Here is a 57671-nt window from a genome sequence, read left to right on the forward strand (position 1 = left end):
TTAATGATGTTGCTGTGCAATTTGGTAGTACAACACTTTTTAGTGGTGTGAGTTTCTCTATTAATGAAAATGACAAGATTGCCTTAATGGGTAAAAACGGTGCAGGTAAATCCACGTTACTTAAAATTGTAGCGGGAGTAAACAAGCCTTCTTCTGGTGTTGTAGCGGCTCCGAAAGAAGCGGTAATTGCCTATTTGCCTCAGCATTTATTAACGGCTGATGATTGTACTGTTTTTGAAGAAACGTCTAAAGCTTTTGCTCAAATTTTTTCTATGAAAAATGAAATTGAGCAAATCAATGAAGAATTGACGGTGCGTACCGATTACGAGAGTGATGCGTATATGAAGTTAATCGAACGCGTATCGGAACTCAGTGAAAAGTTCTATTCAATTGAAGAAGTCAACTACGAAGCAGAAGTAGAAAAAGTATTGAAGGGATTGGGATTCCTTCGCGAAGATTTTACACGACCAACTTCAGAATTCAGCGGGGGATGGAGAATGCGCATTGAGTTGGCGAAAATTTTATTGCAAAAACCAGATTTAATTTTACTTGATGAGCCGACCAACCACATGGATATTGAGAGTATCCAATGGTTAGAAGACTTCCTATTGACACAGGCCAAAGCTGTAATGGTTATTTCCCATGACCGTGCTTTCGTCGATAATATCACCAATCGCACTATTGAAGTGACCATGGGTAAAATCTACGATTACAAGGCGAAGTACTCTGATTATTTAGTATTGCGTCAAGACCGCAGAGCCCATCAGTTAAAAGCCTATGAGGAGCAACAGAAAATGATTGCTGAAACAACCGAATTTATCGAGCGTTTTAAAGGAACTTATTCCAAAACCTTGCAAGTGCAATCGCGCGTGAAGATGTTGGAAAAATTGGAGATTATTGAGGTGGATGAGGTAGATAATTCAGCTCTGCGCTTGAAGTTTCCACCAGCGGCGCGCTCAGGGCAATATCCTGTAACCGTTACTGAAATGGGAAAAACCTATGGGGATCACGTGGTGTTTCAGGATGCAAATATGGTAGTAGAACGCGGGCAGAAAGTAGCTTTTGTAGGAAAAAATGGAGAAGGAAAGTCTACGATGATCAAGGCAATTATGGGAGAAATCGATTATACGGGATCAATTGAATTAGGACATAATATTCAAGTGGGATATTTCGCCCAGAATCAGGCCTCTTTGCTCGATGGGGATTTAACGATTTTCGAAACAGTTGACCGCATTGCAGAAGGAGATATCCGCACGCAAATTAAGAACATCTTGGGGGCTTTTATGTTTTCTGGAGACGATATTCAAAAGAAAGTAAAAGTGCTTTCCGGCGGTGAAAAAACGAGGTTAGCTATGGTTAAGTTATTGCTTGAACCATATAATTTGCTTATACTGGATGAGCCTACCAACCACTTGGATATGAAAACAAAAGACATTATCAAAGCGGCGTTGAAAGACTTTGAAGGAACCGTGATCCTCGTATCACACGACCGTGATTTCTTAGATGGTTTGGCAGAAAAAGTATTTGAATTTGGCAATAAACGCGTGAAAGAACACTTTGAGGACATTAAAGGATTCTTGGCGCACAAGAAAATGGAAAGCTTACGCGACATCGAAAAATAAAAAAATCAACTATTTTTAGTAATATCCCTTCTTTAAAAAAGCTTCTTGGCATATGTTTTGCGAGCTTTCTTATAGAAGGGTTTTTTTATGCTTTTCCATGAAAAGTTCCTAGTTGAAGTGCCTTTTCACCCTTCCTTATACTTCTGGATTTCAAGGATAGTGTTATATTTGTAAAACGATTAAAAATAGTGCTTTATAAAGTGAAAAAGATTGTATATTTATTGAAGCATTTATGTGTAATTAACAACATTAAGTGAATGAAAAGAATAAACTTGAAACGTTTTTTTCTACTTCTCGGGGGAACTTTATTTTGCTTTTCTATTTCGAATGCGAGTTATGGACAAAGCTTGTCTTTTTCCGAAGCTTTGCGTGTGATGAATGAAGAGAATAGCTTGATTAAGGCGATGGAAAAACAAGAAGAAGTACACCAATATGAATGGAAAGCTATGAAAGGTTTGCGTTCGCCAACGGTAAAAGCGTTTGGAATGGGACTCTATATGGACCGCTCCTTGGGCTTGGACTTCAATGGTCTTCGAAATCAAGTCGGGGATTTTGTTCATTTACCCAACGCAGAGGTATTGGGAAATTGGTCGGTTGACTTCAATAAAAGAGATATGGCTTTTGGAGGGTTCATGGCGACATGGCCTATTTTTACAGGAGGTAAGATTAATGCCGCCGTACAAGCGGGAAAGCTAAAAAGCGAAATTGGCGAGAAAGAACTGGAACAAACCAAAGACAAGCTATTGTCAGAACTCGTGGTTCGCTATTATACGGTTAAACTTGCAGAACGTGCACTCATAGTACGTCAGGATGTTTTAGCAGGTATGAAAAAGCACCAGGATGATGCGTTGAAGTTGGAAGAACAAGGGATGATTGCGCCTGTACAACGCATGGCCGCTGATGTTGCAGTATCGGATGCGAGTCGAGAGTTAGACGCCGCAAAAAAAGATGCAACCTTGGCGCGTTTAGCTTTGGCTAATACCATGGAAGTGGAGGAGGTTACTTCCGATTTGAGCAGTGATTTCTTTGTGCTTCCTCAGATGGAAGCCTTGGACTACTACCAACATGCTGCCGCAGAAAACTATCCCGCACTACAAAAGTTGAGCTTGCAAAAAGAATTAGCTACACAAGGAGTTAAGGCGAAACAAGCTGCAAATTATCCAACGGTAGTGGCTTTTGGTCAAACGGTACTTGCACACAATAATCCCATCAGTGGATTGGATGTACTCTATGACAATAATAAACCGTGGACGGTGGGTATAGGCGTAACCTACACCTTATTTGAAGGACTTCGAAATAGAAATGAAATCAAAGCCGCTAAAGCAACACGTGAAAGTGTAGCCTTATTTGAAGAAAAGGCAAAATCCGATATTAAAATGTTAGTTGCGAAATTGTATCAAGATATTCAAAAGCAACAAGAACAACTCGATAATCTCACTACACAAGAAGCAATGGCAACAGAATACCTGCGCGTGCGCAACAAAGCGTTTATCGAAGGATTTGCCACTTCAACAGAAGTTGTGGATGCAGAGTTGAATTTATCCGCTGTAAAACTAAAAAAGCTTCAAGCGCATTTTTACTATGTGTCGAATGTGGCGTCCCTGTTTGAATACACGGGCTTAAGTAATGAATTTGTCCAATTTGCAAAATAATTTGAAGGTAAGATGAAAAATAAAGTAATAAGTGCAATCGTTGGAATTGTAGTAGTCGTTGTGGTGTTTGCCCTATCGATTTGGTATATAAGTGCTCCACAAGAAAGCTATATTCAAGGACAAGTAGATGCTACGCAAATCAATGTGTCGTCAAAAATTCCTGGTAGAATTGATGCGATACTGGTAAAAGAAGGAGAGCAAGTACAAGCAGGACAAGTGTTGGTACAGATCAGCACACCTGAGATTGATGCTAAATTACAGCAAGTAGAGGCGTTGCGCGCAGCGGCACTTGCTCAAGATGCAAAAGCTAATACAGGAGCTCGAAAAGAAGAAGTTCAAGCGGCATACAACTTATGGCAACAAGCAAAAGCTGGGGCTGACTTTGCACAAAAAACGTATACGAGAGTTGAAAATTTATACCGAGAAAAAGTAATTCCTGCTCAACAAAAGGATGAGGCATATGCCAAATACATTGCAGCTCAAGAAGTTGAAAAAGCAGCAAGTGCAACGTATCAAATGGCTAAAAGCGGAGCGAGAACTGAAGATAAAGCCGCAGCCTTAGCCGTTGTAAATCAAGCGAAAGGTGCCGTTGAAGAAGTCCTAATCTACAAAGGAGAAGGAGAAGTAAAATCCCCACAAGCAGGAGAGGTCTATACTATTATGCCCAACAAAGGTGAAATTGTGAATTCAGGTTATCCTATTGTCAATTTAGTGGATTTATCGGATGTCTGGGTAAACTTTAATATTCGCGAGGATTTAATGCCTAAATTCAAAATGAATGCGAAATTTCATGCCATTGTTCCTGCCTTAGGTAATCAAGAAATTGAATTAGAAGTACACTATATCGCGGTACAAGGAGATTATGCTACTTGGAGCGCAACCAAATCAAAAGGAGATTTTGATATGAAAACATTCTTAATCAAAGCCTATCCTACTCAAAAAGTAGAGGGATTACGACCAGGAATGAGTGCATTAGTGGTAGAGAGTAGTTTGAAATAAAAAAAATAAAACGTGAGTAAAGGTTTTCTATCCCTAGTCAAAGAAGAGTTTAAGCGAATGCTGACAACACCTCGAATTTTGGTGTTGATCTTGGGCATTCCTTTATTGCTGTTTTTTTACTACGGGGCTTTGTTGCAAGAAGGAGTCTCTCGAGACCTACCAGTAACAATACTCGATTTAGATAAAAGTAGTACTTCACGTAAGCTAGCTAGTTTTATTGATGCTAGTGCCGCTATGCAAATTGTATATGATGTAAGCGATGAATTGGAAGGACAAAAAACGGTGCGTAGAGGGGATTCTTTTGCGTTGATTATCATCCCAAAAGATTTTCAAAAAAACGTGCAAAAAGGCGTAAAAACCAATGTTACTTGTTACTACAATGGGCAGTATTTACTACCTGCGGGTTTAATTCAACGCGATTTTCAAACGGCAGCCGGATATTTAGCAGTGGGAGTTCGCACCATCTCATTGCAACAAGGCGGACTGACTCCTAATCAGGCATTGGCTTCGGTTGCTCCAATTAATGTAGAAGAGCACGTGTTGTTTAATCCATACACCAGTTATGAATACTACTTGGGGTTAGCTTTTATGCCCATGGCCCTACAAATCATTATGCTCGTCGTATCCATTTACGTGTTTGGTGTAGATTTAAAATACAGAAAAGGACACGAATTATTAGAACGTGCAAATAACAAAGTATGGATAGTAGCTTTGTCCAAAATTCTACCCTATTCCTTCGTTTTTATGGTTTTGGGGTTCTACATGAATTCCTATGTGTTTTACAAGTTGAGCATGCCTATGAAAGGTAATTTTTGGATGCTCAATCTATTTTTCTTCTTGTTTGTGATTGTTTGTCAAAGCATGGGGTTTTTTCTCGCTTCGGTGATGAACAGTTTGAGAATTGCCTTAACCATTGGAGGGGCTTATGCCGCAGTTGCTTTTTCATTTGCTGGTTATACCTTTCCGCCAGAGGGAATGAGTGGCTTTGTACGCGGAGTAAATTACGTATTTCCCTTCCATTCGTATATGCGATTTGTTGTGAACTACGCCATCCGTGGTATTTCATTTAATGCGGAACAAGCGGGGTATCTAATCGCTTTTGCCGTATTTATTTGTATGGGGTGGATTGGACTGCCTTTTTACTACAAAAAATTACAGAAAGGAGGTTATGATGCTTAAAGGAATGATCGAAAATTTCGCCTTGATACTGGAGTCGTGTAAACGAGAAATAAAAATGATCTTAAAAGATTCAGCTATTGTAATCACTTATTTGGTCTGTGTATTACTGGTGGCTTTTGTGTATTCTTATGTGTATTCCAAAGAAGTTATTACAGAGTTACCTGTGGCGATTGTCAACCAAGATCAATCGAAGATGAGTCATCAGATTGATCGAATGTTGGATGCAACGCCTCAATTGCACGTGGCTATGCGAACAGCGAGTATGGATTTGGCACAAGAGGCATTTTATCAAGAAAAAATAAAAGGTATTATTGTGATTCCCGAGCATTTTGCCCGGGATTTGCAAAAGGGTATTGTGCCAACTATTGGTGCATATTGTGATGCTTCTTATATGTTGTATTACAAACAAACACTAGGTGCAGTGATGCTAACAGCAGGAACTTTAGGTGGACAGGTAGAGGTGAATAAAATGATGGCGAGCGGCATGCCAATGAAACAAGCAAGCGCGAGTAGACGTCCTTTTGATGTAACGGCTAAACCGCTGTTTAACATCAATGGAGGATATGCCACCTTCTTAATGCCAGCTGTGTTTTTGATAGCCATTCAAACACTACAATTAAATGGAATGGGAATATTAGCTGGAACATTGCGCGAGCGCAAGCGATTTTCAGCCACATTTGCGTATGCAACCGGTCGCTTTTCCAATTTCTTTTTGACCATTGGAAGGAGTTTAGCCTATTTAATGCTATCTATGCTGATGATGTTGATTGTGCTAGGTTTTGTTATGCATGTATTTACATTTCCGCAACGCGGGCATATTGGAGAGGTTGTGTTGTTTTTAATTCCTTTTCTGTTATCCGTTACTTTTTTAGGGATGACTTTAGCAAATGTTTTTAAACACAGAGAAGATTCGATTATGACCATCACACTGTTTTCTATTCCAACCTTGTTGATGACGGGATTGTCATGGCCTACAACGGCATTTCCAACGGCAATTAAAGTGGTTTCCTTTTTCGTTCCTTCCACCATCGGAACTAAAGGATTTGTTGCTTTAACTCAGTTTGGTGCGTCTTTACATGATATTAGCGATCTGTTTAGTCAAATGTGGTTGCTGTGTTTGTTCTATTTTATGTTGGCCGTTTGGACCAATTGGCGCTTGAGAAATATGGAGCGTATTCCACAAGAATAATACAAAAATAGGATTGCATAGCAATCCTATTTTTGTATGGTTAATTGATAGATTGACGTAGGTAATTCGGGATTGTCTGGGTCTGTACACAAAAAGAAAGAAACCGCTTTCGGATTGTTTCTATAGGTGGTAATTCCTTCAAATTTTTGATGTGTACTGATTACTTTGGTCTTTTCAACCTTCATCTTCTTCGTGTTAATTTTACCAATAATAGATCCCTTAATCTCACCGTCGGCGTAGGTAGAACCTGTATCTTCCGCAGTAGCGATAAAATAAAGGTCTTGATCCACTAAGACTGCATCAGTAAACCCTGTCTGTACTTGCTCTAATTTAGGTAATTTCATCGGGGTATAGGTAATTCTAAAGTTGTCCAAAATGCTTTCTCCTGTTACTTTGAATACGCCGTTCTCTTGTTTGGGCCCGTTGCCGCGATTGAAAAAGTACCAGGTTTCATTGTCGTATACAACGCCTTCAATATTGAAATCTGCATCGTCTAAATGAGCAAACGCCTTCATGGATTCATACAGTAAATCCAACGATTGTTTACTCACGGGTTCATTGGTCATTTGGTGAACTTCATAAAGCGTTGTTCGGTTTGGTTTGGAACCCGAACCAAATAAATAGTAGTTAATTCCGTCAAAAGCCATCGACTCTAAATCGGGTTTATCGGCTTTGGCAATATTCTCCTGCCCAATATAATCTTCGCTAATCGCTGTTTTGTGGAGCTGTTTGCTAGGAATATCATAGTGATACAAGTAGGTACTGTCATCGGCAATGAGATGTAATTTGTTTTCTGCATAGTACAAACCAGAGGCAGCACTTATCCCTATAATGTGATAAAGGAATGTTATTGTTAATTTTTTCATGGTCACCTAAATTGAATTTTATAAATTTAATACATACGATTTACTTAACGAATAAATAATGACATGAGTTTTGAACAGCAATACAAAGTTATAGGAAAGACCAAACTAAAGAAATTGAGTACAGTACCCGATTTTGAGATGAATCCCAAAAAGGCAATTCGAAAATTAGAAGAATTGAGTCGGCATTTAAGCAAATTTCAAGAGTTGATGTATGCGCATAATCGCTATAGTTTTCTGATTTGCATTCAGGGGATGGATGCAGCAGGTAAAGACAGTTTGATTCGCGAGGTTTTCAAATCCTTTAATGCTAGGGGGGTGGTCGTACAAAGTTTTAAAAAGCCTACGTCTACAGAGCTAGAGCATGATTATTTGTGGCGTCATTATGTGGCTTTACCAGAAAAGGGAAAGTTTACCGTCTTTAATCGTACGCATTACGAAAATGTATTGGTATCTCGCGTACATCCTGAGATTGTTTTAACTGAGCGTCTACCACAGATCAAAACAACAAAGGAGCTAACAGCAGGTTTTTGGGAAAAGCGCTACCGCGAAATTGTCAATTTTGAAGAGCATATCAGCAACAATGGCGTTATTGTGTTAAAGTTCTTTTTGCACTTGGGAAAAGAGGAGCAGAAGAGTCGCATTCTTCGCCGATTGAGCAAGGAAAAGCACCATTGGAAATTTTCACCAGAAGATGTACGTGAGCGCGAGTTTTGGGAGGATTATCAATCGTATTACGAAGAAACGATCGAACAAACATCAACAACGACCTGTCCTTGGTATGTAATCCCCGCAGATGATAAGGCTTTGTGTCGCTATATTTTTGCTAGTATTTTGTTGGAAGTTACTGAGCGATTGACTGATGTTAGTTTGCCTGAATTACCCGATGCTATCAAAGACAACTTATCTAAATACCGAGAACGCTTGCTGCAGGAAGACTAAATAAATGCAGGATTTTCTACCTTCATTCTTAGTTGCAGATGAAGGGGAACAGAAGTGGGAAGGCAGGCGCTAGGGACTATATATCCTAGGCGATAGCGTATTCTTTTTAAAGAATTTGTTAACCCAACAGAGTCTTTCGTTTTCAAGTCAGTATATTTGCACAAATTTTTAGCAAATGAATCTTTCCATCTATAGCAAGGAGTTTCGATATAATATTCAATTAGCCTATCCTATTATTTTAGCCATGTTAGGACATACTGTGGTTGGAGTAATAGACAATATCATGGTGGGAAAGATTGGACCTACAGAATTAGCAGCGGCGTCACTAGCCAATAGTTTTGTGTTTATCGCAATTTCGTTAGGGGTTGGATTTTCAACCGCTATTACGCCTTTTGTTGCTAAAAGTGATGCTGCAAATGACTTAGAAGGAGGACGTTCAACTTTTGTTAACGGGTTGTTTTTGTGCACTGTTGTAGGGGTTTTGTTGTTTTCGATTATCTTCTTAGCCAAGCCTTTTTTAATCTATATGGGACAACCGGCAGAAGTGACACAATTAGCCAAACCCTTTTTGGATGTTGTCGCATTGTCAATTATTCCCTTAGTAATGTACCAAGGGTATAAGCAATTTGCTGATGGAAAGTCGCAAACGAAAAATTCAATGTATGCGACGTTGATTTGCAATGGGGTGAATTTGATATTCAATTATTTGTTGATTTACGGAATTTGGATTTTCCCTGAATTAGGAATGTTAGGTGCCGCATATGGAACCTTGATTTCTCGTGTGGTGATGATTATTTATATGCATTTTGCCATGAAGAGACAGGCGATGTTTCAGCCTTTTATGTACCAATTGAAATTCAATGAAATTAAAAAAGACGTGGTCAAACAAATCTCAAAAATTGGAATTCCATCAGGGTTGATGAGTTTCTTTGAGGTTGCTCTATTTGTTGGAGCCGTTTGGCTGTCGGGCATGTTGGGTACGGTTTCTCAAGCGGCCAATCAAATCGCTTTGAGTATGTCGTCCATGACCTTTATGTTTGCTAGCGGATTAGGGGTTGCAGCTACAATTCGCGTTGGAAACCAAATGGGATTAAAGAACTATACCTACATGAGAACGGTAGCTCGTTCTATTATGTTGATGGCTTTGGGCATTTATATTCTTTTTGCCTTGTTGTTTGTGTTGTTTAACAACTATATTCCTCTGTTGTTTTTAGATGCAAAGGACGCTACCAATGCCCTGATGAATGAAGAAGTTATTCAAATTGCGGGGCAACTCTTACTTGTAGCGGCTATTTTTCAAATCTCTGATTGTATGCAAGTGGTTACTTTGGGTTCTTTACGCGGTTTACAAGATGTAAATGTTCCGATGATTATTACCTTTGTATCCTATTGGATTGTGGGATTCCCAATGTCCATTTATTTAAGTTTATACACCAACGTTGGAACACCAGGCATTTGGATAGGCTTATTGGCGGGGTTAACCGTCGCCGCCATCTTGCTCTATGCGCGTTTTCACCATATATCGAATCGATTGATTAATACTAATTTAAAATAAAAATCATGCAATTACCTAAATTTGTTCTAGCAGATAATACAGATCACTTAGAAGATATCTTTATTATACACTTGGAGTTTCCTCGTTTTATCATCAACTTAAACACAGACGAAATCGAATTTTTAGAGTCTATTGAAGAGTCAGAAGAGTCAGAAGTAGAAGCGGAAATGGAAACTTTAGTTGTGCAAGCAGGTGAGTTCTACGAGCGAGAAATGGAGCGTTACGTAGCAGGAGAAGAATTAGAAGACTAATTAACATCCTAAAATATACGATAAGAGCAGCAGTTGTAAAAGCGTTTTTTTACAGCTGCTTTTTTATTTTTTGTCTTTTGCATATTAAAAAAATGTCTTTTTGGCACTGGAGCGATTGCAGAACTGTTTTCTTTTTTATGCAACACTTGCAATAAAAGAAAGAATTGATAAATTTCATTCCTTTTTCGGCGTGTTTTCTAGTAAAAAATTACACCCTAGGCGATCGCTGTATTTTGTTGAGGAGAAAAGGAGGGCAGGATAAAAAATACTTACCTTTGCTTACTTCAGATTTAGGTTATGAACAAAATTTTAAGTATTCAACACAAAGTGTTGAACAAAGTCAATAAACAAACGCTCTCTCAACAGACGGTTTACCCAATTTTACTAGCTATTAGTTTTGGACACTTGTGCAACGATTTGCTGCAGGCTATTGTGCCAGCCACCTATCCACTATTGAAAGAAAACTATCAGTTGAGTTTTGCACAGATCGGATTGATTACTTTCTTTTACCAAATGTCCTCCTCGCTTTTACAGCCTTTAGTAGGAAATTATACCGATAAAAAACCCCAACCATACTCTCAAATTTACGGCATGTTGTGCACCACAGTAGGTGTAATATTATTGGCATTTGCCCCTAGTTACCTATGGGTGTTGGTCGCGGTAACTTGTATTGGTATTGGGTCTTCTATTTTTCATCCAGAGTCTTCTCGTGTTTCTTACGTTGCCTCAGGTGGAAAGCGAAGTTTAGCACAATCTATTTTTCAGATTGGTGGAAATACAGGTACGGCCTTAGCACCATTATTGGTGGCTTGGGTGGTTTTACCTAAGGGACAACAGCACTTGCTTTGGTTTGTTGCTGTGGCTATCATCGCTCAGTTCGTATACTATTTTATCGGTACTTGGTATAAAGGTGTTTTAAGCCATGCAGCAACGAAACAGAAAAAGAAAATACGCATCCCTGAGCTATCTGCTTTTAAAGTGAATAGCGCTATTGTGGTCCTCTTACTTTTGATTTTTTCCAAGTATTTCTACGTAGCGAGTATTTCCAGCTATTTCCAGTTTTATACAATGGATAAATTTGGCATAACAGAAGTGCAAGCACAAGTGTATTTGTTTTACTTTTTAATAGCCGTTGCTTTGGGTACTTTGATAGGAGGGTTCTTAGGGGATAAAGTAGGACGCAAATACATCATTTGGTTTTCAGTGTTGGGTGCAGCGCCATTTACCTTGCTATTACCTCACGTGGACTTGGCATGGACGGCCGTGCTCATTGTTGTTATTGGTTTTATTATGTCTTCGGCTTTCCCTTCCATTTTGGTTTATGCACAAGAGTTACTACCAAAGAAAATAGGGATGGTTTCGGGATTGTTTTACGGTTTTGCCTTTGGTATGGGTGGATTGGGTTCAGCCTTGTTAGGGTGGTGGGCCGATCAAACGTCAATTGCTTATATTTATAGCGTATGTGCGTATCTGCCGTTATTGGGGGTAATTGCTTGTTTGTTGCCTAATATGAAGAAAGTTAGGTTTAGAGAAGAATAATTTTGTATCTTAGACTAAATTAAAGTAGATGAACTATAGTATTCTTTTTTATATTGGTATTTTAGTAGCCCTATTGGCTTTGGTATCGTGTAGCAGTAAACAAGCAACAGTAACTTATGCCGATGAATATCAAACGAGTGTTACTGTTTTTCAGGATACGGTGAATCCACAGCTATACTACAACATTGATAAAAATTTACACGTGATCGATAAAGGCACTGAATTACCAACGAGTAGAGGAGCTAATTAAAGTCAGCTACGTCTAGAACAGTTAGACGTGTATGGAAAGATAGAATATCCAAAAGGAGTTATCCCTTTGGTAATGATATAAAAAATCCGATAGGTAAGGCCTATCGGATTTTTTTATAGCGTTATATTGATTTACAATAGTTTTCCTGAAAGGAACATCGCAGCGATAGTAAAGTAGATGATTAAACCTGAAACGTCCACCAAAGTGGCTACAAAAGGAGCTGATGCGGTAGCGGGGTCCATGCCAAACTTTTTAAGTACGAAGGGAATAATAGATCCGGAAAGGGTTCCCCATAGTACAATGAGTACAAGCGAAAGAGAAACACTTAATCCTACATACAACCAATACTCCCCATAGTCGTAGATTCCAGCTTCCTGCCAAATGAAGATACGCACAAAACCGATGATTCCCAAGATACCACCTAGCATTAAGCCCGAGGCAATTTCTTTTCGCATTACATACCACCAGTCAGTTAATTTTAGTTCACCTAATGCCATTGCACGAATAATCAAGGAAGCAGCTTGTGAACCAGAGTTACCTCCACTGGAAATAATAAGTGGAACAAAGAGGGCTAAAACCACTGCTTTTTCAATTTCTTGGTCGTAATATCCCATTGCAGAGGCAGTTAACATCTCTCCTAAGAAGAGGATAATCAACCAACCAGCGCGTTTTTTTACGAGTTCAAATAAAGGGGTGTGCGTATAGGATAAATCCAATTCTTCCATCCCCCCGAATTTTTGGATATCTTCGGTGTCTCGTTCTTTAATTTTATCGAGGATATCATCAAAGGTCACAATACCGACTAAGACCCCTTTTTCTGTGATAATAGGCATGGCTGAGCGATCGTATTTCTCAAAAATATCGAAGGCATCTTCCATGGGCATAGTTGTTACTAAGGAAACAAAATTGTGGTCGATAAGGTCTGCAATTAAGGTGTCCTCCTCAGCCATTAACAATTGACCAATTTTTAAGTCGTCAATCAAAACGTTGTTGTCATCTACAACATAAATATAGTTTAAAGTTTCTGCCTTTTTACCGTATTTTTTGATGTGTTGGAAGACTTGTTTTACTGTTTTATTCGCTTTGGTTTGAATGTATAAAGGCGTCATTAAACGCGCAATACTATCTTCTTTATATCCGATTAGATTTAATGCAATTTGCTTTTCAGTATCGTTTAATAAATTGATAGAATATTTGATTAATTCATCAGGGAAATTTTCCAATAATTCCGTTCTGTCATCTGGCTCTAAGTTATTTAGTACTTCAGCGTAATCTTCGCGCGTCATACTGCGTACAATTTCCTCTTGAATATTGATATCTAAAAATGAAAACACTTCGACCTTTAACTCGGGGGAGAGCTTTAGAAAATGGAGATTTCGCTCTCTTCTTCTCATTTCTGAAATAGCTTCAGCGATGTCGGCTGGGTGCATATCTTTAAAAAACATAGGTAGAATTTTATAAAGTGTTTAACAATCATTTTTTCAATTCACGTGCAAAAGTACAGCTTAGATGTAGGAAATTAAAATTTCTAATCATATTCTAATAATAAAAGTAATCAAAATTATGGGAAATGAGCGTATGGTTTGTTGTGCGGTTTGTTTTTTGTTCCTTGTACGCTAGGTTGATCTACAGTATTCGTCCATCCATTTATTTATTCTCCGATTAAGGTAGAATCAATTGATTTTTTAGTTTTTGCACCCATGTCCTTGAGCTTTTGTACGGAGTTGATCAAGTTGCCTTTTCCTGTGCTAAGCTTGTTGAAAGCGCTGTCGTATTCATTTCGCGTTTCCTCTAGTTTCTTACCTATTTTAGTTAAATCGTTGATCAGTCCTACAAATTTATCGTGAAGTAAACCTGCTTGTCGAGCAATTTCATAGGCATTTTCTTGTTGTTTTTGCTGTCTCCAAATGGTTTCTACTGTTCGCAATGTAGCGAGTAGTGTAGATGGGGTGACTATGACAATGTTCTTTTCAAAGGCTTTGCTGTATAGGGTATGATCTGCATTTACAGCAATAGAAAAAGCCGTTTCAATGGGGATGAATAACAAAACGAAATCTGGACTTGTACCTTTGTACAATTCGTAGTAGTTTTTATCAGATAAGTTTTCAATATGTCTTTTGATTGACAGTATATGCTCTTGTAAGAAGCGATGTTGCTCTTGTGTTTCTGTAGTATTGATATATTGCTCATAGGCCACTAGAGAAACTTTAGAATCGACGACTAGATGGCGGTTATCAGGAAGGTAGATCACGACATCGGGTTGCAGGCGATTGCCGTTTTCGCTTGTATAACTTGGTTGTGTTTTGTACTCTCTGTCTTTTTCCAAGCCCGATTTTTCCAATACGCTTTCGAGAATCATTTCCCCCCAATTTCCCTGCATCTTATTATCCCCTTTGAGCGCTTTAGTTAAATTCAAGGTTTCTTCACTCATCTTGGCGTGTACGTGTTGTAAGCCTAAGATTTGCTGACGCAAGGCCGCATGATGATCAATACTCTCTTTGTGTGTTTGTTCTACTTTTCGTTCAAATAACCCTATTTTTTCTTGTAAAGGAGTCAGAATGCTCTCCATTTGGGTTTTGTTGAGTTGTGTAAATTTATCGCTCTTCTCTTCGAGGATTTTATTGGCTAAGTTTTCAAATTGGACAGCAAATTTTTCCTGTAATTCTAAGGTTTGTTTTTGTTGTATCTCCAACTTTTCTTTGATATTAAGCAATTCCGTTTCGCGAATAGAAATGCGTGCAATCAATTCTTGATTGTCTTGACGCAGTATTTCCGTTTGCTCTTCTATTTTGTTTTTATCTTGTTGCAATTGCTGATTTTGTTGGAGTAAAAAATCTTTTTCAGCCATAAGTTGTAGGTGATCTGAAGTCGTAGCCGTTTTAGGCGTTGTTTTTTTTCCTAAGAGAAAAGCAAGTAGTAAGACAGAAAGAAGTAAAAGACCAATGATAATTTCTTGCGACATAGTACAACAGTTAGATTATCTGTCAAAAATAGAAAATATTGTGCGGTTATGCAGTATTTTACTTGTGCTGAATTTTAGCAAAAACAATTGTTGTTGTGTGTTTATGTAGGCGATCATATTGTTTATATTCTAGCCATTTTAACTTATTTTAATGGAATGTTATTTTTTTGTTGTAAATTAGTATGGATTTAGGATAGGTAGTTCCTATTTTAATTTACCCCATAATTAAAAGTTAATAGATAAAGTAAAAACGTAGTCTGATATGAAAAAAATATTTTATGCATTTTTAGGTATATTCTTATGTGTTTGTGGAATGCAAGCACAAGAAAAAAAAGATGTTGAAGTTGTCACTACAGCCACTATCCAATCAGGAAATGTCACACCTCAAAGTAAAGAATCAACCAATAGTTCACCTAGTAAGGCGGTTAAGAAAATTGTAGATGAAGATGTCATTTGTAATTTTACCTATTTGGATGAAATGAAAGCGAGGAGTAGAGGAGATGTTGCTTTAAGTGAATACAAATTAAAAGAATTGCGAAAAAGCGTTGCGAAAATGACCAATGTAGTAGAAAGTTCAGTATTTATCATCCGAACAAATAAAGGAATTAAAGGAAAGGAATATGAAGTGTGTTCTGGAGGTGTTTACTATAGCTATGTTCCTGGAAAAGGATTTGGCAGAGGAAAATTAAACTAAGTAAAGTAAATAAAAATATAAAAAAAACTCTTCCTGATTGAGGAAGAGTTTTTTGTTTTTATTTACTTAAGTACATTTTTCTACGAGAATAGATTTCATAAAACTGATCATCTCTTAAGTTGTCGATGAACAAGATACTTTCTCCTGTTGATTTCATCTCAGGGCCAAGCGTTTTATTTACATCTCTAAATTTATTGAAGGAGAATACTGGAGATTTGATAGCATATCCTTTCAATTGTGGATTAAAGGTAAAGTCTGTTACTTTGTTTTGGCCTAACATTACTTTGGTTGCGTAGTTTACATAAGGTTCACCATACGCTTTAGCGATGAAAGGTACTGTTCTTGAAGCTCTTGGGTTGGCTTCGATGATGTACACAATATCGTCTTTAATTGCAAACTGTATGTTGATTAATCCCACTGTTTGTAAAGCAACAGCAATTTTTCTTGTATGGTCTTTGATTTGATTTAAAACAAATTCACCTAAGTTGAAAGGAGGTAACATGGCGTGGCTATCTCCGGAGTGAACTCCACAAGGCTCGATGTGTTCCATGATTCCGATAATATAGACGTTTTCACCATCACAGATAGCATCCGCTTCAGCCTCGATTGCACCATCTAAATAATGGTCAAGTAAAAGCGAGTTACCAGGAATTTGGTTTAATAAATCAATAACGTGTTCTTCTAATTCTTTTTTGTTGATGACAATTTTCATTCCTTGTCCACCCAATACATACGATGGGCGAACTAATAATGGGAAATCTAATTGATCAGCTAACTTCAACGCTTGATCTGCTGTTTTCGCCACACCAAATTGAGGGAAAGGGATGTTTAACTCTTCTAATAAAGTAGAGAAACGTCCGCGGTCTTCTGCTAAGTCTAAAGCGTCAAAGCTTGTTCCGAAGATTTTGATTCCGTGACGGTGTAATTTCTCCGCTAATTTTAAAGCTGTCTGTCCACCTAATTGTACGATTACCCCTTCAGGTTTTTCATGGCGGATGATATCGTAAATGTGTTCCCAGAATACGGGTTCAAAATACAATTTGTTTGCTGTATCAAAATCAGTCGAAACTGTTTCTGGGTTACAGTTGATCATAATTGTTTCATATCCAGCTTCTTCAGCCGCTAATACTCCGTGTACACAAGAGTAGTCAAATTCAATACCCTGACCAATTCGGTTTGGTCCTGAACCTAATACCACTACTTTTTTCTTGTCTGTAACAACACTCTCATTAGAAACATAGCGCGTTCCATCAGCTTTTTCAATATCTGCCTCGAACGTAGAGTAGTAGTACGGTGTTTTTGCTGGGAATTCAGCAGCACAAGTATCTACTAATTTGAATACGCGTTGGATATCCATATTGTCTCTCAACTCGTGTACTTTACTCTCTAATGTTTTCAACATATGAGCAATTTGTCTATCTGCAAATCCTTTTTGTTTTGCTTCTAGTAACAAATCTTTTGGCAAAGTTTCGATCGTATAGTTAGAAATTTCTTTTTCTAATAGATATAATTCCTCGTATTGTTTCAAGAACCACATGTCAATTTTTGTGATTTCGTGAATTCTACTCAATGGGATTCCGTGTTGAATCGCATCGTAGATAACGAATACGCGGTCCCAACTTGCGTGGGTTAATTTGTCGATGATCTGATCGTAGTTGGTATATCCTTTGCCATCTGCTCCTAAACCATTGCGTTTGATTTCTAATGATTGTGTAGCTTTGTGTAGGGCTTCTTGGAATGAGCGTCCAATTCCCATTACTTCACCTACAGATTTCATTTGTAATCCTAGGGTTCTATCCGCTCCTTCGAATTTGTCAAAATTCCAACGTGGAATTTTTACGATTACGTAATCTAAGGTCGGCTCAAATAAAGCAGAAGTTGATTTTGTAATTTGGTTTTGCAATTCATCTAAAGTATATCCTAAGGCTAATTTCGTAGCGATTTTAGCAATTGGGTATCCTGTTGCTTTAGAAGCAAGGGCTGATGAACGAGAAACACGAGGGTTGATTTCGATTGCTACGATATCTTCTTTTTCATCTGGAGATACGGCAAACTGTACGTTACACCCTCCTGCGAAGTTTCCGATACTGCGCATCATCTTGATCGATAGATCGCGCATCTTTTGGAAGGTACGATCAGATAACGTCATCGCAGGTGCTACAGTGATACTATCCCCCGTATGGATTCCCATAGGGTCCATATTCTCGATGGTACAGATAATAACAACGTTGTCATTTTTATCGCGCAATAGTTCTAATTCGTATTCTTTCCAACCCAATAACGCTTTGTCAATTAAAACCTCATGGATAGGAGAAGCTTCAAGTCCTCTAGTTAATAAATCATCAAAATCTTCCGCATGGTGAACAAAAGCAGCTCCTGTTCCTCCTAGGGTAAACGAAGGACGAATAACTAATGGGAATCCGAATTCTTGTGCGATTTCTTTTCCTTGTAAGTAAGAGGTCGCTGTTTTTGCTGGTGCAGCAGGTACATCGATACGCTCTAATAATTGTTTGAACTGTTCGCGGTCTTCTGTGATATTAATCGCGTTAATATCTACACCAATTAAACGAACACCAAAGTCTGCCCAAATTCCCTTTTCATCACATTCCAAACATAAGTTTAATGCTGTTTGTCCTCCCATAGTAGGTAATACAGCATCAATTTCTGGATGAGCAACTAAAATTTCAATAATTGAACGTGCAGTTAATGGCTTTAGATAAATATGATCCGCCATTGAAGGGTCGGTCATAATTGTTGCGGGGTTAGAGTTAACTAAGATAACTTTAATTCCCTCTTCTCTTAATGATCTTGCTGATTGTGAACCTGAATAATCAAATTCGCAAGCTTGTCCGATGATGATTGGTCCTGAACCAATGATTAATACGGTCTTGATAGAAGTGTCTTTAGGCATTTTCTTGTGTTGTTTATTAGTTACTACTTTGCTAAAAAAGTAAGTATAGTGTGTGTGATTTGTATTGTGATGCTTCCAACAAAGTATAAAAAAAGGCGTTACTACCAAATGAGTAACACCTTTATTTATATTTTGATCAAAACATTAATGTTTATGTTTTGTTTCACAAGAAACAGTTAATTTATGTCTTCCTTTAGCTCTTCTAGCAGCTAATACTTTTCTACCGTTTGGAGTAGACATTCTTTCCATGAAACCATGTTTGTTTCTTCTTTTTCTATTTGAAGGTTGAAACGTTCTCTTGCTCATTGCGTTTATCTTTAAATCTTAGTATTTTACTTTTCAAAAAAATCAGCTTTGATATACTTGCGCCAAAACCGAGTGCAAATATATAAAGTCATTTGAATCTTACAAAGTCTTTTTGCAAAATATTTTTATAAACTTGCGAATAGTGCCGAATTCGATTAGATTACTAAGGGAAAAAGGCATGACTTTCGGACAAAGATAGGGAAAATATTTTTTTAGCCTGCGATTTGAACGTAAATGCTTCGCTAGGGCGTGACTAAGTAGGAGATAGAAATGGGGCATTAGGCTTTCTTAATCAAGCCGTATTCAATAGCTAGGGTAATGACGGAACTCAGATTGGAGGTTTGAAATTTTTCAATCAAATTCTTTCGATGACTGTCCACTGTATGTGTACTAATAAATAGGCGATCTGCGATTTGTTGGGTTGTAAGTCCTTGGGCAGCTTCGACTAATACTTCTTTTTCACGTCGGGTAAGTTTGGGAATGGTGTTCAACCCTGTTTTGTTTTTCTTCTCTAAAACCAGTTGAGTTTGAGAACACAAAAAAGTAGTTTGGTTGTACACCGCATAGATGCCCTGTAGAATTTCATCGACAGATGCATTTTTTTGAATGTAACCCGAGGCTCCTTCCTGTAGGGAACTATTGATCACAGCATACTCATTGTGAACACTCAACATGATGATTTGCATTTCTGGGTGTTTCTTCTTCAGGGGTTTAATCCAATCCAAACTGTTGATGTCCGATAGGTTAATATCCAACAACAAAATGTGAATGGGATTCTTTTTTAAGCCTTTTTGAAGGGTTTCAATAGAAGGATAACATCCTGTGACTTGGATGTTTTCTTGTTTGTTTAATATGTTTTTTAATCCTTCTAATAACAAAGGATGATCGTCCGTTAGCGCTACTTTTATCATGCGTTAATTTTTTGGGAATTGAAAATCAATACTTGTTCCAAGGTTTAGTTCTGAATGGATGTGCAAGTCTCCTTTTAAGAACTGTACTCTCGACTGAATGTTGTGTAATCCCGCTGATTGGGTTTGTTGCACCTGGTTTAGTTCAAAACCGCAGCCGTCGTCTTCGATAGTTACCATATAGGAATATTCATTTTCAACGAGTTGAATAATAATCTGTTGTGGGTTTGCGTGCTTCAATGCATTGTTTACCAATTCTTGAATAATGCGATAGACCAATAATTGTTTATCTTGTTCGAGGGTATGGGTGTAACCCAAAAACTGTACATCAATATCCAATTGGTCGGAAGACATGCGGTTGGCATATTCTTTTAAAGCTTCTTCTAAGCCGTATTTAATCAAAAGATCTGGCATTAGGTTATGGGCTACTCTTCTGAGTTCATCCACGGCATTGTCTAAATGTTCCATGGATTTATCCATCTCCGCTTTGTTGTCCGCTGCTAGCTTATTGTTGAGCGTACTCAGTTGAATTTTTGTACCAGAGAGCAATCCACCTAATCCATCGTGTAAATCCCGTGCTAAACGCGATCGCTCTTGCTCTTGCCCATCTAAAAGCGCGGTAAGTGTAGCAATTTTGGCGTGTTGTTTTTCCTTCTCTAAAGCCAAATTATAAAGCTCCTTCTGTTGCTTCATGCTCTTTGTACGTTGTTTATAGACGTATAGTAAGACAAAAACCAGTATGGCAAATGCTAAAGAAATAGCTAAGAAATATGTTTTTAGTTTCTCTTGATAGGAAAGTGTTTTCTTAAAATGCTGGATATCCAATAATTTGTTGTCATTTTCTAGCTGAGATAACTTAAGCGCTTGTGCGTGAGTTTCTGTTTCTAACTGGCTAATTTCTAATTTTTTGCGTTGGTTTTCTTCTAGTAATTTCAGATTTTCTAATTCCTGAAGTTGCTGTAACCCCAGCGTTTTCATCAATTGAATTTGCTGCTCCTTTTTTTCAGCAGCCAATTGTAGCGTCAGTAATTGTTGTTTTTGTTGTTCTTTTTCGTATTGCGCTTCCAAGCGCTTACTCACTTCCAACTTATCTTGATCGTATATGGATTGATAAGTGTGCAAGTAGAGCTTATTGAAGTATAGTGCTGCTTCGTTATTCCCCTCTGTTTCGTGTAAATACGCCAAACTCTCATAGATGGATAGCAGGGTGTTTTTATCAGGTAAATTGGTGCTATTAATGGACGATAAAGCAGATAATAGATGAGCAGTAGCGGTTTTGGTTTCGTTTTGTTGCAAGGCAATTTCAGCTAAGATTCCATAAGATGATGCTTGGAAATTAGCTTGATTACTTTCTTTTGCTTGTTCGAGTGCTAGGGTAGCGTAGTAGGTCGCCTGCTCCTTGTACTGTTTGGGAAATGCACGTAAGTATAAACTCGCTAAATTATTCGCTACAAAAGCCAAATCCGAGCGAAAGGGAATTAATTCCTGATTCTTTTTGTAGGTTTTGATCGCCTTTTTATAGTAGTTTTCTGCTAAATCTCGGGCGTAAATATTGTTGTTATTCTGAGAAAATTCACTTTCATATAAATAGCCCATCATCATATAAGCATCAAAAAGCGAATTGGGATTGTTTTGTTGAATGGCTACATCAAGAGTGAGTTTGCTGTATTTTTCTTGCAATTCGTAGTCATCCCAACTGGCGTAAATGCTAGTTAACTCTTTGTATGTTGCAGATAAACGGCTTAATTTAGTTGGCGATTGAGGGGCTTTTTCAAACCAGGTAATAGCGGTTAAAAACGATTGAACGGCTTTGGCTTCCTGATCGTCTCTGACATAAATCCACCCTTGGCAATAATTGACATAGGCTTTAATTTCAATGTGATCTATTTCTTTGGCATAGGTTAAGGCTTTACCAATGGCTTTATTCGCCTCTTTTGTCTGCTCATTGAGCTTGGCATTCATCGCCAAGATAGCGTAGAGATAGGCAGCATGGGCCTTGTCTGATTGCTGTTCCGCCAGTTGGATATTCTCTTTTAATAGCAGTTGGGCTTGTTCTTGTCTTTCGTGAAAGTAGAGCGCTTGTGCATATTTTCCAACCAAATCAAAACGCGCATCGCTGCCTGGAACTGTCTTGTCGTATTGTTCCTTATATAAAGTCAATATTTCCTGTCCATACGCAGGTGTGGAAACACCATTGAGCATACACCACAAAAAAAATAGAAGAAACGGAAATGAAAACTTGGGAAAATACGACATAGACAATTACTTGGTACTCATTGGGTCAGCAATGTTATTTTTTAAAGGTAATGCGAATTAAATGATGTTCATCGGGATCAATGATGTTATTTAAGTTTTGGTCAACCACAAAGTAAAGATACAATTCTCCAATGCGATAATCTTCCCACTTAATTTCATTGCCATCGATAGTAACACCATCGAGGTTCCATTGGTAAATATCCCATTCTTTTTGTTTGCCTATTTTATTGATTCGGTGATCGCTGTTGGACGCATAATACAAATATTGATGTCCCTCTTCACTCAAAAAGGGAAAGAATTGATTTTTATCAAAGGGAGCAGCAAATCCAGTACCTGGACTGAAAAACGAAATGTCATCAAAAGACATGGATTCGTATTCATTGACAAATTGACTGTTGTCTGTCAACATAGCTTTAGCTGCATAGAATAGTTTCTTTTTATCCTGATAGGGTTTATTTAGAAATTCAATGCTGAAGCGTTCGGGTTTTAAGGTGATGTTTTGTGTTTTTTGATCGATAACCAAGGTTTTTTCGCCTTGTTTAACTACGATGGTTTTTGGTGTAACTTCTTGAGCAAGTGTAATACCCCAAGTACATAGGCTAAGACATAGAGCTAGAAAAAAATTGTTCATAAATAGAAAGCTTGTTAGTTCATACAAAAGTAACAATTAAGCTGTTTTGTTGTACTCCCTAAAAATGATGAATTTGAACGTCAATCAATCTGGCACACCACCTGACTTGTAACACTACCGCATCAATATGGCTTAAACGCGTCTTGTTTATCTCTTTTATTTACTCGTAGCGAAGGGCTTCCACTGGATCTAATTTAGAAGCTTTAATTGCGGGATATAATCCCGATAAAACGGCGACAACTAAGGTGGTGATAAAAGCGGCTGAAATGGCAGACCACGGAATAGCAAAGGAAAAGTGCAACAAGGAAGTCATCAAATAGGCTGTTCCAACGCCGAGTAGCGTGCCTATGAGTCCACCTAGTTGCCCAATAATAAGGGTTTCCGTAAAAAATTGTTGGGCAATGGTTTTTCGCTTTGCTCCAAGTGATTTGCGAATGCCTATTTCTTTGGTTCGCTCTGTAACAGAAACTAACATAATATTCATCAAAGCAATAGACGATCCCAAGATCGTGATCATCCCAATTAACCAAGCCGCTATATTTAGCATGCTTACCTGACTTTCTAATGAGCGAATCATATCATCACTGCGTTCAATGCCAAAATTAGATTCCTGAGAAACCGCGAGATTTCTACTGCTTCTAAAATCAAGTGTCGCTTGGTCGATGGCTTCATCTAACAAACCTTCTTGTAGAATACCCACTTTGATGGTGTAATTGATGTTGGCTGTATTAAAGATATTTCGGGCAATCTGTATGGGAATAAAGATGCGTTGATCTTCATTCTGTCCAAAAGTACTGCCTTGTTCTTTGAGGATGCCTACGACTTTAAATTTATATCCGCGAATGGAAATCACCTGATCAATAGGCGATTGTCCTTTAAACATATTCTTGGAGAAATCAGAACCTACTACACAGACAAAGTGATTGTTCTTGCAATCGGTATAGCTCAAGGAACGTCCTCTTTCAATTTGTAGCCCACTGTTGGCTAGGTAATTCTCATCTGCCCCTACAATGCTAACCTCCGGATCTGTTTTGACGTAATCGTTTTTTACCTCAATATTCGTTGCCGCATTAAAAGATAGTGAAACGGCAGAAAAAGGATAGCGATAACGCTCTTTGAAGTCAAGCGCTTGGACGTATGTAATGATGGGGTTTTCTAATTGATTATTTTTATTTTTTGCTATTCTACCCGCAGTGTCGTACTGACTGATCGTAAAAGTATTAGCTCCCATGGAGGAAAAATCTTCTACAATGGTGTTCTTTAACGCACTTACTACCGATAGAATACCCACTAAAGCCCATATTCCAATTGCGATAATAAACACCGTAATACAGGTGCGAAGCAGTTGACTCTTTATACTAGTCGCGGCTATTTTTATATTTTCAAGCGTTATTTTCCACATAGTCTATGAGTAGCTGAAAAGAATGAAATGTTACGAGTAAAGATAGAAAAAGAAATGGGATTTGTAAGATAATTGTGCTTTACAACGAGCAACGAGCAAAGAGCAACGAGCAAAGAGCAACGAGCAACGAGCAACGAGCAACGAGCAACGTGCGACGAGCAACGTGCGAAGAGCGAAGAGCAAAGAGCAAAGAGCAAAGAGCAAAGAGCAAAGAGCAAAGAGCAAAGAGCAAAGAGCAAAGAGCAAAGAGCAAAGAGCAAAGAGCAAAGAGCAAAGAGCAACGAGCAACGAGCATCGAACGACGAGCATCGAACGACGAGCATCGAACGACGAGCATCGAACGACGAGCAACGTGCGACGAGCAAAGAGCAAAGAGCAAAGAGCAAAGAGCAAAGAGCAACGAGCAACGAGCAACGAGCAACGAGCAACGAGCAACGAGCAACGAGCAACGAGCAACGAGCAACGAGCAACAAGCAACGAGCAACGAGCAAAGAGCAACGAGCAACGAGCAAAAAAGCCTTCATCCATCACGCATCACGCATAGCGTATCAAAAAAATACCTATTTTTGTAGGGTTAAATAATTTGAAAATTAATTAAAATGGCAAAGAAACCAGGTATTCCAAAAGGGACAAGAGATTTTTCTTCGATTGAAGTAGCAAGAAGACAATACATTATGCAAACAATCCGTCATCATTTTGAGCATTTTGGTTTCCATCCCATTGAAACACCTTCTTTTGAAAACTTAGAGACCCTAATGGGAAAATATGGAGAAGAAGGAGACCGATTAATTTTTAAGATCTTGAACTCAGGGGATTACCTGAGCAAAGTAGATGAAACTTTATTGGCAGATAAGAACAGCTTGAAGTTGACGAATCAGATTTCAGAAAAAGCGTTGCGTTATGATTTAACAGTGCCTTTTGCGCGTTATGTAGTGATGCACCAAAATGAATTGGATTTTCCGTTTAAGCGTTACCAAATGCAACCGGTTTGGCGTGCAGACCGCCCTCAAAAAGGAAGGTTTAGAGAGTTCTATCAGTGTGATGCCGATGTAGTGGGTTCAAAATCACTATGGCAAGAAGTAGAACTAGTTTTGCTTTACGATCGCGTATTTACAGCTTTAGGTATTGAAGGGGTAACCATTAAATTAAACAATAGAAAAATATTAGCGGGAATTGCAGAAGTAATTGGCGCTAGTGATAAGTTGATTGATTTCACCGTTGCTTTGGATAAATTAGACAAAATCGGTGAAGATGGAGTGAAGAAAGAAATGATGGAGAAAGGCATCGAGGCTGTAGCCATTGAGAAAGTACAACCGTTATTTAATTTTACGGGAACTTTTGAAGAAAAGATAGCTCAATTAGGTCAGCTTTTATCCGAATCGGAGCAAGGAACAAAAGGAGTAGAAGAGTTAGCTTTTGTTGGTAAAGAAATTGCACAAATTGGCTTATCTACAGCAACATTGAATTTAGATGTTACCTTAGCTCGTGGGTTGAATTACTATACCGGAGCTATTTTTGAAATTGGTGCTCCTGATACGGTTCAGATGGGATCGATCGGTGGGGGTGGAAGATACGATGACTTAACGGGAATCTTCGGACTGAAAGACATGAGTGGTGTTGGAATTTCTTTCGGATTAGACCGCATCTATTTGGTGATGGAAGAATTGAATTTATTCCCAACAACAGTCAATGCATCTTCACGTGTGATGTTTTTAAACTTAGGTGATGAGGAAATGAGTTACGCCATGAAAGCAGCCGCTCATTTACGCGACGCGGGAATTAAAACAGAAATTTATCCCGATAAAGCAAAAATGGGTAAACAATTCCAATTTGCAGATAAAAAGAATATTCCATTTGCTGTATTAGCGGGAAGTGAGGAAATGCAACAACAAAAATACACCGTAAAAGATTTAACCTCAGGAGAACAACAAACGGTAAATATAGAAGAACTAAAAGAAATGTTGAAATAAAGCGCCATTTCTACTATAATAATAAACAACAAAGCAGTAAATTTTTATTTACTGCTTTTTTTTTGGACAAAAATAAGCAAGAGATTATTATTCAGTCTCACGATTAGAATGTTAAGATTGGAAAAAAATATTGTACAATGCTTCAATAGATGTATTCTAATTGAGGCATTTCTTATAAAGTCATATTGCAAGGGGATTTAATTTTTTATTAAGTTTTAAAATGTTTATTTTTGTGTTAAAATTAATATAATATAGGTTAAAATTAAATTTTAAAATAAAATATAAAATGAATATTGTGATAAATAGAGTACCTGTTTTAGTTTTAGTTGTGTTTTTTGGGTTATTTGCTAAAGCTTAAAGTTCTTTTTATTACCATCAAGGAAAAAAGGTTGAGCTAGTATTAGAGAAAACTAGAGTTAATTTTAGGGCAGCCAGTGACTTCGATCGGACAAAATTGGAGCGAAACAATTTAAAAATAACTTCTTTGACTAAAGAGGAAACAACTTATTTTGGTGAGGTTGAAATTATCAGTGGAGAGTATCAGAAGACTATTAAGGAGATCAAAAGTGTTAAATGTGTCCAGTTATGCCAATGGTTTTTATGAGGTACTGTTGTACTGTGATGGAAGTTTAGTAGGAACACAACGATTAATAATCAAACAGTAAGTAAAATGAAAAAAATAGGAATACTACTTTGTCTATTGTTCGGCTTAGGAGCTTGCAATAGCGATGATAATCAAGGGGAGTTCCAAAATACCCCCTTAGTTATTGAAAATATTTTGAATGATCGTATGTCAAGTAGATTAGTTGTGGGAGAAGGACGAGAGAATCGTATCATACACAATGCGGAAGAATGGCAAGAGTTACTTGATCGTATTTTTTATTTAGAACATGGAAATAGTCGTACTACTAGTAAATTAGAGAGGGTACAGCTTAATTTTAACAACGAAATAGCATTAACTGTAATTGATGAAGTAAAAAGCAGTGGAGGACATAGTATAGATGTTGTCAAGGTGGAAGAACAGGAGAAGGAAATTGTGATCACCATTGATCGTTTACATAAAGGAAATATTACATTGGTAGAGACTCAACCTTTTCATATTGTCAAAATCCCCAAAAAGAATAAACCTATTGTTTTTGTTGAAGTTGAGGATGAGTTAAAATAAAAAGATTAGTTCTATTTTTTCTAATAGAGAGTGCTTCAAAAGGCGCTCTCTATCTTTTTAGATAATTTGTTTTGGCTATTAAGACTTATATTGTTTAATTAACACAATTAATATATGTTTGTTTCGACTGTTTTAGAAACTTATAAATAATTTGAAGATGAAAAAAAGTACAATAATGCAATTGAAAACTATTTATTTTATCTTTTTTTTTGCCCTTTTTGTCTCGTGTTCATCTGATCATAACGTGGACGATGTAAAGCATACCAAAGATTCTATAGCTATGATTTACGATGATGATTTTTTGGATTTCAAAGAAATTAGAAAAGGAAAATACACAAACGAAAATAGAGAAATAATAGGTTTTTTTATTGAATCGGAACTAATCCTTGATTCCATTCATAAAAACAAAGTTCTTCTTGTTTTTAGAACAGATTTCAACTCTCATATAAAGTTTGAAGGTATAGAATTTTCACCATTTACGTCAAATCCTTTAGATCCAGAAAAGATCTTTGCTTATGTTTATCAATATACTGATTCTGAATCTAATTCGCCTTTTACTATTGATTTGAGATTAGAAAACAATAGAGTTAAAGGTAAGTTTGAAGGTTATATTCACAGATCAAATGATCCATGGGATAGGAAGTATATGACGCCTATTTATTTGTCTAATGGTGAAATTGATGTAGATATTAACCAGTTTAAGTAATGTTCTTTCGATATAAAAATAAAAAAGCTCCTTGATTGGAGCTTTTTTGTTTGAGCAGACAAATGCAAAAATAATATGCTTTTGCTGTACTGAAGCAGTGTTAATTAGTAAGAGATATAAAATAGAACAGTACAAAAAGGATATCCATTGAATTTGACTCAATGTATTCCTTTTTGGATTGTGTATTAATTAGTTAGCAAGGAGTAGTCCAGCGTATAATTTTTATTTTGTAAAAAGTCCAGTGAACAAATTCAAACAAAAATTTATGTCTTACCTTAGCTCCAAGGGGAAATATAAATTAAAAACAGGAGTATGTCGGTAGAATATGTTGAAATCCAGAGCTTTATTGAAAATTACAATCCTACTGATCGCGATTGGTTGGAACTAAAATGGAACGGAAAATTCGGGGCTAAGTTTAAAGACGAGAATTACATCTTTAGACAACAAATTGCCAGTATTGTATGTGATCAGATTCACACCGTGAATATAAACCTCATTCGCGATTTATTCATTGAGTTGGGCAAAGTCGCTCAAGTGAGTTTCTCCGTGTTTACCAACTACCATCTGCTTGCCCAAGAACTATTAGAACGAGGAGGTAAAGAATACCTCTTTGACTATGTATGTGCGGCCCATATTTCTTTTGATACCTTTTTGAGTACAGCCAATATTACCCTTTCTCCTGGGAGAACCCGTGAATTATTGTCTTACTTTGACTTTTTGAAGCAAACGGAATCGGACCCTCAAGTTCAAAAGATGTTGACAGACCACATTCGCAATCGATTTGTGTGTTTACAAAAGCTGGGTGATACAGTAAATTAGTAATCCGACTAAACCTCCCACCAAGGTTCCGTTAATTCGAATAAATTGCAAGTCTTTTCCCACTTCCAGTTCGAGTTTATCGCTGAGTTCACGCCCATCCCATTGATCAACGGTGGTGCGAATTAACGTGCCTACTTCTTGCGTATTGCGCAAAGCTAAGCGATAGAGCGTGACTTGTGTCCATTGATTTAAGCGCTGTTGTAGCTCTTGATCGTTTTCGAGGCTAGTCGCAACGGATTGAATCGCCTGGCGTACATAGGCGCGCAAAGGAGAATCCGCCTCTTCTAGTTGCTGTAAAAGGGTTTGCTTACTGTTGTTCCAGAAATCGCTAAGGTATTGATGTAGTATATCTTCCGTAATAAATTGATGAATCGTTTCGTTGATCTTGTTTTTCCAAGTTGGAGAAGAGGCAATATCCTGAGCTAATTGATGGAGTTGTAAGCTGATTTCTTGACGAACCTTGTGTTGTTCGTCATGTTCAATATCGGCTAAGAAGGCTAGTAAGCCTTTAATTAATTGGTTGGTTACCGTTTTTCCGCCAATCAACCCCAATAAAGGTTTTTTCGCTATGATTTGTTCGTAAATTTCCGTTCGGTGTTCTTCCACGTACACCTGAATTTTGGGTAGGACCAAAGTAATTAATCGATGGTGTTCATTTTGGTCGATAGCAAATTGAAGTCCTTGTGAAATAAGGCGTTGCCATTGAATCTGATCCATCCCTTCTTGGGCTTTTTGAGTGAAAAAACCAATGACCTTTTGATCGTCTAAATCCATTAAAATCGTCTGAATCAAAAAGCCTATTTCTCGTTCAATTAGCTGTTGGCTTTTGGGCTGTTTTAACCAATTGGAAAGAAAAGTGGCAACTTCTAATTTATTGATATACGGGCGAATACTCGTTGGGGTAAGGAAATTATCCGTAACAAAACTCCCGAGATTATCTCCAATGTCATTTTTCTTATTTTCAATGAGGTTGGTATGTGGAATTTTTAATCCCATAGGATGTCTAAACAAAGCCGTTACCGCAAACCAATCTGCTAATGCACCCACCATAGCGGCTTCTGAAAACGCTTTGACATAGCCCATCCATGCCATAGGAGCGTATTTGAGCAGATAAACCATACTGAAATAAACAAATGCCATCGCTAGAAATAAACCCGTTGCAATTCTTTTGTGTAGTCGTAGTTGTGCTTTTTTATCTGCCATACCTTAGTTTTTAGTTAAAGATACGGAATTTTGGTTTTTTTGTTTGCACTTTGCTCGTTGCACGTTGTTGTTTAAATTCTCAATCAACCTCAAAACAAACCTAAAACTGTTCTTTCACTTGAAAGCGTACCGTTTCATAGGTTCTAGGATGTCGGAACGCAATTTCTTCTGCGTGTAAGAAGAGGCGTGTGTTTTTGGTCCCATATAAATCATCGCCTACAATAGGAGTATTTAACCCCATGGGGTGAGAGGCATGCATGCGCAGTTGGTGGGTTCTTCCCGTAATGGGATAGAAGTAAACTTTGGTTTTTCCGTCTTTGCGTTCAATAACTTCCCATTTTGTCTTAGCGGGTTTACCGTGTTCAAAACACACCATTTGACGGGGACGATCTTCTAAATCGACGCGCAAGGGTAAGTCGATGAATCCTTCGTCTTCCTGAACGATCCCATCTAAAAGCGCTACATAGCGCTTGGTTACCGTTTTTTTGATGAATTGACTCTGTAGTGCCTTATGTGCCTCTTTGTTTTTAGCAATAATTAAAATACCCGAAGTTGCCATATCCAAACGGTGAACAATAAGAGGTCCCGTTGCTTTTGGATAGCGAATTTTCATACGTTCATAAACGGAGTCTTGAATGTATATTCCAGGAACACTTAAAAACTCCTCCGGCTTATTGATAATGGCCAAATCCTCATCTTCATATACTATTTCAATAGGCCGTTGTAACTCGGGATTCAGCAGTAGCGGATTGTCTTCTACGTCGAGGCCTTGTAGCATATGACCGAGAATAGGTTCACATTTACCTCTACAAGCCGGGTAGTAGTGTTGATGTTTTCGAATCTCTGATTTTGGCGATTCTCCCCACCAAAACTCAGCCATGGCAATTGGTTTTAAATCGTTGAGGTAGGCGTATTGCAACAACTTAGGTGCCGCACAATCTCCTGCAGCAGCTGGCGGTTGTTGCAGGGTTGTCTTTTCAAAAATATCGAGCAAATCTTGTTCTTCTTTGTTGAAATTGAGAAAGCGATACTGCTGAAATAGCTGATGTTGTAGGGCATTCGACTTCTGTTTGCGCTCCTCTTTTAATCGGTTGATCTCGGCGTCAAAATCGCAAATTATTTGTTGAGTCGCCTCAATTTGCTCTTGCCAATAGGCAGTTAATACGCGCAATTCATGCTTGTCGCGTAAACTTTGTTTGATTAGATCTTCGTTAAATGCTTCAAATTCAATCGAATTAAGTTGACTTTCTCGTTCTTCACGAAGAGCTTTTCGCTCGCTTTTCAATTGTTTGAGGGACTGTTTCTTATTTGCAATTGCCTCTTTTTCCGTGGTCGTTTGCTGTTGAAGCAATTGCTTGGCATTTCGATAAATGCCATCTTGTTGTAGCTTGTCAATTTGGGCGTTGATCGCGTTTAAAACCACTTCGCCTTTAGTGAAAAAACTATCATTATTCCACAAGTCAAAAACAGGAGGAACAAAACCTTCCAAATGCGTATAAGGCCCCAGTTTACCGGAAAAACCACGTAAATAACCCAATTCACCCGCCTGGTTCTCTACAATCAATACCCCAAACATTTTACCCGCAGGTAAGCACAACGGATGAGAAGGATCAAAAAGAGAAAGGAGTGCTTCGTTAGTTTCTAGCTCTCGTTGTAATTCTTCACAAGCAACAATACTCAAAGGATGAGGTTCGTAGTAAAAAGGAAACGTGAATTTTTGTGGTTTGTTGATCGATTGAATATCCGATTGAAATCGTCTAAAAGCTACATCGGGCGTGGACATGGTTCTGTATTTGATTGTTGCAAAATTACATATTATTCGCAGAGGTACAATTCGATTTTTTTGTGCTTCAAAAAAGAAGTACCTTGCTCTTTTAATACCTATTGCATATGAAAAATCCATCAACTTATTTAGCCCCAACGTACTTAAACGATGTTGTAACCTATGAAGAACCTTTGTATTTTCAAGACATGATTGATATCGAATGGAGGGGACAAATCCAATCCACCACAGGAGGAAGAAAGTTTAAGCTCTACTATTGTGGAACCTATGACGAAGCTATAAAACTGTTGGTCGATCAAGACGATTTTCCTGTTGTGATCTATGCAGAAGATTGCCAAACCAAGGAGCGTATTCTCCTTTTTGATTATGCCAAGCACGGCTATGATGCGCTATTTTGTGATGAATATGAAGAAGAAATACTCAAACAACGGGAGGGAGAACTACAACCGTTGCATTTAGGTGGAGAAACGGAATTTGAAATCCTCGTCTATGCGTATTATGGTATTGATTATGACGATGAAATGGAAGAATTTTTAAATGAAGAAGGGGAAATTGAATTGATCTCAGGAGAAATTATTTCACCGGAAGACCTCAAACGCAATGGTTTTGATTTTTTTGGTATGGATGTGATTGACACAAAAGGAAATCGACAAAGGATTGTGGAGTTTGAATTGGCGTAATGACAGGGCTGCTTTAGCCCTGTCAAGTTAATGAAATCGTTAAAAAGGGAAGAATCTACAAGTGTTGGCGCAAGACTTTTAATGCTTGCGCAACACCTTCTTGCGCTAGAGGTGTTCCACTATTCGCTAGTAGAATATAGGCTTTATGTGAAGTGGTATCGATCAAACAGTAGGAGAAGAACGTACCATCAGAACCGGCGTGTTCATATTGTAGTTGCTTGCTTTTTTTTGTCACTACCCATCCTAAGGAATAGGGGTGTTTTGTACTAAATAAATCGCGATACAAAGCGGCAGAAAGTACGTTGTTTGCCCTTGAAAGACCAGCTAAATTGAGCTGAATGTACTTGATGTAGCTGAAGACAGTCATGCTTAAATCACCAGCAGGTTCAATCAAGCTGAGGTCGTATTCAAATGTCGGTGGAACAGGAGTTAGTTCTCCTTCGGACAAGGCATGTCCCCAAGGCTGATCCTCTAAGTTTCGATTGGGCCATCCGATTACATAGTTGAGGTGTAGTTCGTCTCCTAAAATTTCCTGAACTAGTGTTTCCCATGATTTGTTCGTTACTTTTTCCAGCATGGATGCCGCAGTCGAATATCCTGCATTGGAATAGAAGTACGGTTCTTTTGTTTCAATGGGATCTTGAGTCAGCACAAACTGAGAAAAAGCGGTTCGCTGCTGTTGTTTTGTTCCCGAAAAAGGTGGAAGAGCTAATCGTTCTGTACCATTAGTATAGGCGTGAACCCCTGCACGATGCGACAGAAAATCAGCAAGAGTAGCCTTGTAATATTCGGGTTTGGCTTGTTTTTTTGCCTCAGGATATAAATCGAAATAGGTTGTATCCCAGCTAATAAGCCCCTTTTGAACGAGGGTAGCCGCGATAAAAGCGGTGATCGCTTTGGAGTTGGATCCCAAGTGAAAATAGTCGACCAAGGACGCATTGTTACGCGTATCTGTACTTTTGTGTGTGCCTGATGTTCCCAAGCTGAGAATACTGTCTTGGGTAATCACCGCATAGGTCAACTGGGGAATCTCATGTGCTTGTCTAATTTGTTCAATTTGATCATCTATCGTTTGCGCTTGAGGCGCCTGCATCGTTAAGATGAATAGAAGGAAGATTACTTTTTTCATAGTGGAATAATTCTAGTTCATCCAATTAAGGTACGAAATAAATCGCGGAAATGGAGTTTCCAATAGCAATAAAAAGCTTTATGGTGCGAAAAACAAGGCAGCAATACCTGCTGTTTCTTCCCTAAAAAGAGAAGAAAATAACAGTGCAGACGATATTATTTTTAAAAAAGACTATTTTCCTGCTTTTGCTTTTTGTGACTTAAGGAGTTATATAGTATCTTTGGCGCTTCAAAGTAGTAAATAATACCGATATGTTTGATAATTTAAGCGATAAATTAGATAAAGCCTTTCATATTCTTAAGGGACATGGTAAAATTACAGAGGTAAACGTGGCAGATACCTTAAAAGAGGTGCGTAGAGCCCTTTTAGATGCCGACGTTAACTTTAAGATTGCCAAAGATTTTACGAATAAAGTAAAAGATAAAGCCTTAGGACAAGATGTATTGACTACGCTTCAACCGGGTCAATTGATGATCAAAATCGTGAAAGACGAATTGACGCAATTGATGGGGGGGGAAGCTGCTGGAATTAATCTATCGGGTAATCCTTCTGTTATCTTAATGTCAGGTTTACAAGGATCAGGTAAAACAACCTTTTCGGGTAAATTGGCGAACTTCTTAAAAACAAAAAAGAACAAAAAACCGTTATTGGTAGCGTGTGACGTATATCGTCCTGCGGCTATTAATCAGTTGCACGTTGTAGGGGAGCAATTAGGAATAGAAGTATATTCAGAAGAAGGAAACAACAATCCGGTTCAAATTGCTGAGAATGCAATTAAACATGCGAAATCAAATGGTTTTAATGTCGTAATCGTCGATACAGCTGGTCGTTTGGCCGTTGATGAAGAGATGATGACGGAGATTGCCAATATTCACAAAGCAATTGCGCCACATGAAACCTTGTTCGTTGTGGATTCCATGACAGGACAAGACGCTGTAAATACAGCTAAAGCATTTAATGATCGTCTGAATTTTGACGGGGTAATCCTTACAAAATTAGATGGAGATACACGCGGTGGAGCTGCGATTTCTATTAAATCCGTAGTGAATAAGCCGATCAAGTTCATCGGAACAGGAGAGAAAATGGATGCGATTGACGTATTCTATCCAGAACGTATGGCTGATCGTATCTTGGGGATGGGAGACGTTATTTCCTTAGTGGAACGTGCACAGGCACAATACGACGAGGAGGAAGCGCGTAAAATCCAAAAGAAAATCGCGAAAAATGAGTTCGGTTTTGACGATTTCTTATCGCAAATCCAACAAGTGAAAAAAATGGGTAGCATGAAAGACTTAGTCGGAATGTTACCAGGAGTAGGAAAAGCATTGAAAGATGTCGAAATTGAAGATGATGCGTTCAAACACATCGAAGCGATTATCCACTCGATGACACCAAAAGAAAGAGCAACACCATCTGTTCTAGATGCAAAGCGAAAACAACGTATCGCCAAAGGATCAGGTACGGATATCCAACAAGTCAATCAATTGTTGAAACAATTCGATCAAATGAGTAAAATGATGAAGATGATGCAAGGAGCAAAAGGAAAGAATTTGATGCGAATGATGGGGCAAATGAAAGGCATGCAATAAAAATTAAAAAGAAGGTTTAAGGTTCACAATGAAGTTTAAACCTTCTTTATTTTACATACAACAACACACTAATTATTACGATTTAATGCAACTACTAGACGGAAAAAAGGTATCAGAAGATATCAAAAACGAGATCGCTGCTGAAGTTCAACAAATGAAAGCACGCGGAGAAAAAGTACCTCATTTGGCAGCAGTGCTTGTGGGAAGCAATGGAGCAAGTTTAACTTACGTTGGAAGTAAGGTAAAATCATGTGAACAAATTGGATTCGAATCTACTTTAGTCGCTTTACCTGAAGAAACAACAGAAGTAGAGTTATTGGCAAAGATTAAAGAATTGAATGAAGATCCTGCGATTGATGGGTATATTGTTCAATTGCCTTTGCCCAAACACATTGACGAGCAAAAAATCTTGATGGCGGTTGATGCAGACAAAGACGTTGATGGATTCCATCCAACAAACTTTGGTAAAATGGCCTTAGAAATGGAAACGTTCTTACCAGCAACTCCATACGGAATTATGGAGTTATTAGAGCGCTACAAAGTGGAAACTGCAGGTAAAAACGTGGTCGTAATTGGTCGTTCACATATCGTTGGTCGCCCAATGAGTATTTTGCTAAGCCGAAAAGGATACCCTGGAGATGCAACGGTTACCTTAACACACAGCCGTACCAAAGATATCGCTGCTATTACAAGAGAAGCGGATATCATTATCTCTGCGTTAGGAGTACCCTATTTCTTAAAAGCAGATATGGTAAAAGAAGGCGTAACAGTAGTGGATGTGGGAATTACACGCGTTCCAGATGAAAACGCACCAAGAGGCTATGTAATTGCTGGAGATGTGGACTTTGAAGAAGTAAGCAAAAAAGCAGCCTTCATCACCCCAGTACCAGGAGGAGTTGGTCCGATGACCATTGCCATGCTACTAAAAAATACACTTTTAGCGCGTGCAAGACGTGCGAAAAAAGGAGAATAATATACAAAGGGTGTCCAAAAGGGCATCCTTTTATTTTGGTGAATCTTCAACTTTGAATTGGAAGAAAGAGGTACAACAGTTTAACCCAATCGTTCTACCACTTCTTCCCAAGAATTTAGTCGATTGGGATAATCGATCTTAGCGTTGTGATACGCTGTGAATAGAAAACCATTTGCGCCAAATCCAACTAAATTTTCCGTCATATCATCCAATATGATATCCGCTTTAATTATAGGTTTATTCGCACAAAAAATCAGTTTTTTCCACGTTAATTCAGGGAAGTTTTTGGCTATAAAAGTACAGCGTGAAGCTAGAGAAAGAGGAAATTCTAAAGCTGCTGAAACAACATAAATATCGTATTTTTCTGAAAGAATTGCGATGCCCTCTTGTGCACCTTCTATAACAGCTACTTCTTGATAAAAATTCACCCTATTTTGTTGTTCCTTGATAAAGGAGATGTGAGAAAAAGGCAAACAATCATAAATAGTTTTTCCAAAAAGATCTTGTTTGCTTAGATGAGTGGAGTAAGCCTTGTTGTATTGCTCTACTAGTAAAGTAATAGAATCCGCAAGAACTTCATCCATATCGACTGCTAGGATGGGTTTTAAAGTTTCTCTTCTATTCATGGACGGGTTGGGGTTTAAGTGATGAATAAAAATAAACTATTTTTTATTTTAAATAATTGATTTAGTGCTGTTTATTTTTGTTTTAACTAAAAATTTAAACTAATAAAACAGTAGCTTTTATTTAATACAAACAACAAATTGTTTTGTCTCACTAGGCGAGTGATTGTAGATTCAAAATTGACTATATAGCACAAAGAATAACCCGCACAACTAACAAACCGTGCAAATTTCGTTTCTCTTTGCTTGTCGCTCTTTGCTCTTTGCTCGTTGCTCTTTGCTCGTCGCTCGTTGCCCGTCGCTCGTTGCCCGTCGCTCGTTGCTCTTTGCTCTTTGCTCGTCGCTCGTTGTAAAGCACAATTATCTTACAAACGAAGAGATTTAACAAATCGTAGCGTAGCGAAGATTCATCGAACACCAAAACAAAATATAAACCAGGTGAGATAAACCGTGCAAACCGCGCAAATAACAAACCGCGCAAAGAACAAATCATAGATTCATCGAACACCAAAACAAAATATAAACCAGGTGAGATAAACCGTGCAAATCGTGCAAATAACAAACCGCGCAAATAACAAATCATAGATTCATCAAACACCAAAACCAATATAAACCAGGTGAGATAAACCGTGCAAATTTCGTTTCTCTTTGCTCGTCGCTCTTTGCTCGTCGTTCGATGCTCGTTGTAAAGCACAATTATCTTACAAACCGTTCAACTAACAAACCGTGCAAACCGCGCAAAGAACAAACCGCGCAAAGTAAAGATTCATCGAACACAAAACAAAATATAAACCAGGTGAGATATACTACACAAAATATTTATTGTCCACTAAATCATTCATTAAAACAACTTAGTTGTATTACTGACTTATTTTTCATACATTAGATATAGTTTTTAATTAATGAGTGATATTTCATTTATTAATAGTTAAATTCGATTCTTATGAGTAATATATCGGACATTAGTGTACTTTCGGATAAAGCAATACTCCAACAGATTGGATTGTTTATCCAACAAACGCGAATCAAGCAAAATCTAACCCAAGACGAGGTAGCTACACAAGCGGCAATTAGTCGTTCAACATTGAGCTTGATCGAACGAGGGGACAATCTATCTTTAGTTAACTTAATTAAAATTTTGCGCACCTTGGATGCCTTGTACGTTTTACAGTCTTTTGAAGTAAGAGATGAATTAAGTCCATTGCAATTAGCTAAAGGAGAGAAGAAAAAACGCCAACGCGCGTCTAAACTAAGGGAGGATAATCCGGATAATACTGATTTAGGATGGTAACAACAGCTTTTGTTCGACTATATGGTCAGTTGGTAGGTGCTGTAGCCTGGGATGCACAGAGAGGAATCGCCAGCTTTGAATATGATCCTAAATTTAATTTAGAGCAGTTTCCTATTGCTCCACTCAAAATGCCAACAAAAAATAGAATTTACAGCTTTCCCGAGTTTCGCGATAGTGAAACCTTTAAAGGTTTACCCGGTTTACTAGCAGATGCTTTACCTGATCGATACGGAAAGGAGTTGATTAACGCATGGCTGGCTCGACAAGGACGCCCAGACAATAGTTTAAATCCGGTGGAACTACTGTGTTTCATCGGTAAACGAGGCATGGGCGCGCTATCGTTTGAACCTACCTTGATCAAAGAAGTCCCTTCTTATGATATTGAACTGACGGCATTAATTGAAACCACTAAATTGCTTTTGGAGAAAAAAGAAAATATTTCAATTCAGACCCAAGCCAATATGGAGGATGTGATGATGGATGTATTAAAAATGGGAACATCAGCAGGAGGTGCACGCCCCAAAGCGATTATTGCCTATAACGAAAAAACAGGACAAATCAAATCGGGACAAGCTCTTGTAGATTCCGATTTTGAACATTGGATCATCAAGTTTGACGAAGTCAGTGACGTGCAGTTTGGAGAATCTAAAGGCTATGGTCGTGTAGAAATGGCGTATTATAAAATGGCTACCGATTTCGGGATTGAAATGATGGAATCGCGCTTAATCGAAGAAAATAATCGTGTGCATTTTATGACCAAGCGCTTTGATCGAATAAAAGGCAACCAAAAAATTCACAGCCAAACGCTTTGTGCCATACAGCATTACGACTTTGCGAATATTACCTCCTATAGCTATGAGCAAGTCTTTCAAACCATGCGTCAATTGCGATTGTCCTATGCGGAAGCGGAACAAATGTTTAAGCGAATGATTTTTAACGTGATTGCGCGAAACTGTGATGATCACACCAAAAACTTTTCTTTTTTGATGACACAAGAAGGCAAGTGGAAATTAGCACCTGCTTATGATATTTGCTTTGCTTATCGCCCGGATAGTGTATGGGTAAGTCAACATAACTTAAGTATTAATGGAAAGCGTAAGGATTTTAAACGAGCAGATTTGATCGCTATTGCAGAACAAAATTCTATTCGAAACCCAGCGCAACTTATCGATAACTGCTTGACACTCGTTCAACAATGGCCATCCTATGCTCAAGCCTATCAAGTAGAGGAGGAAAAGATACGGAATATAGACCAATGGTTAATCAAAACGATGGCATAGCGCCAATAGGAGGGAGATTTTATTTAACTTCATCAAAATCATACAAGAAGTAAATCACACAATATCAGTAACATTTGTTACATACTATTCCAATATTAATGCCTATTTTGGAGTATCAAACTAAAAACTCACCCCATGAAAAAGCATTATCAAATCCTTATTATAGGAGCGGGAACTGCGGGTATTATGACCGCGGCCCAGTTAAAAAAGCGAGACCCGAATTTAGAAATTGCCTTGGTAGACCCTGCAGATCTACACTATTACCAACCCGCTTGGACCTTGGTCGGCGCAGGTGCGTATGACAAGCAAAAAACTATTCGTCCCATGGGATCCCTGATTCCCAAAGGCGTTACCTGGATCAAAGAAGAAGTAGTTCGCTTTGATGCCGATAATCAGGCGATTCAAACGAATAAACAGGGCACCATAACTTACGATTATTTGGTGGTGTGCCCAGGGTTAGTCAATGATTATTCTTTAATTGAAGGCTTAGCAGAAGCCGTCGAAAAGGGAGTGGTTTGCAGCAATTATATTGATCCTGAATACACCTGGAAACAACTGCAAGCCTTTGAAGGAGGTACAGCTATATTTACGCAACCCAGTACGCCAATCAAATGTGGCGGTGCGCCTCAGAAAATCATGTATCTCGCTTGTGATTACTTTCGAAAGAAAGGAATAGATAAAAAAACAAAGGTCTATTTTCCCATGCCAGGGAGTGTAATTTTTGGCGTTAAAATAATTGCCGATACTTTATTGAAAGTGATTGAGCGTTATCAGATTGATTTTATGCCGTTGCACAATCCTATTCGAATTGATGCAGAAGCGAAAATAGCCTATTTTAAACCAACGAATGCACAAGATAATCATTGCTTTGTGACCTCGGACGATCAACAAACCCAAGTATTAGCAGAAGGAGTGGTGGCTATGCCCTTTGATTTCTTGCATTTGGCACCTCCTCAAACAGCTCCAAAATTTGTCCAAACTTCCAATTTAGTCAATGCAGCTGGTTGGTTAGATGTGGATCACCATAGTTTATAGCACAACAAGTATAACAACATCTTTGGTTTAGGAGATGTAGCTGGATTGCCAACGGCAAAGACGGGAGCGGCAATTCGCAAACAAGTACCCGTAGTCGTGGATAATCTTATGCGATTAATTCAAAACCAAGCGGCTACTAATAAAAGCTATAATGGTTATTCTTCTTGCCCACTCGTAACGGGTTATGGCAAAATGGTACTGGCAGAGTTCAACTACCAAAATGAATTTATTCCCGATCCCAAATTGAAGCAGATGTTGGTATTTTCCAGTCACAAGGAACATTGGCGTTTATGGATGCTCAAAAAACATTTCTTGCCATACTTATATTGGTCGAAGATGATGAAAGGGGAGCAGGTATAGCGGATAAAAGAGAGATTCGCCTTAAACAAAGTGACGCTCTTTCTGTATGGAATATCCACATTTTTAGGGATAATGATACAACAGAAATAAAACTACCTTTATCAAGAATAAAAAAAGGAAGGATGAAACAAGAAGTCAAAAAAACGATAACCCCACAAAGAGAGTGGTTTTTAAAAGGAGAACAATACGCCAAAGCGATTAATGAGATGGTTGCTTTTGGCAATGAACACGGATGGGATAAATGGGAAGGAGAAGAAGCAGAAGACAAAAGAGATCATTTGGGAGAGCTAGTCTTTGAAGCCCTGAAGCAAGCCAATTTAGAAGATACAGTAGATGCTTTTAGAGCAGACTTTCCACCGGCTTACACGCCTTTAATCCCATTTCTAGAAACAAAATCCCAATATATTGGTGATCTCGTAGCGATTGATGCTCATACGGTTGCTTTTTTAGCGGGAACTTCTTTCGAACGCAGAACGGCTTACTTGGTATCTGGGACTTCTGTTCGTCCACTAGACGAGCAAATTAAAGGATTGGGAAAATCCATGCAAAACAATGTAATGGCTATTGCCTATGCGGATAAAATAGTAACTCAACAAGGTTGGAGTGGTCCTATACTTGCGGAATTTCCATTAGGGGATCTCACTCAAATAGGTATTTCAAAACTCATCCCATTTAACGATGGAAAGCGCGTTTTATTCCTTTCGATGGAAGGAATATATTTGCTAGAAGAACAGAAGCAAAAGCTTATTCATCCCCTATACACAGAAGAGGAGAGAAAAGAAGCGCAAAAAGAGGGGTATGAACTTTCTATTGATATGGAAAATGCCACCCTATCACATGATAATACCTATATCGTAGTAGGCGATCAAGGGAGAGACCACCGCATCTTGACTGCCAACGGGGAGGAGGTAGGAAGTGTTGGTCCTCAATCGTCTTATCCGCATTTTTGTCTGTTTTCCAAAGATGACAGTCAATTGATTACCAACTCATGTCATTTCTATAATGGAATAACCATTGGCGTAGATGGTACAAAGTTGGACGGGATGCGTGTAGAAGCCTATGAAGATAGTGAGGATTTTGTTTATATGGATGAGAATATGCGCGTGTACCAAGGCGTTGCTTTGGAAGATTACTATGTTTTAGGAGATGCTTATGGTTACATTCGCGCAATCAATCAAGCGGGTGAAGAAGTGTGGCAGCACTTTTTGGGAGGTACAATAAGCGGCATTGCTGTGTCTGAAGATGAAACAACCCTATGGGTTGGTACCTACTCAGGTACTTTACACAAATTAGTCCTCGGCAAGGGAATACGCGATACACATACCATTGGTACCAGTGATTTATACGAAGAATTTCGATTACTCGTTTGGAAAGAAGAACCCCAAGTGTGGAGATGGTAATTCAATAAAAAAAACAATGACATGACGGAAGATTATGTAGAGGTCTTAGTGAAGCATATACAGCAAACCATAGGATTGACCGATCGAGAGATAGAACGCCTAAACGAAGTGGCGGAAGTTGTTTCCCTCAAGCGCAAGGAATTGCTGCTGCAACCTGGGCAATTGTCTCAACACATGCGATTTATAGCGAAAGGAAGCGCGCGTTGTTATCACCTAGATGAACAATCGAAAGAGCACACCTTGCAAATAGGCATTGAAGAGTGGTGGATCAATGATTTATACAGCTATTTGGCACAAAAAGAATCTAAGTTGTTTATTCAAGCCATTGAACCTGCAGTGATTGTGCAAATTAGCCGAGAAAATCTCGAACAATTATACATCGAAATACCCGCTATATCTACGTTTTTTCGTTTAAAAATACAAAGCGCCTATGTCGCCTTACAAGAGCGTACAATCGAAAATATGAGTGTGGACGTGTATACGCGTTATCAGCGCTTTATTAAAGAATACCGCAATATTGAACAACGCGTTCCTCAATATATGATCGCCTCTTATTTGGGGGTAACTCCCGAATTTTTGAGCTATCTCAAGAAAAAACACCTCGATAGTCTTTCTTAAGATATCTTAAGAACCACGTTTTAACGAGCGAATACATTTGTCCTATGAAAGTAAATAATCATAGACAGATGCTATTCGCTCGTTTTTTTATCGTCCTATTAGGAATGCTAACCTTTCCTGTTTTGGGGCAATCTACAACCTATACACCGGATGTGATGCTTGGGCATCGATCGTTTGCTTATACCCATACGATAAGCCATCGCCTCTCCGATGACCTAAGTATCCAAAATCTAGTTTTGTTCGATTCTGAATATGAGAAGGATACACATAATATCTTTTTTGTTCGCAATACGATCGCTTATAAATTACCTAAAAACTTTGTGTTGAATGCGGGATTTGGAGTGAAAAACCCAGGGAAATTCGCTAGTGTTTACCTGCAGTATCAAGTAAAGAGAAAAAATTTTATTGGGGTATATGGAATAGGAACAACCTACCAAAAAGGTTTCACATTAGAACAATCACTATTGCTAGAATATACGCCCAAATTAACGCAAGAATGGGAAGGGTTCTTTCGCCTTTCTGCGGTTGGCAATGTCAATCGACACGAATATACCCGCGGATTTCAACATATTAGAATAGGCGCAAAAAAAGATAAAGTAGCCTTGGGGTTGGCAGCTAATTTTGAACAATTTAATATGAGTTGGGACCATTTAGAAAATTATGGGGTTTTTGTAAAAGTAAATTTTTAACTGGAAATAATAATGAATAAAAACGCAAACACAGGACTTTTAATTAGTCGAATCGCTATCGGATTTCCCATGTTGTTTTATGGGATTGGCAAAGTAATACACGGCATTGGATTTATCCAACAAGTACTTGTAGATAAGGGATTGCCTGCTTTTTTTGGGTATGGCGTATACGTAGGTGAAGTGATCGCTCCTCTGCTGTTAATACTGGGGTGGAGAACGCGTTTAGCAGCTGCTGTATTTGTAATCAACTGTATAACAGCGGTGCTTCTCGTACAAAGCAGCCTTATTTTTAGCCTCAACGAAAATGGCGGATGGGCAGTAGAATTGCTGATGATGTATGCCTTGGTAGCCGCAGGCTTGTTTTTTACAGGTGGTGGGAAATACGCCCTTTCCACAACTAATCCATGGGATTAAAAAAAGAAGTAGTAAAAGAAAAAATAAAAGAGAAAAGTAGAAAAAGGTATAGTAGATAACAGAATTATAAACAAGAGCTGTACAGTTATAGTAGGACGAGACAAGGACGAGACATGTTTTCTTTGTGGTACGTCCATAATGAGTCCATAATGAGTCCATAATGACTCTATTAAAATAACGGTTTCTAATAGAGTCACTATAGACGCATACTAGATTTACAATGCAGCTATTAGGTTGAAATACCAAAGATAGATCGTTCATAGGGCGATTGAAGAAAAAGAGGAGACCTAAAAAGTTTCCTCTTTTTTATAGAAATAAGTCCGTGTGATTCAACTGTTGTTTTTCCGCTGAGCTAGGGTGATTGTTTGAATCAATAAAGGAGCGGAAGTGAGGGTGATCATCACAAAAAATAAGATCAAAGGCCAGGCGATTGTTTCCGTATAAACCACGGTGAATCATATTGGCAGAGAAAACGAGCAAATCCCCTCGGTTTAATTTGATTTGTTTTCCCCTAGCTAAAGGATCACTAGGTGTTTTTCCGTTCAAACACAAACGAGTATCTTCCTCTTCTTGTAAATCCCATTCCCGATGTGTTCCTGCAATGAGTTCAATGCCTTCTTCTGCTCGAAAGGGAATCCTAAAGTGAATGACTTGTTGCGTTTTTATACTTTCCTTTTGTTCCGCTAGAGACATTCCCGTGTATTGAATATCGCGATGCCAGTAGTTCTTTTGAACCGGATTATAGGGATCAAAAAAAAGTTGTGTATTGAGAAATAAAGCTTTTTCAGGGAAAATACCACCTATGACTTCGCGTAATTTGGCTTGGGTGATGAATTGAAAAAGAGCCAAGCGTTCCCTTTCACTAATAAACGAACTCGATGTAATACTGTGGCTGTTGATGAGTCTTTTTTCGTATTCATCTTGATGCTCCTTTATCCATTGGTTGTGAAAATGCAAAAGAATAGATTCAATTTCTGCTAGTTCATGATCAGCATAAAAATGAGGGAAATAAAGATATCCTTGTGTGCTAAAAAGGGCTGTCGTATTCATTGGGTAAGGTATAAGTAAAAAATAAAGATAATTTATTTCTTTTTTAAATGAAATTTGCTGTGATTCTTTTGTCATCTATACGGAGCTCCCTTGCTTAATTATGTATATTTGTTAACACCAATACAAAAAACCTTTTTAAAACTAAAACCTTAAAAGAATGGAAATATACGCCAAGAGACACGCGCTTTACCAAGATAAATACAACGAGATTAGAAAAAAGTACAAAATAGTAGGCGCCTTGCGTTTAGTCGCTTTTTTGGCGATTGTGTACTGTTTCTATTTGTCTGTATCACGGGCAGATTATCAGTATTTATACGTAACAGGTGGATTGGTTTTAGTCTTTTTAATTTTCTTGCGTATTCATGCCTCTTATTCGTGGAAAATGCGTTATGCTGAGGCATTGATGCAAATTAATCATGAAGAAGATGCTTTTCTAAAAGAAGATCGATGGCCTTTTGAAGATGGCCATGAGTTTCATACCCCTGATCATCCTTATGCCTTTGACCTAGATATTTTTGGACCAAAATCTATTTATCAATACTTAAATAGAACCGCATCTTATAAAGGAAAAGAGCATTTAGCCACCCTTTTAAAAAGTAGAAGCAATAAGCAAGACATCCTCAAAAATCAGGAAGTGATTAAAGAGCTGTCGCAAAAGGTTGAGTGGAGACAAGAGATTTACGCCTACAGTAAATTGTCTAACCTCAATAAAGAGGCTTATGATCGCTTAAAAAAATGGAGTCAATCCAAGGTAAATACGCTGAGTAAGCTTTCTTTAGCACTCGCTTATGCCTTGCCTCTGGTATTTGTTGTGGCATCCATCGGCTTTTTTGTCGATTCGTCCAATATCGTTTGGGGCTATATCGCATCAACGGTTTTCTCGTTGAACCTCATTATGGCCATGGCTAAAGTAAGACTAATTCAAGCGGAACTTGGTGGCGTAGAAAAAATACACGAAACCATTGAAAGCTATAGCGCTATCATCAAGCGAATTGAAAAAGAAGAATTTGCAACGGAGCGCATGAAAATGTACTTGAAAGAAATTAAAAGTGATTCGTTTAAAGCGAGCGTGGAACTGAAAAAACTATCTCGCTTATTCGAGCAACTCGAAACCGTTGCCAACTTGTTTGTGTCGATTTTATTTAATGGATTATTTCAATTTCACGTTCACGTCTTGCATAAATTCTTGAAGTGGAAAAAAGATAAAGGAGCGTTGGTGCTAACCGTTATCGATATTGTGGGAGAAGTAGAAGCCTTTAATTCCTTAGGAAACTATTCGTACAACAACAGAAGCTACACCTTCCCCGTTTTGAATGACAGCAAACAAATGGCCTTCCAAAATTTGGGACATCCCTTGTTAAATGCCAAAAAACGCGTAACCAACGACATCGACTTTTCCAATCAGCGCTTTGTGATTCTAACAGGATCTAATATGTCTGGAAAAAGTACGTTTTTGCGCACCATTGGGGTGAATTTGGTTTTAGCGGGAATAGGAGCGCCTATCTGCGCGACAAAAGCGACGTTTTTTCCATTGCCTTTATTGGTATCCATGCGATTAACGGACTCCTTAGAAGACAGTGAATCTTACTTCTATGCAGAGGTAAAACGCCTGAAAATGATTATTGAACAAGTGCAAAGCGAATCTTGTTTCGTCTTATTAGACGAGATTCTAAGAGGAACGAATTCGGATGATAAACAGAGTGGTACCATTGGGGTGATTCACAAACTAATTCGAGAACAGACCTATGGTATGATTGCTACCCATGATTTAGAGGTGTGTAATACAACAAATGAGTATCCTACTGTCTTAATGAATAAGTGTTTTGAAGTGGAAATTAAAAATGACGATTTACACTTCGACTACAAAATAAGAGATGGCATTTGTCAGAATAAAAATGCAACTTTTATTATGAAGAAAATGCAGATTATAGATTAGTTTACAACAATGGTTCACAGTTTACCATACCTTGTCAACCGTAAACTAAAAAAGGCTATCAATTTTAAAATTGATAGCCTTTTTTATTATAATTGACCTACTAGAGTATTGATTAAGTCACGGGCAATTGGTTCTGCTGCTTGTACTGCTTTTAGTACTTCGTCGTGGTTTACGTCAGCAATACCGTCTTCATTTCCCATGTCTGATATCACGGAAATACCAAATACTTTCATATCCATGTGACGGGCTACGATTACTTCAGGAACGGTTGACATTCCCACACAGTCTCCACCTACAGCACGCACCATTTTGTATTCAGCTAGTGTTTCAAACGTTGGACCTTGTAAGCCGTAGTACACCCCTTCTTTTAGATCGTAATTTTTTGCTTTTGCAATAGCTTTTGCACGCTCAATGATGCTCTTAGTATACACTTCGTTCATGTTGACAAAACGAGGACCAAAACGCTCGTCGTTATGTCCGCGTAATGGATGATCTGGAAATGCGTTAATGTGATCTTTGATAATCATAATATCACCCACTTTAAAGGTAGGATTAACCCCACCAGAAGCATTGGAAACAATAAGCGTGTCTACACCTAAGTACTTCATTACGCGAATGGGAAAAACCGTCGTTTTGATGTCGTATCCTTCATAGTAATGAAAACGCCCTTGCATGGCAACAACTTTTTTTCCACCTATTGATCCGAAAATTAAGGCCCCTTTGTGTCCTTGGACAGTAGATACAGGAAAGTTAGGAATGTCAGCATAAGAGATCTCATGCTCAATAGCGATATCCGCTGTTAGATTACCCAATCCTGAGCCTAAAACGATACCGATTTCCGGTTTAAAATTCGTTTTTTCAATAATGAATTTAACGGTTTCTTGTACTTTCTCCCACATAGTTTAAAATTTTAGTGTCAAACGCTTCGCTATGGTTTAAAAAAGCGGTTTGAATAGGTAAATAAAATAATTGACGTTCAGGAAGAAGTCCATTGAGACGAACATAATCTTTTTCCGTTGTGATGATCGATCTTCCCGCTGCTGTCTTCAATATTAACTCAATATCTGCAGGTGAAAAATGATGGTGGTCAGGAAAAGTCAAACACCTGGTGTCTTCTTTTTTGAGATGATCGAAAAACGACTGTGGTTTTGCGATGCCTGCTACCAAAATAAAATCCTCCTGAATTAATCGAGTAACCTCCACTGAATCAGACTTTGAATATGCAATTTTACTAAAATCAATATACGTAAAAAAAGACAATTGTCCTTGCTTTAATTGTAATTGTTGTGTTATGCTTTTTTGTTGTTGGAGACTAAGGTCTTTGGGACATTTGGTAATCACGACAATATCGGCGCGTTTAGCCCCTGTTCTCGATTCTCGTAGATTGCCTGTAGGCAGTAAAAAATCCTTAAAATAAGGATCGTCATAGGTGGTGAGTAAAACGTATAATCCACCTTGAAAGGCCAAGTGTTGAAAGGCATCATCCAAAACGATAACCTCTGTTTGTGGTTTTTCTTGTAAAATAGAACGAACACCATTGACGCGCTTGGCATCTACAGCTACGTTAATGTTGTTAAATTTAGTGTGGTATTGAAAAGGTTCGTCTCCAATTTGCTCCATAGTCGTTTGCGCATTAGCCAAGAAGAATCCCTCGCTCTTTCTTTTATATCCCCTACTTAAGGTTGCGGTTTGATACCGGTCTTTTAGCAGGCGAATGATGTATTCTACCATAGGCGTTTTTCCCGTGCCACCCACACTGAGATTACCCACAACAATAGTCGGAAGATCAAAAGAGGTACGCTTAAATATACCAATTGCATAGAACCAATTGCGGATCCCTGTAATGCAACCATATAAAATGGCAAATGGAAAAAGTAAAAAACGGAGTAATTTCATCTTACGAAAGTATCACTTTTTTTAACTTTTAGAAAAAAATAGTACGAATTGAGTGAAGGAAAACTTGAATGGCCTTGTCGTATTATAAAGACGGAATAAAGAAAGAAGATAAGGAGTAAAACGGTTTTTGTATCTTTGAGAAATAATGAGTGACAGCTAGTAATTGAATATGAAAGTAAAAGATATTTTTCCCATTTTAGAAGAATTAGCGCCTTTGGGCTATGCAGAGGATTTTGATAACGTAGGACTCTTGGTCGGCAGTCCAGAACAAGAAGTAAGCGGAATTCTCGTGTGTCACGATGCATTAGAAACCGTTGTAACCGAGGCGATTGAACAAAAATGCAATTTGATCGTGTGTTTTCATCCCATTTTATTTTCAGGGTTAAAGAAAATTACGGGTAAAAACTACGTTGAACGAGCAGTCATCAAAGCCATTAAACACGATATCGCCATTTATGCGATTCACACCGCTTTGGACAATCATCAAGAAGGAGTAAACAAAATATTTTGTACTACCTTGGGGTTGGAAAATACACGCATTCTTATTCCCAAAGCCAATTACATCCAGAAATTGGTAACCTATGTTCCAATAGCAAATACAGAGGCAGTACGTCAGGCGTTGTTTGGCGTTGGAGCAGGTGCGATTGGCAATTACGATCACTGTAGCTTTGTGTCAGAAGGAAAAGGAAGTTTTAGAGGAAATGAAAAAAGTAACCCTGTACTTGGGAAAGCAGGAGTAGAAGAAGTGGTGGGTGAACACAAAGTTGAAGTAATCTACGAAAAGCACTTAGAAGGAAAAATTCTCGCTGCTTTGTTTCAAGCCCATCCTTATGAAGAAGTGGCGTATGAAATTTACAACCTGGAAAATGCTTTGCAAAATGTAGGGATGGGAATGATTGGCGAATTAAAAGAACCAATGGAAGAACGCGCCTTTTTGGAGATGGTAAAAGAAAAAACAGGAACGGGAGGAATTCGCCATAGTGCATTTTTGGGTAAACCCATTCAAAAAGTTGCTGTGCTTGGCGGTTCGGGAAGTTTTGCAATCAAAGCCGCTCTGCAACAAAAAGCAGATGCTTTTATCACGGCAGATTTAAAATACCATCAATTTTATGAGGCTGAAAATCAGCTTGTTTTGGCGGATATCGGGCATTTTGAGAGTGAAAGATATACAAAAAATTATATAGTTGAGTTTCTTTCAAAAAAAATGCCTAATTTTGCAGTTATTTTATCAACAGTAAATACGAATCCAGTTAACTACTTATAACGATGACAAAGAAAAAAGAATTAACGGTTGAAGAGAAATTAAGAGCGCTTTACGACTTACAATTGATTGACTCAAGAATCGATGAAATCAGAAATATGAGAGGAGAGCTACCTCTTGAAGTTGAAGACCTAAAAGACGAAGTTGCTGGACTTAACAAACGCTTAGAGAAACTTCATGCAGATTTAAATGGCATCGAGGCTGGTATTAAAGACAAAAAATCAGCTATTGAAGAGTTTAAGGAAGCTATTAAAAAGTACACTGAGCAACAAAACGAAGTAAAAAACAACAGAGAATTCAACTCTTTAGAAAAAGAAATTGAATTTCAAAAGTTAGAAATCGAGCTTGCTGAAAAACACATTCGTGAAATGAAAGTGAGTATCGAAAATAAAAAGCTCAACATTGCTCAAACAGAGGAGCGTTTGAATGCACGTAATGAACACTTAACGCACATTGAGGCTGAGTTGAAAAACATTATGTCAGAAACAGAACGCGAAGAGCAAACGTTATTGGCTAAATCAGACGAATTCAAACAAGATATCGAAGAGCGTTTATTAAATGCATATTTGAGAATCAGAGGCGGAGTGAAAAATGGATTAGCAGTAGTATCAATCGAAAGAGGGGCTTCTGTAGGATCGTATTTTACAATTCCACCACAAACGCAAGTAGAAATTGCTGCGCGTAAAAAGATCATCACCGATGAACACAGTGGACGTATTCTTGTAGACAGCGCTTTAGCAGAAGAAGAAAAAGAAAAAATCGATGCGATTATCGCTAGTTTAAAATAAGATAAAGCCTCTTTTTAAGAGGCTTTTTTTTTTGTATATGGAAAAAGCAGTTGGCACTTTAGTGAATCTTATTAGCCTTATTTCAGTAAATAAAGCTGTTTACTGGGTGCACAAACTATTTTCTACACCGCGCAAGGGAAAACTTTCCCCTAAACACCTACCAAACTTTTTACGGCAGGCAAAAATTAGCACTTTTATCTATCAAGATGAGTTGGTCTACACCTACCAATGGAATGCCCAAGCGACAGAGAAACCTTTGATTCTCTTAATCCACGGTTGGGAGAGCAATAGCGCCCGTTGGGAAGAATGGCAAACTTATGTGGGAACTGCTTTTCGCCTGGTGGCTTTTGATGCGCCTAGCCTAGGACAAAGCAAAGGAAAAAATCTCAGCGTAAAAAATTATCAAGAAGTTATTGATATAGCGATAGAACACTTTCAACCCCAAGGGATAATCGCGCATTCTCTAGGAGCTTTCACCGCCTTTCAACAGTTGAGTGCCAAATCCTATCCCACGGTTCAAAAAGTTGTGCTATTGGGTACTTTCGATCGCTTTGAGCACATCTTAGCCGAATACTTCATCCTTTTGGGCTATAAGCATCGCCTGTGTCTTGCTTATCTGCACTATATAGAAACGCTACTAAAACACCCCCTCGCGCGTTATAGCAGTACACAAGCAACCCAAAACATCCATATTCCCGTTCTATGCATACACGATAGACTGGACGAAAAAGTGTCCTATCAAGAGGCTACTGCTTTTCATCAGGCCCTGCAAGCAAAAAATAATCGCGTTGTTTCTACTGCCAATTTAGGACATAGCCTCCAAGATGCAGTGGTTTTTGAAACAATTCTCACCTTTTTAAGTTAGAACGAATTTCTTTGTATAAGTAACGAAATTTATTATTTACTTTTGCGCTATGGAAAATCAAGAAACGCGTTTAAATAAATATTTATCAGAGGTTGGGTTCTGCTCGAGAAGAGAAGCTGATCGACTAATCGAAGAGGGACGCATTACAGTAAATGGAAAGCTACCTGAACTCGGATTGAAGGTAACTGATGCAGATGAAATCCGCGTAAATGGAAAATTAATCCGACAAACTGATGAGGATTTTGTCTATTTAGCTTTTAATAAACCCGTGGGTATTGAATGTACCACCAATAAAAAAGTAAGAGATAATATCGTGGATTACATCAACTATCCCAAGCGTATTTTCCCAGTAGGACGTTTGGATAAAGATAGCGAGGGATTGATTATCATGACCAATGATGGTGATATTGTCAATAAAATACTACGCCAAAAAAACAACCACGAAAAAGAGTATATCGTTACGGTAAATAAACCAATTACCGATCGCTTTATCCAGCGTATGGGAATGGGGGTTCCAATTTTAGATACCATCACCAAAGAGTGTCGCGTAGAGCGTATTAGTCGCTTCGTATTTCGCATTTTTCTTACCCAAGGCCTTAACCGTCAAATTCGCCGTATGTGTGAGTATTTTGGCTACGATGTAGTAGCGCTAAAACGCATTCGAATTATCAATATCAGCCTCGATGTTCCGGTAGGACAATACCGCGAAATTACAGCTGCAGAATTAGCTGAACTCAATCAATTGATCGCCCCTTCAATTAAAACCGAAGAAGCAAGCCTGAATCGTGCAGCAGATCAACAAGACAACCGTACTACACAGACAGACTTCAATACACAAGAAGATAGAAGACCCAAGAAGAAGTTCGACAGAGAGCGAAATAATTCAAAAAAATCAGGTCCAACACTGCGAAATGAAAGAATTTCAAGAAGAAGAGAGAATTAAATATTAATTCTCTCTTTTTTGTTTTTAGTATACTTTTCCTCAATTTAGTTGTATTCTATTTCACAATCAACTCGCTTTCTGAGTTTATCATTCACATATCTCATTCACGAATCAAACACAATTTGAAATTAGTCTAAATAATTTTTAGATATGTTAAAAAAGTCTATATATTCGCATGCTGTTTATATTAAGTCTAAATAAAAATACATTTACCAATTTCTATAATTTATTCGTCAATGAAGAAATTTATATTACTAACCACGTGCGTCATAGGGCAATTATTTGCTGTTCATGCACAACAGAAACCCACGATTATTGATGGATTTGTGCTTGATGAAAATGGAAAGCCGATCGATTATGCAACAGTGGTCATAGCCGAAACAAACAAAAGTGATTTAACCAATGATCAAGGAGCCTTCAAACTAAAGCTAGGTACTGGTGGTACTTACGATGTAGTAGTACAACATGTGAGTTATGAAACAGTATCGGTTCGCGTCAAAGTAGAAGATGGAGAGCACGTAAAGAAACGCATAGTTCTAAAAGGAAAGGAAGCCATTTTAGATGATGTAATCCTGCAGGTGAAGAGTCCCATTGAAAAAGTAAGAGAATCGGCCTATAATGTCATTGCCATCGATGCTAAACCTTTATACAATACATCCTTAGATGTTTCAGGAGCACTGGATCGCGTGTCTGGTGTAAAAGTGAGAAGAGATGGAGCAGAGGGATCGGATTATACTTTTTCGATGAATGGATTTAGTGGTCGTCATATTCGATTCTTTTTAGATGGAGTTCCCATGGAAGGATTTGGCAGTGAATTTAAGATTAATAACCTACCTATTACCATGGTTGATCGCATCGAAGTGTACAAAGGGGTAGTTCCCGTTGAATTCGGTTCTGATGCATTAGGAGGGGCGGTAAACATCATCACTAACAAAAGCAAAGAAACTAGAATAGACGCTTCATTTGCCACGGGATCATTCAATACCTATAAAAGCCACCTCAATGTAAGTAAGGTTTTCGATAATGGTATGACCTTTCAAGTGAATGCATTTCAAAATTATTCTGATAACAACTACAAAGTATACGTTCCCGTTGCCAATTTAAAAACAGGGGTTTACTCTAAAGATAAGCAATGGGTAAAACGTTTCAACGATCGCTTCCAAACAGCAACAGTAGTGACTAAAGTAGGGGTGATAGACAAGCCGTATGCCGATCGACTACTCCTTGGATTTACGTATGGAGAAGGAAAAAAAGGAGTGCAAACGGGAACCATAATGGAAAAAGTGTTCGGACAGAAAAAACGCCGTTCCGTAACGATTATGCCCTCTTTAGAATATAGCAAGCGCAACTTGTTTACTGAAGGCTTAGACGTAACACTTACTTCTACCTATAATGCGGGATACAACCAAAATATTGATACCTCAAGATACAAGTACAACTGGGCAGGTGAACGCATCAAAACCATGAAAAAAGGCGAATCAGGAGGAGGTGCTTCTCTGATGAAATTCTTTGATCACAACGGTTCAACTACCGCTACTATCAGTTATAAGGTTAACGATAAGCATGCGTTTAGCTTAAACAACGTAATCTATTACTTCAATAGAAAAACCGAAGATCCATTAGCTGTTAAGGAAACTGAAAGCGAAAAGAAAAGTGAAACTACGCGTAGAAGTTTGAAAAATATTACCGCTTTATCCTACCGATACAATATCCTAGATAATTTGAATGTATCCATCTTTGGAAAACACTATTCCATTAAACATACGTATTTAAGTGAAAGTACCAGTGTAGATAAGAGTGGATACGGAATTGCCGCTACGTATCTGTGGAAGGACTTCCAAGTAAAATCCTCGTTTGAGAAGACCTATCGCTTGCCAACTGACAGCGAATTGTTTGGTGATGGTGATATGGTATGGGGAAATACAGCCTTGAAACCAGAAGCAGGAAATAACTACAACTTCAACTTGAGCTATTCCACTGTTTTAGATAAAGTGCATGCTGTTTTTGCAGATGCAGGCTTTGTTTATCGCAAAACAGAAGACTACATAAGAAGCAATCCGTATGGATCGGGTTCACGTGCATCTAGTGTGAATATCGGAGGGGTAGAGAGTATTGGACTCAATGTAGAGGCTCGATATGTGTACAACGATTTCTTGCAAATAGGCGGAAGTCTTACCACCCAAAGTATTCGAAGTAAACAAAAATATGCCATTGGCAGTGATACCGAATTAAACTCCTATTACGAAGAGCGCATTCCAAATGAACCTTATTTCTTCGGATCCCTTGATGCTGGTTTGCTTTTCAAAGATCTAGGTCACAAAGGAAATAACTTAAATATCGGATATAACCTGAGATATATCGATCACTATAGCTATGATTTTAGCAGTATTGGTGAAGAACCTATTTGGATTCCCTCTCAGGTGGTACACGACCTAAGTGCTTCTTATAGCTTGTTTAAAAATACTTTACACCTTACAGCGGAAGTCAATAACCTATTCGACAAATTGGCCTATGACAACTATAGCTTCCAAAAACCAGGAAGAAGCGTGATGTTTAAAATCCGTTATAGCTATTAAAAATAACCGAAATAATAATCTATTAATACCAAATTAAAATGAAAAAAAGAGTTCTATCTACCATGGTATTAGCTTTTTTAGTTAGTACATTTTCTTTTACAAGTTGTTCAAGTGATGATAATTCAAGAAAAGGAGGCGATGGCGATGATGAAGAGATCATTGACGATGGGTCAAGAAATCCAGAAGATTTACTTGGAACTAAATATATTCTAGGAGCTAGTGCATCAAAAACAAATCTACTCTTAGAAGTGGATAACCTAAAAGAAGGGACAATTAGCGTTAGAGGAAACGGTAAAACAGCCTTAGGGAAAAACATTTACACCTTCAAAGATTTACGTGCCTATGTTTTTGAATACAGAAAAGGGGATCCATCGGGAATGCAAAGCTGGATGTTAAACAAAGACTTGCGTTTACAAGAAAATACCTTGGTAGATTTACCAAATAGAGAGGAGTTTATCACGGCTTTTGGACGATTTATGATCTCTACAACAGGAGGAATTGAATTGGAAAATGGCAAAAAAGGTCAAGCTTTCAACTTCATTAATGGAGTGACAGGTGCTATCGAGTTTACGTCTTATGTAAATGTTGAAAATATTGCAGAAGAAGGTGAATACGCAAACTTTGCAGGTTTAGAAGACATCGGAAACGACCGTTTTGTTATGGCAATTGAGCCATTTAAAATTACGGCCAATAGCGATCAAGATAATACTTCAGCTTATAGAGATAGAGTGTGGTTGGCTATCTTTAAATTAGATATGTCAAAAGACCCAGAAAACCGCGTAGTTCTAGAAAACGTAGTGAAAGATGATCGTATGAGTTTTGCTGTTGCTCGTTATAGATCTAGCCGCGTATCGACTATTGGTAAAGGGACTAGTGGAGATATTTACGTGTACTCGCCATCAGCGATGATTAGTAAAGACAAAGGCGCATTCTCTACTAAACCTTCAGCAGTATTGAAATTTGATAAGAATACATTGAAATTCGATAGCTCATACTACTTTGATCTAGAAGCCAAATCAGGGGGTCATAAAGTGTACAAAGTATATGCAGTAGGTAAAGATCAATTTATCTTAAATATGTTTGCGAATACGGACCAATCTTGGAACATGGCTCCAGCAAACAAATTAGCGTTGTTCAATGCGAAAACAGGAGATTTTAAATGGATCGAAGGATTAGTTGAACCAGGATTAATCGCAGAAATTGGAACGCCATTCACAGAAGGAAATGACGTATTTGTGCCAATTACTGCAGCAGCAAAATCACATGTGTATCTATTAGATAGAACAACTGCAACCTTTACAAAAGGGTTGGAAATTCAAGATTTAGGAGATGGAACCGTTGGTAATATTGTAAAAATCAACGCCTATAAATAATTTATTTATTGTTATTCATTTGTAATTAGTTAGCTTAAAAAGAGGTTGAACGTATCGTTTAACCTCTTTTTTGTTTACACCGTTATTTGCCTTTTGTCTTATTGCTTTAGCGCTGTATGGTCCATGTAATACGACTGCCACTCCTATCTGATTGAGCATGTTCTATGGAGGTAACTAAATCCGCTTGTTTGAATGCTGTTAAAAGCTGAGCTATAGAAGTATCTCCCTAGCGATAGGGGGGAAGAGAGGAGTGTGATGGAGAAAGTATTATTTTACAAGATAGGATCAAGAGGTAATGTGTTAAATAATAAGAAAAGTAGTGTGGTTACCTCTCTAAATAAGATTTTATATTCGGAATTTTCAGTTAAATTTGTTTGATATATAGAACCCTTTTACCTATGAAATACTATTCATTGATTTTTCGCTTTTTTATTCTTTCAACTGTGCTGTTGATCGGATGTATCACTTGGGCAAAAGACCAAAATTCGAACCCCAAAGAAAAAGTCGAAGCGGTACAACCTGCTTATATTGTTTTAGAAAAAACCCCAGTGATTGTCATGCATGATACGCTGTTTAATGTGTACGGGAATATTGGGTCATTTACCTCAAAACAACGCGCAAGATCCATAGAAAAGAAGATTGCTTCTTTGGTTGATAATTACCAGTTTGAAGGGGACTCTATAAAATTAGTTGATACGGGGAACTACCTCAATTTGATGTATGAGAATGAAATTTTGATGAGTGTAGACACCATTCAAGCAACACAAGAAAACAAGAGCAAAATTCAGGCGGCATTGTTTTATAAATCACAGATTGCTGAGGCGGTAGAAATACAACAATTCAGTACTAGTTGGCAGCAATTGCTCTTGCAAATTGCGGGAACCATTGGGATTATCGTAGCCGAGATTTTTATTGTTAAATATATCTACTACTGCTACCGCAGGGTAAAAGTGGCCATTTGGAAACAAAGAGGGAAGAAGATTAAAGGGGTATTTGGAATTATCGATGACCACCGCGCGATGTTGACTACCATTTCAATCGCAAAAGTTGTCCGTTTCTTCGTTATATTGATTTTCTTGTATTTGGGCTTATTGGCAATCTTTAAGCTATTTCCTTATACCAAACACTTGTCTGATCAACTTTTA

The 57671-nt window shown here is 38.1% G+C and carries 50 protein-coding genes and 1 pseudogene (2 of these 51 cut by a window edge); 34 read left to right on the forward strand and 17 right to left on the reverse strand.

All coding sequences use genetic code 11. From position 1 onward, the window contains the following. From H4K35_RS12175 to H4K35_RS12195, 5 genes are all read left to right on the forward strand, one after another. Positions 1 to 1622, forward strand: the 3' portion of a protein-coding gene (locus H4K35_RS12175) for an ABC-F family ATP-binding cassette domain-containing protein (RefSeq protein WP_182628241.1). Its footprint begins 10 nt before the window's first position; the window shows 1622 of its 1632 coding nt (coding positions 11–1632); its start codon lies off the left edge, out of view; its stop codon occupies positions 1620 to 1622. 257 nt (positions 1623 to 1879) lie between these two features. After that, positions 1880 to 3274: a TolC family protein gene (locus H4K35_RS12180; RefSeq protein ID WP_182628242.1), complete on the forward strand. Its 1395-nt coding sequence runs from the start codon at positions 1880 to 1882 to the stop codon at positions 3272 to 3274. A 12-nt stretch (positions 3275 to 3286) separates the two neighbouring features. Then, positions 3287 to 4273, forward strand: coding sequence for an HlyD family secretion protein (locus H4K35_RS12185; RefSeq protein ID WP_182628243.1), 987 nt, complete (start codon positions 3287 to 3289; stop codon positions 4271 to 4273). Between the two features lie 12 nt (positions 4274 to 4285). Next, the gene (locus H4K35_RS12190) at positions 4286 to 5452 is read left to right on the forward strand and encodes an ABC transporter permease (protein ID WP_182628244.1); all 1167 of its coding nucleotides are present in this window, start codon (positions 4286 to 4288) and stop codon (positions 5450 to 5452) included. Next, positions 5442 to 6641 (forward strand): ABC transporter permease, encoded by a 1200-nt coding sequence (locus H4K35_RS12195; RefSeq protein ID WP_255492459.1) that lies wholly within the window; start codon positions 5442 to 5444, stop codon positions 6639 to 6641. Before H4K35_RS12190 ends, H4K35_RS12195 begins: the two co-directional genes overlap by 11 nt. Before the next feature lie 26 nt (positions 6642 to 6667). Here the strand turns inward: H4K35_RS12195 and H4K35_RS12200 are convergent, their stop codons facing one another. Continuing rightward, the gene (locus H4K35_RS12200; protein ID WP_182628245.1) at positions 6668 to 7507 is read right to left on the reverse strand and encodes a hypothetical protein; all 840 of its coding nucleotides are present in this window, start codon (positions 7505 to 7507) and stop codon (positions 6668 to 6670) included. A gap of 63 nt (positions 7508 to 7570) precedes the next feature. Here H4K35_RS12200 and H4K35_RS12205 point away from each other — a divergent pair, with 63 nt between their 5' ends. From H4K35_RS12205 to H4K35_RS12225, 5 genes are all read left to right on the forward strand, one after another. After that, positions 7571 to 8446 carry a PPK2 family polyphosphate kinase gene (locus tag H4K35_RS12205; protein ID WP_182628246.1) on the forward strand — a complete coding sequence of 292 codons (876 nt, stop codon included), beginning with the start codon at positions 7571 to 7573 and terminating at the stop codon, positions 8444 to 8446. Between the two features lie 175 nt (positions 8447 to 8621). Continuing rightward, on the forward strand, positions 8622 to 10001 hold the full coding sequence (locus H4K35_RS12210; protein WP_182628247.1) for an MATE family efflux transporter: 1380 nt from the start codon (positions 8622 to 8624) through the stop codon (positions 9999 to 10001). Between the two features lie 5 nt (positions 10002 to 10006). After that, entirely contained in the window at positions 10007 to 10252 is a 246-nt protein-coding gene (locus tag H4K35_RS12215; RefSeq protein ID WP_182628248.1) for a hypothetical protein, read from the forward strand. 297 nt (positions 10253 to 10549) lie between these two features. Then, on the forward strand, positions 10550 to 11791 hold the full coding sequence (locus tag H4K35_RS12220; protein WP_255492460.1) for an MFS transporter: 1242 nt from the start codon (positions 10550 to 10552) through the stop codon (positions 11789 to 11791). Between the two features lie 28 nt (positions 11792 to 11819). Then, the gene (locus tag H4K35_RS12225; protein ID WP_182628249.1) at positions 11820 to 12041 is read left to right on the forward strand and encodes a hypothetical protein; all 222 of its coding nucleotides are present in this window, start codon (positions 11820 to 11822) and stop codon (positions 12039 to 12041) included. A gap of 131 nt (positions 12042 to 12172) precedes the next feature. On the opposite strand, the gene mgtE is transcribed toward H4K35_RS12225, so the two are convergent. Both mgtE and H4K35_RS12235 read right to left on the reverse strand, forming a co-directional pair. Then, positions 12173 to 13486 (reverse strand): magnesium transporter, encoded by a 1314-nt coding sequence (gene mgtE / locus H4K35_RS12230; RefSeq protein ID WP_182628250.1) that lies wholly within the window; start codon positions 13484 to 13486, stop codon positions 12173 to 12175. 206 nt (positions 13487 to 13692) lie between these two features. Continuing rightward, a complete protein-coding gene (locus tag H4K35_RS12235; protein ID WP_182628251.1) occupies positions 13693 to 15003 on the reverse strand; it encodes a DNA recombination protein RmuC in 1311 nt (436 codons plus the stop codon). A gap of 262 nt (positions 15004 to 15265) precedes the next feature. Between H4K35_RS12235 and H4K35_RS12240 the strand changes: the two genes are divergently transcribed. Continuing rightward, entirely contained in the window at positions 15266 to 15697 is a 432-nt protein-coding gene (locus H4K35_RS12240) for a hypothetical protein (protein WP_182628252.1), read from the forward strand. Between the two features lie 58 nt (positions 15698 to 15755). On the opposite strand, the gene carB is transcribed toward H4K35_RS12240, so the two are convergent. The 6 genes from carB to H4K35_RS12270 form a co-directional block, all read right to left on the reverse strand. Continuing rightward, positions 15756 to 18608: a carbamoyl-phosphate synthase large subunit gene (gene carB, locus H4K35_RS12245; protein ID WP_182628253.1), complete on the reverse strand. Its 2853-nt coding sequence runs from the start codon at positions 18606 to 18608 to the stop codon at positions 15756 to 15758. Positions 18609 to 18752: 144 nt separating this feature from the next. Continuing rightward, complete coding sequence (rpmH, locus tag H4K35_RS12250) at positions 18753 to 18914, reverse strand: 50S ribosomal protein L34 (protein ID WP_002990519.1); 162 nt, start codon at positions 18912 to 18914, stop codon at positions 18753 to 18755. A 278-nt stretch (positions 18915 to 19192) separates the two neighbouring features. Then, positions 19193 to 19825, reverse strand: coding sequence for a response regulator transcription factor (locus tag H4K35_RS12255; protein ID WP_182628254.1), 633 nt, complete (start codon positions 19823 to 19825; stop codon positions 19193 to 19195). A gap of 3 nt (positions 19826 to 19828) precedes the next feature. Then, complete coding sequence (locus H4K35_RS12260) at positions 19829 to 22078, reverse strand: sensor histidine kinase (RefSeq protein WP_182628255.1); 2250 nt, start codon at positions 22076 to 22078, stop codon at positions 19829 to 19831. Between the two features lie 34 nt (positions 22079 to 22112). After that, on the reverse strand, positions 22113 to 22709 hold the full coding sequence (locus H4K35_RS12265) for a hypothetical protein (RefSeq protein ID WP_182628256.1): 597 nt from the start codon (positions 22707 to 22709) through the stop codon (positions 22113 to 22115). Positions 22710 to 22869: 160 nt separating this feature from the next. Next, the gene (locus H4K35_RS12270; protein WP_182628257.1) at positions 22870 to 24111 is read right to left on the reverse strand and encodes an ABC transporter permease; all 1242 of its coding nucleotides are present in this window, start codon (positions 24109 to 24111) and stop codon (positions 22870 to 22872) included. A 72-nt stretch (positions 24112 to 24183) separates the two neighbouring features. Between H4K35_RS12270 and H4K35_RS12275 the strand changes: the two genes are divergently transcribed. From H4K35_RS12275 to H4K35_RS12295, 5 genes are all read left to right on the forward strand, one after another. After that, positions 24184 to 24693 carry a hypothetical protein gene (locus H4K35_RS12275; RefSeq protein WP_182628258.1) on the forward strand — a complete coding sequence of 170 codons (510 nt, stop codon included), beginning with the start codon at positions 24184 to 24186 and terminating at the stop codon, positions 24691 to 24693. Positions 24694 to 24710: 17 nt separating this feature from the next. Then, entirely contained in the window at positions 24711 to 26081 is a 1371-nt protein-coding gene (hisS, locus tag H4K35_RS12280) for a histidine--tRNA ligase (RefSeq protein WP_182628259.1), read from the forward strand. Between the two features lie 670 nt (positions 26082 to 26751). Beyond that, positions 26752 to 27246 carry a protease complex subunit PrcB family protein gene (locus H4K35_RS12285; protein ID WP_182628260.1) on the forward strand — a complete coding sequence of 165 codons (495 nt, stop codon included), beginning with the start codon at positions 26752 to 26754 and terminating at the stop codon, positions 27244 to 27246. A gap of 157 nt (positions 27247 to 27403) precedes the next feature. Continuing rightward, positions 27404 to 27952, forward strand: coding sequence for a hypothetical protein (locus H4K35_RS12290; protein WP_182628261.1), 549 nt, complete (start codon positions 27404 to 27406; stop codon positions 27950 to 27952). A 312-nt stretch (positions 27953 to 28264) separates the two neighbouring features. Further along, complete coding sequence (locus H4K35_RS12295) at positions 28265 to 28771, forward strand: hypothetical protein (protein WP_182628262.1); 507 nt, start codon at positions 28265 to 28267, stop codon at positions 28769 to 28771. On the opposite strand, the gene H4K35_RS12300 is transcribed toward H4K35_RS12295, so the two are convergent. Together H4K35_RS12300 and H4K35_RS12305 are read right to left on the reverse strand one after the other, a co-directional pair. Next, positions 28742 to 29974, reverse strand: a complete 1233-nt coding sequence (locus H4K35_RS12300; protein ID WP_182628263.1) for a DUF445 domain-containing protein — start codon at positions 29972 to 29974, stop codon at positions 28742 to 28744. The genes H4K35_RS12295 and H4K35_RS12300 overlap by 30 nt on opposite strands. A 100-nt stretch (positions 29975 to 30074) precedes the next feature. Beyond that, positions 30075 to 31757: a pseudouridine synthase gene (locus tag H4K35_RS12305; RefSeq protein ID WP_182628264.1), complete on the reverse strand. Its 1683-nt coding sequence runs from the start codon at positions 31755 to 31757 to the stop codon at positions 30075 to 30077. Positions 31758 to 31864: 107 nt separating this feature from the next. Here H4K35_RS12305 and H4K35_RS12310 point away from each other — a divergent pair, with 107 nt between their 5' ends. Next, positions 31865 to 32437 (forward strand): hypothetical protein, encoded by a 573-nt coding sequence (locus H4K35_RS12310; protein ID WP_182628265.1) that lies wholly within the window; start codon positions 31865 to 31867, stop codon positions 32435 to 32437. A gap of 55 nt (positions 32438 to 32492) precedes the next feature. On the opposite strand, the gene H4K35_RS12315 is transcribed toward H4K35_RS12310, so the two are convergent. After that, the gene (locus H4K35_RS12315) at positions 32493 to 33566 is read right to left on the reverse strand and encodes a serine hydrolase (protein WP_182628266.1); all 1074 of its coding nucleotides are present in this window, start codon (positions 33564 to 33566) and stop codon (positions 32493 to 32495) included. Positions 33567 to 33817: 251 nt separating this feature from the next. Here H4K35_RS12315 and ffh point away from each other — a divergent pair, with 251 nt between their 5' ends. Then, the gene (ffh, locus tag H4K35_RS12320; RefSeq protein ID WP_182628267.1) at positions 33818 to 35155 is read left to right on the forward strand and encodes a signal recognition particle protein; all 1338 of its coding nucleotides are present in this window, start codon (positions 33818 to 33820) and stop codon (positions 35153 to 35155) included. Between the two features lie 85 nt (positions 35156 to 35240). Then, complete coding sequence (locus H4K35_RS12325) at positions 35241 to 36128, forward strand: bifunctional 5,10-methylenetetrahydrofolate dehydrogenase/5,10-methenyltetrahydrofolate cyclohydrolase (protein ID WP_182628302.1); 888 nt, start codon at positions 35241 to 35243, stop codon at positions 36126 to 36128. Between the two features lie 80 nt (positions 36129 to 36208). Here the strand turns inward: H4K35_RS12325 and H4K35_RS12330 are convergent, their stop codons facing one another. Beyond that, on the reverse strand, positions 36209 to 36754 hold the full coding sequence (locus H4K35_RS12330) for a 5'(3')-deoxyribonucleotidase (RefSeq protein WP_182628268.1): 546 nt from the start codon (positions 36752 to 36754) through the stop codon (positions 36209 to 36211). 181 nt (positions 36755 to 36935) lie between these two features. After that, on the reverse strand, positions 36936 to 37349 hold the full coding sequence (locus H4K35_RS12335) for a hypothetical protein (RefSeq protein ID WP_182628269.1): 414 nt from the start codon (positions 37347 to 37349) through the stop codon (positions 36936 to 36938). A gap of 345 nt (positions 37350 to 37694) precedes the next feature. Between H4K35_RS12335 and H4K35_RS12340 the strand changes: the two genes are divergently transcribed. The 7 genes and pseudogenes from H4K35_RS12340 (at position 37695) to H4K35_RS12370 (ending at position 43838) form a co-directional block, all read left to right on the forward strand. Continuing rightward, complete coding sequence (locus H4K35_RS12340; RefSeq protein ID WP_182628270.1) at positions 37695 to 38042, forward strand: helix-turn-helix domain-containing protein; 348 nt, start codon at positions 37695 to 37697, stop codon at positions 38040 to 38042. Then, positions 38036 to 39322: a type II toxin-antitoxin system HipA family toxin gene (locus tag H4K35_RS12345; RefSeq protein WP_182628271.1), complete on the forward strand. Its 1287-nt coding sequence runs from the start codon at positions 38036 to 38038 to the stop codon at positions 39320 to 39322. Before H4K35_RS12340 ends, H4K35_RS12345 begins: the two co-directional genes overlap by 7 nt. Positions 39323 to 39457: 135 nt before the next feature. Continuing rightward, positions 39458 to 40717, forward strand: a pseudogene (locus H4K35_RS12350) (FAD-dependent oxidoreductase). A gap of 122 nt (positions 40718 to 40839) precedes the next feature. Next, positions 40840 to 42117: a hypothetical protein gene (locus H4K35_RS12355; RefSeq protein ID WP_182628272.1), complete on the forward strand. Its 1278-nt coding sequence runs from the start codon at positions 40840 to 40842 to the stop codon at positions 42115 to 42117. Positions 42118 to 42138: 21 nt separating this feature from the next. Next, entirely contained in the window at positions 42139 to 42735 is a 597-nt protein-coding gene (locus H4K35_RS12360) for a Crp/Fnr family transcriptional regulator (RefSeq protein ID WP_182628273.1), read from the forward strand. Between the two features lie 44 nt (positions 42736 to 42779). After that, on the forward strand, positions 42780 to 43424 hold the full coding sequence (locus H4K35_RS12365; protein ID WP_255492462.1) for a hypothetical protein: 645 nt from the start codon (positions 42780 to 42782) through the stop codon (positions 43422 to 43424). Positions 43425 to 43436: 12 nt separating this feature from the next. After that, complete coding sequence (locus H4K35_RS12370) at positions 43437 to 43838, forward strand: DoxX family protein (protein ID WP_182628274.1); 402 nt, start codon at positions 43437 to 43439, stop codon at positions 43836 to 43838. A 306-nt stretch (positions 43839 to 44144) separates the two neighbouring features. Here the strand turns inward: H4K35_RS12370 and H4K35_RS12375 are convergent, their stop codons facing one another. Then, positions 44145 to 44888 carry a phytanoyl-CoA dioxygenase family protein gene (locus H4K35_RS12375; RefSeq protein WP_182628275.1) on the reverse strand — a complete coding sequence of 248 codons (744 nt, stop codon included), beginning with the start codon at positions 44886 to 44888 and terminating at the stop codon, positions 44145 to 44147. A gap of 157 nt (positions 44889 to 45045) precedes the next feature. Here H4K35_RS12375 and H4K35_RS12380 point away from each other — a divergent pair, with 157 nt between their 5' ends. Next, complete coding sequence (locus H4K35_RS12380) at positions 45046 to 46824, forward strand: DNA mismatch repair protein MutS (RefSeq protein WP_182628276.1); 1779 nt, start codon at positions 45046 to 45048, stop codon at positions 46822 to 46824. 86 nt (positions 46825 to 46910) lie between these two features. On the opposite strand, the gene H4K35_RS12385 is transcribed toward H4K35_RS12380, so the two are convergent. Together H4K35_RS12385 and lpxK are read right to left on the reverse strand one after the other, a co-directional pair. Continuing rightward, entirely contained in the window at positions 46911 to 47723 is an 813-nt protein-coding gene (locus tag H4K35_RS12385; protein WP_182628277.1) for a purine-nucleoside phosphorylase, read from the reverse strand. Further along, a complete protein-coding gene (gene lpxK / locus H4K35_RS12390) occupies positions 47695 to 48720 on the reverse strand; it encodes a tetraacyldisaccharide 4'-kinase (RefSeq protein ID WP_182628278.1) in 1026 nt (341 codons plus the stop codon). Before lpxK ends, H4K35_RS12385 begins: the two co-directional genes overlap by 29 nt. 169 nt (positions 48721 to 48889) lie before the next feature. Between lpxK and H4K35_RS12395 the strand changes: the two genes are divergently transcribed. The 7 genes from H4K35_RS12395 to H4K35_RS12425 all read left to right on the forward strand — a co-directional run. After that, entirely contained in the window at positions 48890 to 49984 is a 1095-nt protein-coding gene (locus tag H4K35_RS12395) for a Nif3-like dinuclear metal center hexameric protein (protein WP_182628279.1), read from the forward strand. 2 nt (positions 49985 to 49986) lie between these two features. Further along, positions 49987 to 50769, forward strand: a complete 783-nt coding sequence (locus H4K35_RS12400; protein ID WP_182628280.1) for a zinc ribbon domain-containing protein — start codon at positions 49987 to 49989, stop codon at positions 50767 to 50769. 37 nt (positions 50770 to 50806) lie between these two features. Beyond that, complete coding sequence (locus H4K35_RS12405) at positions 50807 to 51634, forward strand: alpha/beta fold hydrolase (RefSeq protein ID WP_182628281.1); 828 nt, start codon at positions 50807 to 50809, stop codon at positions 51632 to 51634. Between the two features lie 49 nt (positions 51635 to 51683). Then, positions 51684 to 52577: a 23S rRNA pseudouridine(2604) synthase RluF gene (gene rluF, locus H4K35_RS12410; protein ID WP_182628282.1), complete on the forward strand. Its 894-nt coding sequence runs from the start codon at positions 51684 to 51686 to the stop codon at positions 52575 to 52577. Between the two features lie 236 nt (positions 52578 to 52813). Further along, positions 52814 to 55153, forward strand: coding sequence for a TonB-dependent receptor (locus H4K35_RS12415; protein ID WP_182628283.1), 2340 nt, complete (start codon positions 52814 to 52816; stop codon positions 55151 to 55153). A 38-nt stretch (positions 55154 to 55191) separates the two neighbouring features. Continuing rightward, positions 55192 to 56526: a DUF4374 domain-containing protein gene (locus H4K35_RS12420; protein ID WP_182628284.1), complete on the forward strand. Its 1335-nt coding sequence runs from the start codon at positions 55192 to 55194 to the stop codon at positions 56524 to 56526. Positions 56527 to 56924: 398 nt separating this feature from the next. Continuing rightward, positions 56925 to 57671, forward strand: the beginning of a protein-coding gene (locus tag H4K35_RS12425) for a mechanosensitive ion channel family protein (RefSeq protein WP_182628285.1). The gene runs 879 nt beyond the window's last position; 747 of the gene's 1626 nt are visible here — the first part of the coding sequence; the start codon lies at positions 56925 to 56927; its stop codon lies beyond the right edge, outside the window.

The organism is Myroides sp. NP-2, assembly GCF_014145665.1.
Classification (GTDB): Bacteria; Bacteroidota; Bacteroidia; order Flavobacteriales; family Flavobacteriaceae; genus Flavobacterium.

Excerpts from the sequence above, each read along its gene's own strand:
- H4K35_RS12385 (WP_182628277.1), bottom strand. The coding sequence starts at position 47,723 with ATGTGGGAGAAAGTACAAGAAACCGTTAAATTCATTATTGAAAAAACG.
- H4K35_RS12375 (WP_182628275.1), bottom strand. The coding sequence starts at position 44,888 with ATGAATACGACAGCCCTTTTTAGCACACAAGGATATCTTTATTTCCCT.
- rpmH (WP_002990519.1), bottom strand. The coding sequence starts at position 18,914 with ATGAGCAAGAGAACGTTTCAACCTTCAAATAGAAAAAGAAGAAACAAA.
- hisS (WP_182628259.1), top strand. The coding sequence starts at position 24,711 with ATGGCAAAGAAACCAGGTATTCCAAAAGGGACAAGAGATTTTTCTTCG.
- mgtE (WP_182628250.1), bottom strand. The coding sequence starts at position 13,486 with ATGTTTTTTAAAGATATGCACCCAGCCGACATCGCTGAAGCTATTTCA.
- H4K35_RS12235 (WP_182628251.1), bottom strand. The coding sequence starts at position 15,003 with ATGTCGCAAGAAATTATCATTGGTCTTTTACTTCTTTCTGTCTTACTA.
- H4K35_RS12180 (WP_182628242.1), top strand. The coding sequence starts at position 1,880 with ATGAAAAGAATAAACTTGAAACGTTTTTTTCTACTTCTCGGGGGAACT.
- H4K35_RS12380 (WP_182628276.1), top strand. The coding sequence starts at position 45,046 with ATGGAAATATACGCCAAGAGACACGCGCTTTACCAAGATAAATACAAC.
- H4K35_RS12400 (WP_182628280.1), top strand. The coding sequence starts at position 49,987 with ATGACAAAGAAAAAAGAATTAACGGTTGAAGAGAAATTAAGAGCGCTT.
- rluF (WP_182628282.1), top strand. The coding sequence starts at position 51,684 with ATGGAAAATCAAGAAACGCGTTTAAATAAATATTTATCAGAGGTTGGG.
- H4K35_RS12355 (WP_182628272.1), top strand. The coding sequence starts at position 40,840 with ATGAAACAAGAAGTCAAAAAAACGATAACCCCACAAAGAGAGTGGTTT.
- H4K35_RS12215 (WP_182628248.1), top strand. The coding sequence starts at position 10,007 with ATGCAATTACCTAAATTTGTTCTAGCAGATAATACAGATCACTTAGAA.
- H4K35_RS12255 (WP_182628254.1), bottom strand. The coding sequence starts at position 19,825 with ATGATAAAAGTAGCGCTAACGGACGATCATCCTTTGTTATTAGAAGGA.
- H4K35_RS12270 (WP_182628257.1), bottom strand. The coding sequence starts at position 24,111 with ATGTGGAAAATAACGCTTGAAAATATAAAAATAGCCGCGACTAGTATA.
- H4K35_RS12205 (WP_182628246.1), top strand. The coding sequence starts at position 7,571 with ATGAGTTTTGAACAGCAATACAAAGTTATAGGAAAGACCAAACTAAAG.
- H4K35_RS12295 (WP_182628262.1), top strand. The coding sequence starts at position 28,265 with ATGTCGGTAGAATATGTTGAAATCCAGAGCTTTATTGAAAATTACAAT.
- H4K35_RS12325 (WP_182628302.1), top strand. The coding sequence starts at position 35,241 with ATGCAACTACTAGACGGAAAAAAGGTATCAGAAGATATCAAAAACGAG.
- H4K35_RS12305 (WP_182628264.1), bottom strand. The coding sequence starts at position 31,757 with ATGTCCACGCCCGATGTAGCTTTTAGACGATTTCAATCGGATATTCAA.
- H4K35_RS12330 (WP_182628268.1), bottom strand. The coding sequence starts at position 36,754 with ATGAATAGAAGAGAAACTTTAAAACCCATCCTAGCAGTCGATATGGAT.
- H4K35_RS12225 (WP_182628249.1), top strand. The coding sequence starts at position 11,820 with ATGAACTATAGTATTCTTTTTTATATTGGTATTTTAGTAGCCCTATTG.
- H4K35_RS12340 (WP_182628270.1), top strand. The coding sequence starts at position 37,695 with ATGAGTAATATATCGGACATTAGTGTACTTTCGGATAAAGCAATACTC.
- lpxK (WP_182628278.1), bottom strand. The coding sequence starts at position 48,720 with ATGAAATTACTCCGTTTTTTACTTTTTCCATTTGCCATTTTATATGGT.
- H4K35_RS12300 (WP_182628263.1), bottom strand. The coding sequence starts at position 29,974 with ATGGCAGATAAAAAAGCACAACTACGACTACACAAAAGAATTGCAACG.
- H4K35_RS12240 (WP_182628252.1), top strand. The coding sequence starts at position 15,266 with ATGAAAAAAATATTTTATGCATTTTTAGGTATATTCTTATGTGTTTGT.
- H4K35_RS12365 (WP_255492462.1), top strand. The coding sequence starts at position 42,780 with ATGAAAGTAAATAATCATAGACAGATGCTATTCGCTCGTTTTTTTATC.
- H4K35_RS12415 (WP_182628283.1), top strand. The coding sequence starts at position 52,814 with ATGAAGAAATTTATATTACTAACCACGTGCGTCATAGGGCAATTATTT.
- ffh (WP_182628267.1), top strand. The coding sequence starts at position 33,818 with ATGTTTGATAATTTAAGCGATAAATTAGATAAAGCCTTTCATATTCTT.
- H4K35_RS12310 (WP_182628265.1), top strand. The coding sequence starts at position 31,865 with ATGAAAAATCCATCAACTTATTTAGCCCCAACGTACTTAAACGATGTT.
- H4K35_RS12370 (WP_182628274.1), top strand. The coding sequence starts at position 43,437 with ATGAATAAAAACGCAAACACAGGACTTTTAATTAGTCGAATCGCTATC.
- H4K35_RS12420 (WP_182628284.1), top strand. The coding sequence starts at position 55,192 with ATGAAAAAAAGAGTTCTATCTACCATGGTATTAGCTTTTTTAGTTAGT.
- H4K35_RS12220 (WP_255492460.1), top strand. The coding sequence starts at position 10,550 with ATGAACAAAATTTTAAGTATTCAACACAAAGTGTTGAACAAAGTCAAT.
- H4K35_RS12345 (WP_182628271.1), top strand. The coding sequence starts at position 38,036 with ATGGTAACAACAGCTTTTGTTCGACTATATGGTCAGTTGGTAGGTGCT.
- H4K35_RS12315 (WP_182628266.1), bottom strand. The coding sequence starts at position 33,566 with ATGAAAAAAGTAATCTTCCTTCTATTCATCTTAACGATGCAGGCGCCT.
- carB (WP_182628253.1), bottom strand. The coding sequence starts at position 18,608 with ATGCCTAAAGACACTTCTATCAAGACCGTATTAATCATTGGTTCAGGA.
- H4K35_RS12285 (WP_182628260.1), top strand. The coding sequence starts at position 26,752 with ATGAAAAAAATAGGAATACTACTTTGTCTATTGTTCGGCTTAGGAGCT.
- H4K35_RS12290 (WP_182628261.1), top strand. The coding sequence starts at position 27,404 with ATGAAAAAAAGTACAATAATGCAATTGAAAACTATTTATTTTATCTTT.
- H4K35_RS12200 (WP_182628245.1), bottom strand. The coding sequence starts at position 7,507 with ATGAAAAAATTAACAATAACATTCCTTTATCACATTATAGGGATAAGT.
- H4K35_RS12185 (WP_182628243.1), top strand. The coding sequence starts at position 3,287 with ATGAAAAATAAAGTAATAAGTGCAATCGTTGGAATTGTAGTAGTCGTT.
- H4K35_RS12260 (WP_182628255.1), bottom strand. The coding sequence starts at position 22,078 with ATGTCGTATTTTCCCAAGTTTTCATTTCCGTTTCTTCTATTTTTTTTG.
- H4K35_RS12210 (WP_182628247.1), top strand. The coding sequence starts at position 8,622 with ATGAATCTTTCCATCTATAGCAAGGAGTTTCGATATAATATTCAATTA.
- H4K35_RS12360 (WP_182628273.1), top strand. The coding sequence starts at position 42,139 with ATGACGGAAGATTATGTAGAGGTCTTAGTGAAGCATATACAGCAAACC.
- H4K35_RS12265 (WP_182628256.1), bottom strand. The coding sequence starts at position 22,709 with ATGAACAATTTTTTTCTAGCTCTATGTCTTAGCCTATGTACTTGGGGT.
- H4K35_RS12405 (WP_182628281.1), top strand. The coding sequence starts at position 50,807 with ATGGAAAAAGCAGTTGGCACTTTAGTGAATCTTATTAGCCTTATTTCA.
- H4K35_RS12395 (WP_182628279.1), top strand. The coding sequence starts at position 48,890 with ATGAAAGTAAAAGATATTTTTCCCATTTTAGAAGAATTAGCGCCTTTG.
- H4K35_RS12195 (WP_255492459.1), top strand. The coding sequence starts at position 5,442 with ATGATGCTTAAAGGAATGATCGAAAATTTCGCCTTGATACTGGAGTCG.